The 57671-nt window shown below is 61.4% G+C and carries 55 protein-coding genes (2 of these 55 cut by a window edge); 32 read left to right on the top strand and 23 right to left on the bottom strand.

Going from position 1 to position 57671, the window contains the following annotated elements:
* A protein-coding gene (gene purL, locus KZO83_RS01570; protein WP_247619522.1) for a phosphoribosylformylglycinamidine synthase crosses the window boundary here: on the bottom strand, window positions 1-1255 show its 5' portion. Its footprint begins 2687 nt before the window's first position; 1255 of the gene's 3942 nt are visible here — the first part of the coding sequence; it begins with the start codon at window positions 1253-1255; its stop codon lies off the left edge, out of view.
* A 191-nt stretch (window positions 1256-1446) separates the two neighbouring features.
* Here purL and mltF point away from each other — a divergent pair, with 191 nt between their 5' ends.
* The gene (gene mltF, locus KZO83_RS01565; protein WP_040244623.1) at window positions 1447-2904 is read left to right on the top strand and encodes a membrane-bound lytic murein transglycosylase MltF; all 1458 of its coding nucleotides are present in this window, start codon (window positions 1447-1449) and stop codon (window positions 2902-2904) included.
* 1 nt (window position 2905) lies between these two features.
* Here the strand turns inward: mltF and tadA are convergent, their stop codons facing one another.
* A complete protein-coding gene (tadA, locus tag KZO83_RS01560) occupies window positions 2906-3361 on the bottom strand; it encodes a tRNA adenosine(34) deaminase TadA (RefSeq protein WP_246924386.1) in 456 nt (151 codons plus the stop codon).
* Window positions 3362-3433: 72 nt separating this feature from the next.
* Here tadA and KZO83_RS01555 point away from each other — a divergent pair, with 72 nt between their 5' ends.
* Entirely contained in the window at window positions 3434-4240 is an 807-nt protein-coding gene (locus tag KZO83_RS01555; protein ID WP_178997624.1) for an acyl-CoA thioesterase, read from the top strand.
* Between the two features lie 217 nt (window positions 4241-4457).
* Window positions 4458-6161 carry a hypothetical protein gene (locus KZO83_RS01550; RefSeq protein ID WP_247619521.1) on the top strand — a complete coding sequence of 568 codons (1704 nt, stop codon included), beginning with the start codon at window positions 4458-4460 and terminating at the stop codon, window positions 6159-6161.
* Window positions 6162-6308: 147 nt separating this feature from the next.
* Here KZO83_RS01550 and KZO83_RS01545 read toward each other — a convergent pair whose 3' ends face one another.
* Window positions 6309-7364: an NAD(P)-dependent alcohol dehydrogenase gene (locus tag KZO83_RS01545; RefSeq protein ID WP_178997620.1), complete on the bottom strand. Its 1056-nt coding sequence runs from the start codon at window positions 7362-7364 to the stop codon at window positions 6309-6311.
* A gap of 229 nt (window positions 7365-7593) precedes the next feature.
* Between KZO83_RS01545 and KZO83_RS01540 the strand changes: the two genes are divergently transcribed.
* Entirely contained in the window at window positions 7594-8523 is a 930-nt protein-coding gene (locus KZO83_RS01540; RefSeq protein WP_247619520.1) for an AraC family transcriptional regulator, read from the top strand.
* 148 nt (window positions 8524-8671) lie between these two features.
* Window positions 8672-11164 (top strand): EAL domain-containing protein, encoded by a 2493-nt coding sequence (locus KZO83_RS01535; RefSeq protein WP_247619519.1) that lies wholly within the window; start codon window positions 8672-8674, stop codon window positions 11162-11164.
* Here the strand turns inward: KZO83_RS01535 and KZO83_RS01530 are convergent.
* Window positions 11157-11894, bottom strand: a complete 738-nt coding sequence (locus KZO83_RS01530) for a sulfite exporter TauE/SafE family protein (protein WP_247619518.1) — start codon at window positions 11892-11894, stop codon at window positions 11157-11159. The genes KZO83_RS01535 and KZO83_RS01530 overlap by 8 nt on opposite strands.
* Window positions 11895-11949: 55 nt before the next feature.
* On the bottom strand, window positions 11950-12735 hold the full coding sequence (locus KZO83_RS01525; RefSeq protein WP_178997612.1) for a DeoR/GlpR family DNA-binding transcription regulator: 786 nt from the start codon (window positions 12733-12735) through the stop codon (window positions 11950-11952).
* Between the two features lie 244 nt (window positions 12736-12979).
* On the opposite strand from KZO83_RS01525, the gene deoC reads away from it, so the two are divergent.
* The 5 genes from deoC (at window position 12980) to cdd (ending at window position 17568) form a co-directional block, all read left to right on the top strand.
* On the top strand, window positions 12980-13753 hold the full coding sequence (gene deoC / locus KZO83_RS01520; RefSeq protein ID WP_247619517.1) for a deoxyribose-phosphate aldolase: 774 nt from the start codon (window positions 12980-12982) through the stop codon (window positions 13751-13753).
* 64 nt (window positions 13754-13817) lie between these two features.
* A complete protein-coding gene (gene deoA / locus KZO83_RS01515) occupies window positions 13818-15152 on the top strand; it encodes a thymidine phosphorylase (RefSeq protein ID WP_247619516.1) in 1335 nt (444 codons plus the stop codon).
* Window positions 15149-16417: a phosphopentomutase gene (locus KZO83_RS01510; RefSeq protein ID WP_247619515.1), complete on the top strand. Its 1269-nt coding sequence runs from the start codon at window positions 15149-15151 to the stop codon at window positions 16415-16417. The genes deoA and KZO83_RS01510 overlap by 4 nt, the downstream gene beginning before the upstream one ends.
* A gap of 4 nt (window positions 16418-16421) precedes the next feature.
* Complete coding sequence (deoD, locus tag KZO83_RS01505) at window positions 16422-17153, top strand: purine-nucleoside phosphorylase (RefSeq protein WP_247619514.1); 732 nt, start codon at window positions 16422-16424, stop codon at window positions 17151-17153.
* Window positions 17146-17568, top strand: coding sequence for a cytidine deaminase (gene cdd, locus KZO83_RS01500; protein ID WP_247619513.1), 423 nt, complete (start codon window positions 17146-17148; stop codon window positions 17566-17568). Before deoD ends, cdd begins: the two co-directional genes overlap by 8 nt.
* Before the next feature lie 28 nt (window positions 17569-17596).
* On the opposite strand, the gene KZO83_RS01495 is transcribed toward cdd, so the two are convergent.
* On the bottom strand, window positions 17597-17824 hold the full coding sequence (locus KZO83_RS01495; protein ID WP_247620161.1) for a DUF3820 family protein: 228 nt from the start codon (window positions 17822-17824) through the stop codon (window positions 17597-17599).
* A gap of 203 nt (window positions 17825-18027) precedes the next feature.
* On the opposite strand from KZO83_RS01495, the gene KZO83_RS01490 reads away from it, so the two are divergent.
* The 4 genes from KZO83_RS01490 to KZO83_RS01475 all read left to right on the top strand — a co-directional run bounded on the left by KZO83_RS01490 (window position 18028) and on the right by KZO83_RS01475 (window position 24041).
* On the top strand, window positions 18028-19578 hold the full coding sequence (locus tag KZO83_RS01490) for a BCCT family transporter (protein ID WP_247619512.1): 1551 nt from the start codon (window positions 18028-18030) through the stop codon (window positions 19576-19578).
* The gene (locus tag KZO83_RS01485) at window positions 19575-21611 is read left to right on the top strand and encodes a CocE/NonD family hydrolase (protein ID WP_247619511.1); all 2037 of its coding nucleotides are present in this window, start codon (window positions 19575-19577) and stop codon (window positions 21609-21611) included. Before KZO83_RS01490 ends, KZO83_RS01485 begins: the two co-directional genes overlap by 4 nt.
* Before the next feature lie 53 nt (window positions 21612-21664).
* On the top strand, window positions 21665-22576 hold the full coding sequence (locus tag KZO83_RS01480) for a LysR substrate-binding domain-containing protein (protein WP_247619510.1): 912 nt from the start codon (window positions 21665-21667) through the stop codon (window positions 22574-22576).
* A gap of 109 nt (window positions 22577-22685) precedes the next feature.
* A complete protein-coding gene (locus KZO83_RS01475) occupies window positions 22686-24041 on the top strand; it encodes a DEAD/DEAH box helicase (protein ID WP_247619509.1) in 1356 nt (451 codons plus the stop codon).
* Window positions 24042-24082: 41 nt separating this feature from the next.
* On the opposite strand, the gene KZO83_RS01470 is transcribed toward KZO83_RS01475, so the two are convergent.
* Window positions 24083-24766: a GntR family transcriptional regulator gene (locus KZO83_RS01470; protein ID WP_247619508.1), complete on the bottom strand. Its 684-nt coding sequence runs from the start codon at window positions 24764-24766 to the stop codon at window positions 24083-24085.
* Between the two features lie 200 nt (window positions 24767-24966).
* Here KZO83_RS01470 and KZO83_RS01465 point away from each other — a divergent pair, with 200 nt between their 5' ends.
* The 7 genes from KZO83_RS01465 to KZO83_RS01435 all read left to right on the top strand — a co-directional run bounded on the left by KZO83_RS01465 (window position 24967) and on the right by KZO83_RS01435 (window position 31839).
* Window positions 24967-26601, top strand: coding sequence for a gamma-glutamyltransferase family protein (locus KZO83_RS01465; RefSeq protein WP_247619507.1), 1635 nt, complete (start codon window positions 24967-24969; stop codon window positions 26599-26601).
* Between the two features lie 2 nt (window positions 26602-26603).
* The gene (locus KZO83_RS01460) at window positions 26604-27170 is read left to right on the top strand and encodes a chromate transporter (protein WP_040244987.1); all 567 of its coding nucleotides are present in this window, start codon (window positions 26604-26606) and stop codon (window positions 27168-27170) included.
* A complete protein-coding gene (locus tag KZO83_RS01455) occupies window positions 27167-27697 on the top strand; it encodes a chromate transporter (RefSeq protein ID WP_040244989.1) in 531 nt (176 codons plus the stop codon). The genes KZO83_RS01460 and KZO83_RS01455 overlap by 4 nt, the downstream gene beginning before the upstream one ends.
* A 120-nt stretch (window positions 27698-27817) precedes the next feature.
* Entirely contained in the window at window positions 27818-28837 is a 1020-nt protein-coding gene (locus KZO83_RS01450) for a Bug family tripartite tricarboxylate transporter substrate binding protein (RefSeq protein ID WP_247619506.1), read from the top strand.
* Complete coding sequence (locus tag KZO83_RS01445) at window positions 28834-29379, top strand: tripartite tricarboxylate transporter TctB family protein (RefSeq protein WP_247619505.1); 546 nt, start codon at window positions 28834-28836, stop codon at window positions 29377-29379. Before KZO83_RS01450 ends, KZO83_RS01445 begins: the two co-directional genes overlap by 4 nt.
* Before the next feature lie 42 nt (window positions 29380-29421).
* Window positions 29422-30924 (top strand): tripartite tricarboxylate transporter permease, encoded by a 1503-nt coding sequence (locus KZO83_RS01440; RefSeq protein WP_246895470.1) that lies wholly within the window; start codon window positions 29422-29424, stop codon window positions 30922-30924.
* A 57-nt stretch (window positions 30925-30981) separates the two neighbouring features.
* Window positions 30982-31839: a transporter substrate-binding domain-containing protein gene (locus tag KZO83_RS01435; RefSeq protein ID WP_247619504.1), complete on the top strand. Its 858-nt coding sequence runs from the start codon at window positions 30982-30984 to the stop codon at window positions 31837-31839.
* Window positions 31840-31893: 54 nt separating this feature from the next.
* On the opposite strand, the gene KZO83_RS01430 is transcribed toward KZO83_RS01435, so the two are convergent.
* Window positions 31894-32901 (bottom strand): zinc-dependent alcohol dehydrogenase family protein, encoded by a 1008-nt coding sequence (locus KZO83_RS01430; protein WP_247619503.1) that lies wholly within the window; start codon window positions 32899-32901, stop codon window positions 31894-31896.
* A 218-nt stretch (window positions 32902-33119) separates the two neighbouring features.
* Between KZO83_RS01430 and KZO83_RS01425 the strand changes: the two genes are divergently transcribed.
* The gene (locus KZO83_RS01425; protein ID WP_246924269.1) at window positions 33120-33641 is read left to right on the top strand and encodes a cupin domain-containing protein; all 522 of its coding nucleotides are present in this window, start codon (window positions 33120-33122) and stop codon (window positions 33639-33641) included.
* A gap of 18 nt (window positions 33642-33659) precedes the next feature.
* Here the strand turns inward: KZO83_RS01425 and KZO83_RS01420 are convergent, their stop codons facing one another.
* The 3 genes from KZO83_RS01420 to KZO83_RS01410 are packed head-to-tail and all read right to left on the bottom strand — an operon-like array spanning window position 33660 to window position 35707.
* Complete coding sequence (locus KZO83_RS01420; protein WP_178997578.1) at window positions 33660-34277, bottom strand: TPM domain-containing protein; 618 nt, start codon at window positions 34275-34277, stop codon at window positions 33660-33662.
* Window positions 34278-34298: 21 nt separating this feature from the next.
* A complete protein-coding gene (locus KZO83_RS01415; protein ID WP_247619502.1) occupies window positions 34299-35084 on the bottom strand; it encodes a TPM domain-containing protein in 786 nt (261 codons plus the stop codon).
* Entirely contained in the window at window positions 35084-35707 is a 624-nt protein-coding gene (locus tag KZO83_RS01410) for a LemA family protein (RefSeq protein ID WP_371399745.1), read from the bottom strand. Before KZO83_RS01410 ends, KZO83_RS01415 begins: the two co-directional genes overlap by 1 nt.
* 190 nt (window positions 35708-35897) lie before the next feature.
* On the opposite strand from KZO83_RS01410, the gene KZO83_RS01405 reads away from it, so the two are divergent.
* From KZO83_RS01405 to KZO83_RS01385, 5 genes are all read left to right on the top strand, one after another.
* Window positions 35898-36620, top strand: coding sequence for a YebC/PmpR family DNA-binding transcriptional regulator (locus KZO83_RS01405; RefSeq protein WP_040244995.1), 723 nt, complete (start codon window positions 35898-35900; stop codon window positions 36618-36620).
* A gap of 121 nt (window positions 36621-36741) precedes the next feature.
* Entirely contained in the window at window positions 36742-37752 is a 1011-nt protein-coding gene (locus KZO83_RS01400) for an ABC transporter ATP-binding protein (protein ID WP_246895475.1), read from the top strand.
* Window positions 37749-38510 (top strand): ABC transporter permease, encoded by a 762-nt coding sequence (locus tag KZO83_RS01395; RefSeq protein ID WP_040244998.1) that lies wholly within the window; start codon window positions 37749-37751, stop codon window positions 38508-38510. The genes KZO83_RS01400 and KZO83_RS01395 overlap by 4 nt, the downstream gene beginning before the upstream one ends.
* 68 nt (window positions 38511-38578) lie before the next feature.
* Complete coding sequence (gene yejK, locus KZO83_RS01390; RefSeq protein WP_247619501.1) at window positions 38579-39574, top strand: nucleoid-associated protein YejK; 996 nt, start codon at window positions 38579-38581, stop codon at window positions 39572-39574.
* A 140-nt stretch (window positions 39575-39714) separates the two neighbouring features.
* Entirely contained in the window at window positions 39715-39903 is a 189-nt protein-coding gene (locus KZO83_RS01385; RefSeq protein WP_040245004.1) for a DUF3008 family protein, read from the top strand.
* A gap of 64 nt (window positions 39904-39967) precedes the next feature.
* Here the strand turns inward: KZO83_RS01385 and KZO83_RS01380 are convergent, their stop codons facing one another.
* Complete coding sequence (locus KZO83_RS01380) at window positions 39968-40777, bottom strand: RsiV family protein (protein WP_247619500.1); 810 nt, start codon at window positions 40775-40777, stop codon at window positions 39968-39970.
* Between the two features lie 322 nt (window positions 40778-41099).
* Here KZO83_RS01380 and KZO83_RS01375 point away from each other — a divergent pair, with 322 nt between their 5' ends.
* Window positions 41100-42143, top strand: coding sequence for an aldo/keto reductase (locus KZO83_RS01375; RefSeq protein ID WP_247619499.1), 1044 nt, complete (start codon window positions 41100-41102; stop codon window positions 42141-42143).
* Between the two features lie 120 nt (window positions 42144-42263).
* On the opposite strand, the gene KZO83_RS01370 is transcribed toward KZO83_RS01375, so the two are convergent.
* Window positions 42264-43727 carry a catalase gene (locus tag KZO83_RS01370; protein ID WP_247619498.1) on the bottom strand — a complete coding sequence of 488 codons (1464 nt, stop codon included), beginning with the start codon at window positions 43725-43727 and terminating at the stop codon, window positions 42264-42266.
* Window positions 43728-44193: 466 nt separating this feature from the next.
* Window positions 44194-44658: a transcriptional regulator gene (locus tag KZO83_RS01365; RefSeq protein ID WP_336296552.1), complete on the bottom strand. Its 465-nt coding sequence runs from the start codon at window positions 44656-44658 to the stop codon at window positions 44194-44196.
* 186 nt (window positions 44659-44844) lie between these two features.
* Between KZO83_RS01365 and KZO83_RS01360 the strand changes: the two genes are divergently transcribed.
* Window positions 44845-45429, top strand: a complete 585-nt coding sequence (locus KZO83_RS01360; RefSeq protein ID WP_247619497.1) for a GAF domain-containing protein — start codon at window positions 44845-44847, stop codon at window positions 45427-45429.
* Complete coding sequence (locus KZO83_RS01355) at window positions 45362-47191, top strand: putative bifunctional diguanylate cyclase/phosphodiesterase (protein WP_247619496.1); 1830 nt, start codon at window positions 45362-45364, stop codon at window positions 47189-47191. Before KZO83_RS01360 ends, KZO83_RS01355 begins: the two co-directional genes overlap by 68 nt.
* Window positions 47192-47197: 6 nt before the next feature.
* Here the strand turns inward: KZO83_RS01355 and KZO83_RS01350 are convergent, their stop codons facing one another.
* Both KZO83_RS01350 and KZO83_RS01345 read right to left on the bottom strand, forming a co-directional pair.
* Window positions 47198-48391, bottom strand: coding sequence for an aldose epimerase family protein (locus tag KZO83_RS01350; RefSeq protein ID WP_247619495.1), 1194 nt, complete (start codon window positions 48389-48391; stop codon window positions 47198-47200).
* A gap of 224 nt (window positions 48392-48615) precedes the next feature.
* Entirely contained in the window at window positions 48616-49062 is a 447-nt protein-coding gene (locus KZO83_RS01345) for an META domain-containing protein (protein WP_247619494.1), read from the bottom strand.
* A 158-nt stretch (window positions 49063-49220) separates the two neighbouring features.
* Here KZO83_RS01345 and KZO83_RS01340 point away from each other — a divergent pair, with 158 nt between their 5' ends.
* Window positions 49221-50225: an NADP-dependent oxidoreductase gene (locus KZO83_RS01340; RefSeq protein WP_247619493.1), complete on the top strand. Its 1005-nt coding sequence runs from the start codon at window positions 49221-49223 to the stop codon at window positions 50223-50225.
* An 11-nt stretch (window positions 50226-50236) separates the two neighbouring features.
* On the opposite strand, the gene hemG is transcribed toward KZO83_RS01340, so the two are convergent.
* Window positions 50237-51652, bottom strand: a complete 1416-nt coding sequence (hemG, locus tag KZO83_RS01335) for a protoporphyrinogen oxidase (RefSeq protein ID WP_247619492.1) — start codon at window positions 51650-51652, stop codon at window positions 50237-50239.
* 102 nt (window positions 51653-51754) lie between these two features.
* On the bottom strand, window positions 51755-53005 hold the full coding sequence (locus KZO83_RS01330) for a dicarboxylate/amino acid:cation symporter (protein ID WP_247619491.1): 1251 nt from the start codon (window positions 53003-53005) through the stop codon (window positions 51755-51757).
* Between the two features lie 133 nt (window positions 53006-53138).
* On the opposite strand from KZO83_RS01330, the gene KZO83_RS01325 reads away from it, so the two are divergent.
* Window positions 53139-53912: an HAD-IIA family hydrolase gene (locus KZO83_RS01325; RefSeq protein WP_040245088.1), complete on the top strand. Its 774-nt coding sequence runs from the start codon at window positions 53139-53141 to the stop codon at window positions 53910-53912.
* Between the two features lie 21 nt (window positions 53913-53933).
* Here the strand turns inward: KZO83_RS01325 and yghU are convergent, their stop codons facing one another.
* From yghU to KZO83_RS01300, 5 genes are all read right to left on the bottom strand, one after another.
* Window positions 53934-54803: a glutathione-dependent disulfide-bond oxidoreductase gene (gene yghU / locus KZO83_RS01320; protein WP_247619490.1), complete on the bottom strand. Its 870-nt coding sequence runs from the start codon at window positions 54801-54803 to the stop codon at window positions 53934-53936.
* 157 nt (window positions 54804-54960) lie between these two features.
* Complete coding sequence (locus KZO83_RS01315) at window positions 54961-56208, bottom strand: AGE family epimerase/isomerase (RefSeq protein ID WP_247619489.1); 1248 nt, start codon at window positions 56206-56208, stop codon at window positions 54961-54963.
* A gap of 38 nt (window positions 56209-56246) precedes the next feature.
* Complete coding sequence (locus KZO83_RS01310; protein ID WP_247619488.1) at window positions 56247-57110, bottom strand: SDR family oxidoreductase; 864 nt, start codon at window positions 57108-57110, stop codon at window positions 56247-56249.
* A gap of 96 nt (window positions 57111-57206) precedes the next feature.
* Entirely contained in the window at window positions 57207-57554 is a 348-nt protein-coding gene (locus tag KZO83_RS01305; RefSeq protein ID WP_040245023.1) for a hypothetical protein, read from the bottom strand.
* 8 nt (window positions 57555-57562) lie between these two features.
* Window positions 57563-57671: the final stretch of a YciI family protein gene (locus KZO83_RS01300; protein WP_247619487.1), read on the bottom strand. The gene runs 188 nt beyond the window's last position; the window shows 109 of its 297 coding nt (coding positions 189-297); its start codon lies off the right edge, out of view; its stop codon occupies window positions 57563-57565.

Raw genomic sequence — 57671 nt, 5'->3', positions numbered from 1 at the left:
GCTTGTGATAGCCGCGCCGCTCGATCCCGGCCGCACCGACCGCATCCTGTTCGTAGGTACGGAAAAAGCCGCTCAGGTTGGGACGTCCGAACTCGTTGTTGAACGCCGCCCCGCCGATGGGCGCCTTCAGCATGATGTCCAGTGCCGACTGAATGCGCGCGGGCTTGCCGTAGTCGAAGGCTTCCCAGGGCTGCACGAATTCGGGGATACGCAGGTTGGACACCGCGAACCCGGTGAGCCCCGCCTTGGGCTTGCCGCCGACGCCGGTGGCGCCTTCATCGCGAATCTCGCCGCCGGCCCCCGTCGCCGCACCGGGATAGGGTGCGATGGCCGTCGGATGGTTATGGGTTTCCACCTTCATCAAGATGTGGATTGGCTCCTGCGTCGCCGCGTAGCGCGTTTCCTGCTCGCGGTCCGGTAGCCAGGGCGCGGCGAAGAAGCGTCCGGCCTCGGTACCACGAATCACGGCGGCGTTATCGCTATACGCGGAAAGGATCCCGTCGCTGGAACACGCATAGGTGTTCTTGATCATCTTGAACAGCGAGTGCGGCTGCGCCTCGTCGTCGACATGCCAATCGGCATTGAAAATCTTATGCCGGCAATGCTCGGAATTGGCCTGCGCGAACATCATCAGTTCGACATCGGTGGGATTGCGATCGAGCTCCTGGAAGGCATCGAGCAGATAGTCGATCTCATCCTCGGCCAGCGCCAGTCCCAGCGCGTCATTGGCGTCGACCAGCGCGTCGCGCCCGCCTTCGAGCACATCGACACGCCCCAACGGCGCCGGCTCATGGCGCTCGAAGAGCTTGGCCGCATCGCTCGCATTGGCCAGCACCGTTTCCGTCATCGGATCGTGAAGCGCCGCCACCAGGCTCGCGAAGGCCGACTCGTCGAGCGAACCGTTGAGTGTCACACGGTAAGCAATGCCGCGCTCGATCCGGCGCACCTGCGTCAAGCCGCAGTTGTGGGCGATATCGGTGGCCTTCGATGACCACGGCGAGAGCGTGCCTAGGCGCGGCACGACCAACAACAGGTGCCCTTCGTGATCGGCATTTCCACCATCACGAACGGGGCCATAGCTCAGCAGCTGAGCCAACACCTCTTGTGCCGCATCATCGAGCGCCTCCTGGTGATCGACGAAATGAACGTAATCGGCATGCAGTGCCTCGACCTCGGGCACGGCATCACGTAACGCAGCTAGCAGCTTGGCATGACGGAAGGCGGAAAGGGCGGGCGCTCCTCGCAGTTCGAGCATGTCGAATGGGCCTCTGGGACAGCAAGTAGACGATGCCGCGGGCGGCGGCCAATGAGCGATCATGATACTGGAAAAGGCCCCGACGGGCGAAGACGCCTTCATGCCCTTACCCATTGCGTGGAATCGCCGTCAGGTGACACAAGGCGTAACGCCCGCTAAGGTGGCTCCTCTCATCGCTGACTCGAACTGGCATGTTTGATGCTCTCTTACACTACATGCGGCCAGCCGCGACCACACTCGTCGCCCTGCTGGCGCTACTGATTCCCGATGGCCGCACGCTCCCAGTTCGGGACGCCGCGTTGTCGGAGGTCATCTCGCGTGATTTTATCCAGGTATTCACCCGCAATACGCCGTCGACCTATTACGAAGGGCGCCACGGTCCGACGGGGTTCGAATACGAGTTGGCACGGCAATTCGCCGAGGCGCTGGATGTCAGCCTGTCGATCGATAGCCAGGGCAGCATCGGCGGGGTACTCAGTGCCGTGCGCGATGGCCGCGCCGACGTCGGTGCCGCCACTCTCACGCTCGACCCCGCCGTACCCGGAGTGAATTACACCCGCCCGATCATGTCGATGCAGCCCATCGTCATCTATCACCACGGCATCACCCCGCCCAAGGCACCGGAAGACCTCCTGGGATTGGATATCGCTGCGCTACGTGGCTCGGGAACCGGCCACGCGTTACGCGACCTGCAGGAATCCCTCCCTAAATTGACCTGGCGGGAAACCGACGAGTTGGAAGTCACCGACCTCATCGAAATGGTCGAGAATGGCGAACTCGATGCCGCCGTCGTCTATGCCCATCAGTTCAAGCTCAACCGGTTGTTCTTTCCCGACGTCGAGAGCGGCTTTCCTCTGGGCGAGCCGCAAAGCCTCGTGTGGGCGCTACCCAAGAACAGTGGCGTGGCACTGCTGCGAGCCGCCAACCAGTTTATCGCGCGTCTTAGGGAGCACGGTGACTTGGCGGATTTGACCGCACGCTACTTCGGTCATGACAACTACCTCGAATACGTGGGTGCAAGCCTTTTCATCCGTCATGCCCAGAACCGCCTACCCCGCTATGAAGACGCTTTCAAGCAAGCGGCGCGCGATTCCGGCTTCGACTGGAAACTGTTGGCGGCACTGGGCTATCAGGAATCGCATTGGAAGCCGCGTGCAACCTCACCAACCGGCGTGCGCGGCCTGATGATGCTGACTAACGCCACCGCCGCCGAAGTCGGCGTAAGCAACCGGCTCGATCCCGAACAGAGCATCGAGGGAGGCGCGATCTATCTCGGCCATGTGAAGGGTCGTCTACAGGAAGAGATCACCGAGCCGGATCGTACCTGGATGGCACTTGCAGCCTACAACGTCGGCCTGGGACATCTCTACGATGCACAGAAGATCGCCGAGATGCAGGGCGGCGACCCGTACAACTGGGCAGACGTACGCAAGGCATTGCCCCTGCTACAGAAGCGCCAGTGGTACAGCAAGGTCCATCATGGTTACGCGCGTGGCGGCGAACCGGTGATTTACGTGCGCAACATTCGTCGCTATTACGAAATTCTCAACTACGTGGATCGCAGTCGGCGCCAATTCCACCAGCTCGGCGAACGCGAGGATCCGATGCTTCAGGGAACGCCTTTCGACACCGTCCCCCCGGTGCTCTAACTCACTCGCGCCGCGCGGCGAAAAAGGCCTGAAGGAGTCGCGTCGCGCGCGTAGCCAACAGCCCGCCTTCCACTTGCACGCGATGATTGAACCAAGGCTGGGCAAACAAGTTGGCCCGTGATTCGACCATGCCACTCTTGGGTTCGGCAGCGCCGTACACGACCCGAGTCACGCGCGCATGAATGATCGCCCCGGCGCACATCATGCAAGGTTCCAAGGTGACGAAGAGCGTGCAGCTATCCAGCCGATAGTTGCCCAGATGCGCGGCGGCGTCGCGCAAGGCGCGCACCTCGGCATGCCCACTCGGATCATGGCACGACACCGGAGCATTGAAGCTCGCGCCCACGATCTCGCCACTCGGCTCGACCACCACCGCGCCCACCGGCACCTCGCCTGCTTCCAACCCCATGCGCGCTTGATCTAGCGCACGGTGCATGTAGAAGGTATCGCTGCGCATGACAGGGGCACTCCGGTATGCTGGTAGAATTGGAACAACCGTATGAAAACGAGCCATCAGAAGGATGCCGGCATGACGCAACCACTCGCCACCCTCGTCGATCTATTGGGTCTGGAATCCTTGGAGGAGGACCTGTTTCGCGGTCGTAGCCAAGATCTCGGCCTTCCTCAATTGTTTGGCGGCCAGGTGCTCGGCCAAGCGCTTTCTGCTGCCACCCGCACGGTCGATGCGACGCGCCGCGCCCACTCGCTGCACGGCTACTTTCTACGTCCCGGCGACGCCAAACGCCCGGTAGTGTATCAGGTCGATCGCGTACGCGACGGTGGGAGTTTCACCACCCGGCGTATCAGCGCCATCCAGAACGGCAAGACCATTTTCTTCTGCAGCGCCTCGTTCCAGGGCGAGGAACCGGGCTTTGGCCATCAGCGCGAAATGCCCGACCTCGAGTCACCCCAGGCGCTGATCGAAGCCGGCGCCGAGGTACAGCGCTTCGACGGCCATCCCATCGAGTTTCTGCATTTCCCGGATACCATCACCGACATGCCGCGCAAGCGCCTGTGGTTCCGCCTCGCTGGCGAACTGCCCGAGGACGGCTCCCTGCATCGCTATCTTCTTGCCTATAGCTCAGATTTCAATCTGCTGACCACCAGCCTCGTCTCGCACGACACTTTTTTCGGCGACCCACGGCTGCAGATCGCGAGTCTCGATCACGCCCTGTGGTTCCACGATGAGGTGACCATCAACGACTGGCTGCTGTATGACATGGAGAGCCCGTGGGCCGGTGGGGCACGCGGATTTGCACGCGGCAGCGTCTATGACCGAACCGGACGGCTGGTCGCATCGGTGGCCCAGGAAGGGCTGACGCGTCTGCGGGACTGAGCGATGCGTACCGTAGCGTCTATCTGCATGGCGAGCATGCTACATAAAAAACGATTAATATGAGCCATGCACCGGTATCGACGACACTCAAGCGATATAGCCACCACCTCAAGAGTGGCGCGGCATAGCGTGATACACGCCTATTCCTGCCAATCGCCGCGGTACCGGTATCGCCCGGCCCAGGCCCGGGGATCATCAATGAACACAAGGGAACACCATGTTACGACGTATCTCACTTGCCTGCGTAGTGGCTGGCAGCGTGCTGCTGGCGGGTTGCGGACAAGATTCGGCAGACGCACCGCTGGCGCATGTTCCGGCTGATACCCCCTTCCTCTTCGCCAATCTCGACACCCTCGACGACACGACGCTCGATGCCGCGCTGGCGTCATCGAATGCCTCACTCCCGCAACAGCGTGTCGACCTGCACCAATTTGCAGAGGAACTGCGCCGCGACGGCGGGGCCGAGTCCCTCGCCAATGTGCTCGATGCACTCACCGAGGAACTTGCTGACAAATCGAACTATCAGCAGGTCGCTGAACAGATCGGCGTCGACCTGGGAGGTCGCAGCGCGCTCTATGGTCTAGGCCTGACCCCCGTATTGCGCCTGAGCATCAGCGATGCCGAGCGTTACCAGGCCTTCCTGCAACGTCTTGCCGATGCTGCCGGCCAGCCGCTGGGATCCCATACACAAGGCGAGCTGAAATACCGCCAGGCACGCCTCGGCGAGTCGCCACTGCAACTTCTGAGCGCCGTTCATGACGGCCAGGCAGTGCTGGCAGTGGCCCCCGTCGACCTGGATGACGACGCTCTTCAGCAACTGTTAGGCACGAGCCTGCCCGACAACAGCGTGCAGGATACCCAACGACTCAACGAGCTGGCCGACGCCAAGGGCTATCTGCCCTACGGCCTGGGCTATGTCGATACGACACGCTTGGCGACCTTGCTCACCGGCAGCCAAGACCCGATGCTTCAGTCCTTTCGCAGCTTCGCCGAACAGACGCAAGGCCAAGCCCCAGAGCCAGTGTCGGCGAGCTGCCGCGAGGACGCGGCGCGCCTAGCCTCACGCATGCCTCAACTAAGTGCCGGCTATACCACGCTCGACGCCGAACGCACCGAGCAACGCGTCGATGTGGCATTGGCCGAAGACATTGCCGCCCCGTTTGCCGCGCTCACCTCAACGCTGCCGGGCCTGGGCAAGGACTCGCTCGAGTCTCCCTTCGACCTAGCAATCGCGCTGCCCATGAACGATCTGCGTGATCTACTGAGCCAACAGATCCAGCACATACGCACCACGCCGTTCGACTGCCCAGCACTTGCCGAACTCAATAGCGGCCTGGACGAATTCGGCCGTCAGGCCAATATGCTGGCCATGCCCCCCTTAGGTAGCCTGCGCGGTATGCGATTGGTAATCGATGAGTTCGCGATGCCCGAAGATAGCCGTCAGCCCGCCATCAAGGGCTCCTTGCTGGTAGCTTCCAACGATCCCAACGGCCTCCTGGCGATCGGTCAGAGCATGCTGCCCGGCTTGGCAACACTCTCGCTTTCCAGCGACGGAGAACCCCAAGCGCTGCCGCCACAACTCACCGCGATGCTTGGCGACACGCCGGCCTGGCTGGCCATGACAGACAAGGCACTCGGCGTAGCAACGGGCGAAGGTGAGCAGGCGACGCTCAAGACCCTGATGAAGGAAGACACCGGCGAGGCCGGCGAACTGATGCACCTCAAGCTTTCCGGTGACATGTACGCCAAGTGGCTTCGGTTGGCCGACGCTTTCGGCAGCCTCGCGGGCGACGACGACGCCATCGAGGAGCAGCTCGAGGCCATGCGGGACCAGTTCGAGCGCATCGACAACGTCGTAATGCGCATGCGTATGGAAGACGACGGCCTGGTCATCGACAACCGTATCGACTGGCAGCAGTAATGCCGCTTGGCTAGAGCGCCCGAAAGTGCCCTGGTGCTCTTACGGCACCCGCCCTTCATGGCCCATTCTGCAACCTGCCAGAACCGAAAAAGGCGCGGGACATAGCCCGCGCCTGACACGATCACTGGGTAAGCCGTCGCGACTTGCTCAGCCGTTCTGCATCGATGCCATGTCGATGACGAAGCGATAACGCACGTCGCCTTTCTGCATGCGATCCCAGGCTTCATTGATGTTCTGGATATCGATCATCTCGACATCGCAGGTGATGCCCTTCTCGGCGCAGAAATCCAGAAGCTCCTGAGTCTCGGGAATTCCACCGATCAGCGAACCGGCCAGCACACGGCGCCGGAAGATCAGGTTGGCGCCCGCCACGCCAGGCTCCAATGGTTGCATCTGGCCAACCAGAATGTGCGTACCGTCGTACTTCAAGGCTTGCAGGTACGGATTCAGGTCGTGCTCGTTCGGCACGGTATCGAGCATGAAGTCGAAGGTCTCGGTGACCGCCGCCATCTGCGCCTCGTCGGTGGAGACCACAACGTGATCGGCGCCGTTGGACTTGGCCTCGGCGACCTTGCTCTCGGAACGCGTGAACAGCGTGACCTCGGCGCCCAGCGCCTGGGCCAGCTTGACGCCCATGTGGCCGAGACCGCCCATACCGATGACGCCGACCTTATGGCCCGGCTTGACGCCGTAATGCTTGAGCGGCGAATAGGTGGTAATACCGGCGCACAACAGCGGCGCGGCAGATTTAAGGTCGATGCCTTCCGGCATGCGCAGTACGAAACGCTCGCTGACCGTGACCCGATCTGAATAACCGCCCTGAGTCAGGCTGCCGTCGTGGCGGTCGGGGCTACCGTAGGTCATGGTAAAACCTTCGGCACAATACTGCTCCAGACCATCGCCGCATGCCTGACAATGACGGCAAGAATCGACCATGCAACCCACGCCGACCACATCGCCTTCCTTGAAATTGGCGACATCGCTGCCGACGGAGGTGACCCGACCGACGATCTCGTGACCCGGCACGATCGGATACTGCGCCATTCCCCAGTCGTCGCGTGCGAAGTGCAGATCGCTGTGGCACACGCCGCAGTAGAGAATCTCGATGGCGACATCGTCGGGGCGCGGCGTGCGGCGCTCGAAGGAAAACGGCTCGAGTGCCGACTCCGCAGAGTGCATTGCATAGCCCGTAGCTTGTGGCATAGCGAATATCCTATGAAGGGTGAGTGCAACCGCGTACCGGCTAGGAGAGTTACCCAGCCTGGGTCGCGAACGCCAATAGTGTGGGCGCCGCCGGCGATTTCCTCCATGCCCAATTCTGTGTGATATTTGCCCAAAGCTCTTGTAGCGCACCCTCAACCACAGAATAGACGGCGCTTTTCATGCACGATGTTATCCTTATGAGTGTTCGCTATTGCCGAGGAGCCATCTAATGACCCACCCATTGCCCCCTCACTTGACCACCATTGGGGCCAGCACCGAGCCTTCCTCGGAGACTCGGCTGGCTGCGCGCTTGGCGTCGCTGACCACTCGGGATGGCTTCACGTCCACCACACTGCCCGGCGTACAACTGATCGCCTCGCATTGCGGCCACCCGCGCACGCCCCTCATGTATGAGCCTAGCCTGGTGATCATCGTCCAGGGCAACAAGACCGGGTATCTTGGCGAACGCATCATTCACTACGGCGCCGGCCACTATCTGATCCAGGCCATGCCGCTGCCGTTCGAGTGCGAGACGCACGCTTCCGATACCAAGCCTTTGCTGGGCTTATCGGTGAGCCTCGATATGGCCATGCTCAGCGACTTGGTGGCGCGCCTGCCATCGACGACGTCTACGCGCATGCCCGCTCCCATGGCCGCCGTATCCATGGACGCCGACATGGAAGAAAACGTGTCACGGCTCATCGATTGCCTCGACGATCCCGATCGAGCCGCCGCGCTTGGCGATGGGCGCATTCGTGAAGTCCTGTTCACCGCGCTGCGTGGGCCGCAGGGCGCCTCATTGCGTCAACTGGTTGCCTATCATGGCCAATATTCGCGCATCGCCGAGGCGCTAACGTTCCTGCACCGTCACTACACCCGGACCTTGAACGTTGACGCCCTCGCGCAACGCGTCAACATGAGCGCCTCGCATTTCCATCATCACTTCAAACGCACCACACAACTCGCGCCGATGCAGTACCTCAAGCGCCTGCGCCTGCTCAAGGCGCGCGCTCTGCTCACCCAGCAGGGGCACCAGGTCGCGCAGGCGGCCACTCAGGTGGGTTATCAAAGTGCGTCGCAGTTCAGCCGCGATTACAAACGCTATTTCGGTCGCAGTCCGCTTGAGGACCGACAACGCGCCACCCCCGCCGCATCTTGATATCTCAAGTGGCGACGCCAATAGCCGATAACGTTATTCTGAGGGGGCCTGCACGGCGCTTGCTTGCTACTGCACGCCATTCATCGATGCATCACGGCACGGTGCCGCTCGTGGTCGTAAGATGCCTGACTTGGAAAGCGCTGAACGCATGATTCATTTCGTCTCTTCCGCCTCCTTAGACAATGTCATCCAGGGCCAATGGGAGCCCGGCTTGATCGTGCTGTCATGCTTGGTGGCGTGGCTCGCCGCCGGGCTCGGCTTGTTGATCGGCGAGCGCATGCAAGAAGCCGATAGTCACCTACGCCGCGGAATCTGGTTGAGCGCCGGTGCCGGTATGATGGGGCTTGGCGTGTGGAGCATGCATTTCACCGGTATGCTGGCCCTGCGCCTGCCGCTACCCATGCAATACGACGTGAAGCTGACACTCCTGTCGCTACTCCCCGCCGTGCTCGGCAGTGGCTATGCACTGCGCATCATGGCCCGGCCCGTCGCAACGCCGCGCTACTCCATATTGGGTGGACTGGTGTTAGGTGCGGGAATCGGCACCATGCACTATTTGGGCATGGAAGCCATGCTCATGCCCGTCACCGTGCGCTACGACGCGCCTCTTTTCTTCATGTCGATCGGCGTCGCGCTCGTACTCGGCATGGTGGCAATGCTGGCCCATCGCTACTGTGTGCGCTATCGACGCCTGACACATCTCGATCGCCGACTATTCGGGATCGCCGCCTGCATCGCATTGGCCATCAGCGGCATGCATTACGTGGCCATGTCCGCCACGTATTATCTCCCGGCGCCCGCGCCTCACCACATGATGGAAACATCGGCCTCGTGGCTCGCCATCAGTGTCAGCGGTGTCGTGACACTATTATTGCTGGTCGCCGCGCTGAGTGTCGCCATCGACCGTCGCCTGCAGCGCCATGCCCGTCAGTCGACGATGTCGCGCGAGCAGTTGATGGAAGTCATCGCCGCGATCAATGACGCCTTCCTACTGTTCGATCACCGGGGCCGGATCGTACTCAGCAACCGAGCTTTCACGGCCATGACCGGCTACACCTCCACCGACATTCAGGGCAAGCCGCTGTCAGTGCTCGAGCACTCCCATGAAAGCGCCCGGATCTATCACGATATCCGCCGTCACATCGTCGACAGCGGACAATGGCAAGGTGAGATCAAAGCGCGACGCAAGGACGGTCAGGCGTTTCCCGCGCGCCTTAGCGTTAGCTGCGTCGAATACAGCCACAGCGCCACCCGCCATTATGTCGCCACGCTCCACGATCTAAGCGCGCGTCGCGAGGCGGAGGCAAAAATCCATCGCCTCGCCCATCACGACACTTTGACCGACCTGCCCAATCGCCAGACCCTTTATACGCGCCTCGATGCCGTGCAAGCCGCGAGTCACACGCGGCAACAAAGCGGGGCGCTGATCTTGCTCGACATCGACAATTTCAAGGCACTCAACGACTCACGGGGCAATGCCGCCGGCGATATGCTGCTGCGCCATGTGGCACGCCGTCTCAAACGTTTCGCACGTCACGAGCATGACCTGGCACGCCTGGGCGGCAACGAATTCGCCCTGGTGGTGACCGGCTTGCCATCCGATCGCGGCGCAGCCATTGCCGAATTGCAACACCACATGACCACCGTGCGACAGGTCATCGGCGGCGTGTACGAGCTCGACGATCATTCGCACACTACGACGCATAGCCTGGGTGGGGTGTGGTTCGGTGACGACGACGTAGCAACGGGCGAGCTGGTCAAACGCGCCAGCCTGGCGCTCTCGCGAGCCAAGCAGGACGGTGGCAACGTGAGTCGCGTCTTCCATCCCGACATGGAAGCCGCCCTCCAGGATCGCCTGTTGCTTGAAGCCGAGCTGCGCCAGGCTATCCAGAACGAGCAAATGCGCTTGTACTACCAACCCCAGGTCGATGCCGACGGTACCATCATCGGGGCCGAGACGTTGATCCGTTGGCAGCATCCCGAACGTGGCGTCATTTCCCCAGGCGCATTCATTCCCCTCGCCGAAGAAACCGGCTTGATCGTGCCCATCGGACAATGGGTGCTGGCCAAAGCATGCGAGCGGCTGGCTCGCTGGTCCACCGATCCGGCTTTGGCCCACTTGCAGCTGTCCGTCAATGTCAGCGTGCACCAGTTTCAAAAGCACGACTTCGTCGCCCAGGTGCTGGCCACGCTCGCCGATCATAAAGCACCGCCCGAACGCCTAACGCTGGAGCTAACCGAAAGCCTGCTGCTCGCCAACGTCGAGGGCGTCATCGAGAAGATGATGCAGCTCAAGCACCATGGCGTGAGTTTTTCTTTGGATGACTTCGGCACTGGCTATTCATCACTGGCCTATTTGAAGCGCCTGCCGTTCAATGCCTTGAAGATCGATGTTTCCTTCGTGCGGGATGTCCTGATCGAGGCCAACGATGCCGCTATCGTCAAGACCATCATCGCCCTTGCCGACAGCCTGCAGCTCAAGACCGTAGCCGAAGGTGTAGAGACCCTGCCCCAACGCGATTTCCTCGCGCGGCTCGGCTGTCACCATTACCAAGGCTATTACTATGGGCGCCCCATCCCAGTCGAGGCCTTCGAAGCATATGTCACGCCGCTCTCTGCACAGCGCACGACACTCAAATAAGCCCCATCACGCCACGCACGGCGTAGTACCCGCCCACCAAAGTGACCAACCAGCGTGTCCAGCCGCGGAAGCTAGCATCGGTGAGCCGCTTCAGGATGGCGTTTCCCGAACGCGTCCCCAGGAAACTCAAGGGAATCGCCAGGGCGATCCATCCCCACTGTCCCTGCTCCAGTGCCAACACCGCCTGGAAATAAAACACTACCTTGATGGTATGCGCGATGACTTGAATCGCCGCCTTGGAGGCCACGACCGTGCGCCGATCGAGCCGCGTACGCACGAAGCCGATATCAATGGTCGGCCCCGACACCCCGGCGGCGATGGTCAAGCCACCGGCCACCAAGCCACACAGGATGGCATCGGCGGGACGCGATACATCGAACCGAAACCAGCGACGCGGCAACCATACCAGGACCGGCATGATCCCGATCAAAAGCAACACCACATTTTCACTGGGAGTGTAACGAACGCTTGCTAGCATCAGCGCCGCGATCACGACACCCAGCACGATCCACGCCACGATGCGCCAATCGATGTAATGCCGTGAGAGCAAGGCACGCGAGGCGTTGGAGCCCATTTGGATGATCCCGTGCACGGCGATGGCCGTGGTCGCCGGCATCCACACCAGCAGAAAGCCCATCAGGATCAAGCCGCCCGCCATACCGAAGACGCCGGATAGTGCCGAGGCAAAAAACACCACGCCGAGAAACACCAGAGAAAGCGGAAACGTCATGTCTGTCCCCAACCGCCGCCGTAGCGCCTATTAAGCAGCACGCATTCACGCACCCTCACAGCACCTTGAGCGTCGGCCAAGCGCATCCCGGCCGTGCCACCAGGGTGTCACGCAGTGCCTCACCCGCCGCCCCGCTAGTCAGCATCACATCGAAGGTCTCGAGGTCGGCGAAAAACGCCGGGCGCACCAAATCGAGTTTGCTCTCGTCGGCGACGAGAATGCGCTGCACAGCAGTCTCCAGGGCCACTTGCTTGGGCATCACCTCATGGAAGTGAAAGCAGCTCACGCCTTTATCGGCATGTACGCCGGCGGCGGAAATGAATGCCTTGTTGATACCCAAGCGACGAATCGCGGTGACCAGCTCCTCACCGCCGAAGGACTGCGATACTGGATAATAGAGACCGCCCAGCAACACCAGACGGACGTGGGGCAGCGCCATTTTCTCGATGGCATTGGCAACGTTGAGCGCGTACGTCACCACCGTCAGCGGCATGTCGGGATCGAGTTGAGCGAACAGCGGAATCAGCGTCGTGCCGCAATCCACGAAGATCGTGTCATCGGCCTCGACCATGCGTGCCGCCTCTTCGCACATGCGCTGCTTGGCCTGGGCGAAACTGTCCTGCTGAGTGGCGAAGTCGTATCCGGTGGCAACCTGTGGATGCTCGGCCAACAGCAAGCGCCCGCCCAGCGAGACGATGGTGTCCTGGCTGGCGGCGATGTCGCGGCGTATGGTCATTTCCGAGACCTGGCAGCGCTGAGCGGCCTCGGCGATCGGCAGCATGCCTTCCGCGCGCAAGGTGTCCTGTAGCCATTGAAGGCGTGCCGCACTGCGGCTATTCATTTGACATATCTCCGTCGACACGCCGGTCAACGAGCGTTGCTCGCCATCCTCCGGCACATTTTGTTAGCTTAGCCACAAAATTTCTGTTAAAAAAATAACAAAGGCATCTCAACAATAAAGACAAGGACATTACCATGCCAGCGTCTTTTTGCGTGTCGTCCGGCGCATTCGCCGACCGCGCGACCGACTCATCGACCCATGCACCGGCGCCAGGCGCATGCATACCACTCGGGGACTCACGCCCATGACCGACCTCACGTCCACCGCTCGTCAGGCGCTCAGCCTGATGGATCTGACCTCGCTCAACAACGATGACGACAGTGCCCATATTCAGGCACTCTGCCGCCGTGCCGACACGCCCGTCGGTCATCCCGCCGCATTGTGCCTTTATCCGGCCTTCATCGAGGACGCCCAGCGCGAACTCGACACCCTCGGCCTGACCCGGCGCGTGCGCATCGCCACGGTGACCAATTTTCCCGGCGGCGCCCCCAATGCCGAGCGCGCAGCGCGCGAGACACGTCTCGCCGTGGCCGCCAGCGCCGACGAAGTCGACGTGGTCTTTCCCTATCGGGCCCTGCTCGACGGCGCGCCCGATGTCGGGCGCCTACTCGTCGAAGCGTGCCGTGAAGCCTGCGGTGGTGCGACCTTGAAGGTCATCCTCGAGAGCGGCGAACTCAAGGACCCCGCCCTGATCCGCCAGGCCGCAGAAATCGCCATTGCCGCCGGTGCCGACTTCATCAAGACCTCCACCGGCAAGGTTGCCGTCAACGCCACCCTCGAATCCGCCGAGATCATGCTCGAAACGATTCGTGACAGCGGTCGCGACGTGGGCTTCAAGGCCGCCGGCGGGATTCGTACCACCGAGGATGCCAAGGCTTATCTCGACCTGGCCGCGCGAATCATGGGCGAGGACTGGATCAGCCCCGCGCACTTCCGTTTTGGCGCCTCGGGGTTACTCGACGCATTGCTCGCCACTTTGGAAGTCGGTGACACCAAGGCGCCCCACGACGGTTACTGAGCACGCACCGGCAGCCATCGACCATCAATGACAAACAACGACAAATAACGACACGGTTATCGCCATGCTGATTCAAGACATCCTCCGTCGTAAGCGTGACGCCGAAGCCCTCGACGCCGACGCCATCCACACTTTCATGCGCGGCGTCGCCGACGGCAGCGTGGGCGACGCCCAGATCGGCGCTTTCGCCATGGCGGTCGTGCTCAATGGCATGAACCGCGAGGAGGCCATCGCGCTCACCGAGGCCACCCGCGAATCGGGCCAGATCCTGCGCTGGCACGACCTGAACCTCGACGGTCCGGTGCTGGACAAGCATTCCACCGGCGGCGTAGGCGATCTCGTGTCACTGGTACTGGGCCCGTGGATCGCTGCCTGCGGCGGCCACGTGCCCATGATTTCCGGGCGTGGACTCGGCCACACCGGTGGCACGCTGGACAAACTCGAAGCGATTCCTGGCTATGACGTCACGCCCGACGACGCTCGCTTCCGCCGCCTGGTCAAAGACGTCGGCGTGGCGATCATCGGGCAGACCGGCACCCTCGCCCCTGCCGACAAGCGCCTGTACGGTGTGCGCGATGTGACCGCCACGGTCGAGTCGCTGCCGCTGATCGTGGCCTCGATTCTGGGCAAGAAGCTGGCCTGCGGGCTCGACACACTGGTCATGGACGTCAAGGTCGGCAACGGCGCCTTCATGCCCACCGCCGAGGCCTCCCGAGAACTGGCCGAAGCCATCGTCACCATCGGCAGCGGCGCCGGCACGCCCACCAGCGTGCTGTTGACCGACATGAATCAGCCGCTCGCCGACTGCGCCGGCAATGCCTTGGAAGTGCACGAGGCGCTGCGCCTGCTGAGAGGGGAAGGTCGCGATAGCCGTCTCTATCAGGTCACCCATGCCTTGGCCACGGAAATGCTCGTGCAAGCCGGTATAGCCACCAATGCCGACGACGCCGCAATGCGCCTGGAGAAAACCCTGGCCTCCGGCGAGGCGCTGGAACGCTTCTCGCGCATGGTGCATGGTCTAGGGGGCCCGAGCGATCTGGCCGAACGCCCCGCGCACTATTTAGCGCCAGCGCCCTTCACGACCGATGTCGTCTCGCCTCGGGCCGGCACCATCCACGCCATCGACACCCGTGCGCTTGGTCTCGGCGTCGTCGAACTAGGCGGCGGGCGTCGTAACGCTGGGGATGCCATCGATCATCGTGTCGGCCTCTCGCATATCGCCCAGCTCGGCGAGCGCGTCGACGCCGGGCAACCACTGTTGCGCCTCCACGCCGCCAGCCAAGCCGATGCCGAGGCTATCGCATCCCAATTGAGCACAGCCTTCACCCTCGGCGAGACAAGTAGCGTCGAGCCGACGTCGCCGATCCACGCCACCCTGCGCCAGGAGGATCTATCATGACCCGCGCCGTTCTGCTCGTCCTCGACTCCTTCGGCATCGGCAACGCCCCGGATGCCGACGCCTTCGGCGATGCAGGGGCGGATACGCTAGGCCATATCGCGCGTCACCGTGCCGCTGCCGGACGACCGCTCGCGTTGCCCAACCTGGCAAAGCTGGGGCTCTATCACGCGCATCACCTTGCCACCGGCGAGTGGGCAGCAGGCATCACCCCACCCGATACGCTCGACGGCGCCTACGCGGCGGCATCCGAGATCTCCTCGGGCAAGGACACGCCCTCCGGGCATTGGGAGATCGCCGGCGTGCCGGCGCTGTTCGAATGGGGTTACTTTCTCGACAAGACACAGAGCTTCCCGCCCGATCTTTTGGAAGCGTTGATCGAGCGCGCCGACCTGCCCGGTGTTTTGGGCAACTGCCATGCGTCCGGCATGCCGATCCTCGAGGCACTTGGCGAAGAACATATCGCCACTGGCAAGCCCATCGTCTATACCTCGGCGGACTCAGTGTTCCAGATCGCCGCCCACGAGACCCATTTCGGTCTCGACCGCTTGTACGCGCTGTGCGAAATCGCCCGTGAGCTACTGATGCCCTACAACATCGGTCGCGTCATCGCTCGCCCCTTCGTCGGCGAGACGCTGGACGCCTTCGAGCGCACCGGCAATCGCCGCGACTACGCCATCGAACCGCCCACGCCGACCGTACTCCAAAAGCTGCACGACGGCGGCGGGACGGTATTGGGCGTGGGCAAGATCGGCGATATCTATGCCCATTGCGGCGTTTCGAAAGTGCTCAAGGCCCACGGCCATGACGCGCTGTTCGACGCGACGCTCAAGGCCATCGATGAGGCCGGCGAGCGTTCACGGGAGAATAAGCAGACGCTGGTGATGACCAACTTCGTCGACTTCGACACGCTCTACGGTCACCGGCGCGACCCTGACGGCTACGCCGCAGCCCTGGAGGCCTTCGACCGGTGCTTGCCGGAAATACTCGCGGCCCTCGGCCCCGACGACCTGCTGATCCTCACCGCCGATCACGGTAACGATCCGACCTGGACGGGGACCGACCATACGCGCGAACAAGTCCCCGTGCTTGCCAGCGGCGCGAACTTGGCGCCAGGGCCGTTGGGCGACGAGGCCGGTCGTCTGGCGACCTTCGCCGATATCGGCCAGAGTCTGGCGACGCATTTCGGTCTCGCGCCCATGGCCCACGGCAGCGACTTCCTGGGCGCGGCGCCCGCCGCCTCCACCACGACGACAACAGGAGACTGATGCCATGTCGACGCCGCATATCGATGCCCCCGCAGGCGCCTTCGCCGATACCGTGCTCATGCCCGGCGATCCGCTGCGCGCCCAATTCATTGCCGAGACCTTTCTGGACGACGTCGAGTGCGTCAATCAGGTGCGCAACATGCTCGGTTTCACCGGTACCTACCAAGGCCAGCGCATCTCAGTGATGGGCAGCGGCATGGGCATTCCCTCGATCTCGATCTATGCCAAGGAGTTGATCACCGAGTACGGTGTCAAGCGCCTGGTGCGTGTGGGCTCCTGCGGTGCGGTACGCGACGACGTGGCGGTCAACGACATCGTCGTGGGAATGGGCGCGTGTACCGATTCCGGCGTCAACCGCACCCGCTTCAAAGGGCATGACTTCGCCGCCATCGCCGACTTCGACCTGACACGTCACGCCGTCGACGCTGCACGCGCGCGTGGCATCCAGGCCAAGGTCGGCAACCTGTTCTCGGCGGATCTTTTCTATTCGCCCGACGACGCCATGTTCGACGTCATGAAGCGCCATGGCATTCTCGGCGTCGAGATGGAAGCCGCCGGCCTATACGGCGTCGCCGCCGAGCTCCAAGCTCGTGCGCTGACCGTGTGCACGGTGTCCGATCATATCCTGAAGGGTGAGGCCCTCGACGCGCAGACGCGCCAAACCGGCTTTCACGAGATGATGGCGATCACCCTCGAGGGCCTGCTCCGCGACGCGAGGGAAACCACCCATGGCTGAGACGTCCCCCGCGCCGCTTTCCGATGCGCTGCGCCAAGCGTTGATCGAGACGCGCGAGCGCGCTTATGCGCCCTATTCCCGCCATCCGGTGGGGGCCCTGCTGATCGCCGAGAGCGGCCGGTATTACCTGGGCTGCAACGTGGAAAGCGCCAACTTCAAGGGGCTCTGCGCCGAAGCCGGTGCCATCGGCGCGATGATCGCCCAAGGCGAGCGCGAGATCGTCACGCTGTACGTCATCGGCCCCGGCGAGCATCTCTGCACGCCCTGTGGCGATTGCCGCCAGCGCATTCGAGAATTCGCCACGCCGGACACCGTGATCGTCGTTCTCGACGGCGACGGTACGCCGCTCAAACGCTACACCATGGAGCAGTTACTGCCTGACTCCTTCGGGCCGGAGAATCTGCCACCGGCGTGATGTAGGCGCCTCACCTTACGCTCGACGGCTATTCATGACGCCGTGATGACGCACGCAGCGGCTCGAGCAGCGCGTTAAGGCCGTTGTGGTCGATTTCATGCATCAGGGCGAGCAGTCGCCCGATTTCCCCTTGCGGGAAGCCCTCCCGGGCAAACCAGGCAAGATAGGGGCCGGGAAGATCGGCGATCAGCCGGCCTGCGTATTTGCCGAAAGGCATCTGTCGCGTGGCGAGCTTTTGCAAGTCTTCAGGGTTCATCGAGGCGCTTCTCGCATAACGGTCGTAAGTGACCATGCTAGCGGACGCGTCGGCGCACGTCGCCATGGCGCGCATGCCATGCGTCATATGCATACCCCCATTACCAAGTAGCGTTTGAGCGTAGCGTCCCGTGTGCCGGTAGAGTGGCATGCCATGCTATCGGCGCATGGCGCCACACGATAACGACAAACGGAGACTGGGTGATGCAAACATCGCTACGGCCCTTGGTTTTCTGGCCAACCTTCCTGGTGCTACTGGCGGCGGTGATCGCCAGCTACGTCAATCTCGATGCCTTCCTGGCCACCGCCAGCGCCCTCAACGATGCCATCCTGGATAACTTTGCGTGGCTATTCAGCCTGGGGAGCCTGTACCTGCTGGTGCTGGCCGTCATCGTTTATTTCTCGCCGCTGGGTCAACTACGTATCGGCGGCGAGCAGGCAACGCCCATGCTGTCGCGGCTGCGCTGGTTCTCGATCACCTTGTGCACCACGCTGGCCGTGGGGGTGTTGTTCTGGACCACCGCCGAACCGCTTTATCACTTCATGGGGCCGCCCGAGTCGCTAGGTTTAGAAGCCGGTTCCAGCGATGCCATGCTGTTCGCGATGTCGACCATGTTCCTGCACTGGTCGTTCACGCCCTACGCCATCTATGCCGTTCCCGCGCTGATCTTTGCGCTGGCCTTCTACAATCTGCGCCTGCGCTTCTCGATCTCGAGCATGCTGGAACCGCTCTTCGGGCCCAAGGTCAAGCGCTTCGGCGGTTTGATCGACGCCGTGTCGCTCTACGCTCTGGTGGCCGGCATGGCCTCATCGCTGGGCACCGGCGCGCTGACGCTGGCCGGCGGCGCGGGCCAGTACCTGGGCGGCGAGACCAGCCCCCTGCGCCTGGGCGTGGTCATCGCCCTGATCGTGGTGACCTTCGTGATCTCGGCGGCTAGCGGTCTTCAGAAAGGCATCGCACGGCTATCGTCGCTGAACGCTATATTGCTGTTGATTCTGGGCGTGTTCATCTTCGTGGTGGGGCCGACGAGCTTCATGCTCTCGCTGGGCGTGGAATCCTTCGGCGTCTATCTCGACAACTTCTTCACCAAGAGCCTGTTCACCGGCGCCGCCGGCGAGGACCAGTGGCCACAGTGGTGGTCGATCTTCTACTGGGCGGTATGGTTCGCCTGGGCGCCCATGGCGGCGCTGTTCCTGGGCAAGATTTCACGCGGCTACACGGTACGCGAATTCCTGCGGGTCAATCTGTTCTACCCAGCCCTTTTCGCCTCCGCTTGGGTCATCATCTTCTCCGGCGCGGCGCTTTATTTTCAGGCCCATACCGGTATCGACCTGCATGCCATTCTCAACGATCGCGGCGTGGAGAACGTGCTCTATGAACTCTTCCGGCAAATGCCGTTCGCTGGTGTCTGGATTCCCTTGCTGCTGTTCATCGCCTACATCTCCTACGTCACGGCGGCGGACTCGCAAACCGATGCCATCGGCAACCTTTGCACACGCGGTCTGACCGCCGACTCGGATCTCAACACCGGCGTGTCGATGAAGGTCCTATGGGGCGTCATCGTCGGCATCGTGTCCTGGGTCATGGTCAGTTTCGTGGGGATCGACGGTATCAAGATGCTCTCCAATCTCGGCGGTCTGCCCGCGCTGATCGTCGTGCTACTCGCCACGGGTTCGCTATGGCGTTGGCTGAAACACCCCGAGCGCCTCGCGAGACCGCCTTCTTCTTCTCACGCTTCCAAGGACGACGCATGAACATCAAGCACGACTTTCCACACCGCGTGCGCGAGATCGAGAACCAATGGATCGTGCTCGCCGATGGCACGCGGCTAGCGGCCCGTATCTGGTTGCCCGAGGATGCCGAGTCGAAGCCAGTGCCGGCGATCCTCGAATACCTGCCCTATCGCAAACGCGACGGCACGGCGGTGCGCGACGAGCTGACCCACCCCTGGTTCGCCGGCCACGGTTACGCCTGCATCCGGGTCGATATGCGCGGCAATGGCGAGTCCGATGGGCTGATGGAGGACGAGTATGCTCCCCAGGAACAGCGTGATGCGCTGGAGGTGATCGACTGGATCGCCGGCCAGCCCTGGTGCGACGGCAAGCTCGGAATGATGGGCATCTCCTGGGGCGGCTTCAACAGCCTGCAACTCGCCGCGCTGCGTCCCGAACCGCTCAAGGCGATCATCACGCTGTGCTCCACCGACGACCGCTACGCCGATGACATCCACTACAAGGGCGGCAACATGCTGCTGGAGAACCTCGGCTGGGCGGCGACCATGCTGAGCTTCTCCGCCGCCGTGCCCGACCCGGCGCTGGTCGGCGATCGATGGCGCGAGATGTGGAAGCATCGCCTCGACAACATGCCGCTGCTGGCGGACACCTGGCTCGAGCATCAGCATCGTGACGACTACTGGAAACATGGTTCGATCTGCGAGGGCTATCACCAAGCGCTAGGCGGCATCGAAGCGGCTGTCTATATGGTCAGCGGCTGGGCGGATTCGTACATCGACGCCATTCCGCGAATGATGGAGCACCTGTCGTGCCCCAAGAAGGCGCTGATCGGGCCGTGGATGCACAAGTACCCGCACTTTGCGATCCCCGACCCGGCCATCGGCTTTCTGCAGGAGGCGCTGCGCTGGTGGGACTACTGGCTCAAGGATACCGACACCGGCATCATGGACGAGCCCGCGTGCACCTTCTATCTGCAGGATGGCGTGCCGCCCGCGCCGAAGTACCTCGAGCGCCCGGGGAAGTGGGTCCGTACCCACGGCTGGCCCGCGCCCAGTGACGAGGTCGAGACGCAATCCCTGGTGCTCGGCGACCAGGGATTGGCGGCCAACGGCCGCTTGAGCAACGATCGGCAGATCGCCTCGCCATTGACCGCCGGCGCGCTGCAGGGCGAATACATTCCACTGTGGTTCGGCGCCGACTTTCCGCCGGACCAGCGTCGTGACGATGGCCTGTCGCTGACCTTCGATTCCGCCCCGTACCTCGAGGGGCTCGACATTCTCGGCCAACCGAGACTTGCGGTGTCGGTCACCAGCACCGCAGCGTGCGGCCAACTGCACGTGCGCTTGTGCGACGTGGCCCCCAGCGGCGAGAGCGCGCTGATCACCTACGGCACACTCAATCTCAATCTACGCGATGACCCGGGCACGATTACGCCACCGGTACCGGGCGAGCCGATGGACGTTCGCGTACCGCTGGATCTGATCGGCTATCGCCTCCCCCCGGGACACCGCCTGCGCGTGGCGCTCTCCAGCGCCAGTTTTCCGCTTGTGTGGTCGCCCCAAAAGCGCGCTGACCTGACGCTTCAGTCGGGCATGCCGACACTCGAGCTGCCATGTTCAAAAGCGGCTTACATCTCGATGCCATTCGAAGCACCGGAGAGCGCCGCGCCGTGTCGCGTCGAAACGCTTCGCGGTGGACAACCCAAGCGCACTCTCAGCGAAGACGTCGGCAGTGGCGAGGTAACCGTAACCGTGGAAGACGACATGGGCGACATTCGCTTCGAGGATCACGGCTTACGTGTCGAGCAAAAAGCAAAAGAGGTCTACAGCAGTCACCCGACCGACGCCACACGGACACGTGCCGATATCGAATGGGTCTATCGTGCCAGCCGCGATGAAGGCGACGGTCAGTTCGCCGTCGAGGTGACCAGTCGCTATCACCTGCATTGCGACACAGACACCTTCTACCTCAGCGCCGAGCAAATCGCCCACGAGGGCGAGACACTGGTCAGCGAGAAGTCATGGCAGCGCGAGATTCCACGCACGGCCATCTGACCGGCGGCGTGCATGTTATGCTCCGGGGTCGTTTCATGGCCCCGGATACGTCTATGTCTTCCCGTGATGCGTTACCACCGTTGGCGTGCTTGCGTGCCTTCGAGGCGGCCGCGCGACATGCCAGTTTCACGCAGGCCGGCAGCGAACTGCACCTGACCCAGAGCGCGGTCAGCCGCCAGATCAAGCGGCTCGAGGACGACCTGGGTCGGCCACTGTTCGAACGTCATTACGAAGGCCTACGTTTAACGCCCGCCGGCGAACACTACTTTCGCGTGGTGCAGCGCCTGTTGCGTGACCTGCGCGACGAAACGGCGCGCCTGCGGCGTCGCGGCGACGACCGTCAGCTCACGTTGGCCTCCAGCCCCACCATTGCCTCGATCTGGCTGGCGCGGCAGCTTCCCGACTTCCAGCGTGCGCATCCGCATATCGAGATCCGCATCCTGACGGTCGAGGACCCTCACCGCCTGGACCTCGCCGAGTTCGATCTGGGCATCTACTATCACGTTCCTCACGAGGTCGACCCCACCGGCCTCGACGCCGAGGCGATCTTCTCCCACGAGGAGGTCGCCGCGGTATGCAGCCCGGCCTACCTGGCTCGTCATGATGACATCCGCGATGCCGATGACCTGCTCGCTCGTCACACGTTGATGGTCGTCGAAGATCATTATCATGACTGGCTAACCTGGGAAGGCTGGTATCAGGCCCAGAACCTGGCCTGGCGCACGCCGGAGCACAGCCTGCGCGCCAACAGTTTCCAGTTGCTCATGAACGCGACCCTGGCCGGCCAAGGCGTGACCCTGGGGTGGACGCGACTGCTCGCCGCGGACCTGGCACAGCGCAACTTGGTGCAAGCACTGCCGCATACGCTGCCCAGTCGGGGGTGTCTGTCACTGCTCACCCCGCAACATCGCCACCTGACCGAGCCCATGCGCGCATTCCGTGCCTGGGTACTGAACACGGCTTGAGAAGCGCCTGCGCTATACGCCTAAAGTGGCAAGCCTGGTTCATATCCGGTAAGCTGCACGCCCGCTGCCCGCCTACTCTGGCCCACTTCGCAGCCACCGAGACGACTTCATGAGCTTTACCTCCTTGGGGCTTTCCGCTCCGATTCTGGATGCCGTGGCCGAGCAAGGCTACGAGACACCCTCACCGATTCAAGCCAAGGCGATCCCCGCCGTTCTCGACGGACGCGACGTCATGGCCGCCGCGCAGACCGGCACCGGCAAGACCGCCGGTTTCACGCTGCCGATCCTCGAGCGCCTGTCTACCGGCACGCGCGCGCCCGCCAAGCAAGTGCGCGCGCTGATTCTCACGCCGACCCGCGAGCTGGCCGCCCAGATCGGCGCCAATATCGAGGCATACGGCAAGCATCTGCCGCTGCGCAGCGCCGTGGTCTTCGGCGGCGTGAAGGTCAACCCGCAGATCGCCAAGCTACGCGGCGGGGTCGATATCCTGGTGGCAACGCCGGGTCGACTGCTGGATCTGTATAGCCAGAAGGCCGTCAGTTTCGATGCGCTGGAAGTACTGGTGATGGACGAAGCCGACCGCATGCTCGACATGGGCTTCATCCACGATATCCGTCGGATCCTCAAAGCACTGCCCGCCAAGCGTCAGAACCTGATGTTCTCGGCGACTTTCTCGCAGGAGATCCGCACGCTCGCCAAGGGCATGGTCAACGATCCGGTAGAAATCTCGGTCACGCCGCGCAACACGACCGCCGAGACGGTCACGCAGTGGATCCACCCGGTGGACAAGACCCGCAAGCCGGCACTGCTCACGCACCTGATCCACGAGAATCAGTGGCAGCAGGTGCTGGTCTTCATGCGTACCAAGCATGGCGCTAACCGCCTGAGTCGCCAGCTCGAAGACGCCGGTATCGAGGCGGCTGCGATTCACGGCAACAAGAGCCAGAATGCGCGCACCAAGGCCCTCGACGGCTTCAAGAGCGGCGATATTCGTGTACTGGTGGCCACCGATATCGCCGCGCGCGGCCTCGACATCGATCAGCTCCCGCAAGTGGTCAACTTCGAGCTACCCAATGTCGCCGAGGACTACGTCCACCGTATCGGACGTACCGGACGTGCCGGTGCTAGCGGCCACGCGGTGTCGCTGGTCAGCCCCGAAGAAGGCAAGGAACTCGCGGGCATCGAGCGACTGACCCGCCAGACGCTGGAACGCCAAACCATCGCCGGCTTCGAACCCAGCGAAGCACTCGTCAGCGGCCAGGGCACCAGCCCGCCGCGCGGTGGCAACGGTGGAGGCCAGCGCAACGGTAACGGACGCGACAACGGCCAACGTCGCGGTGGCAACTCAGGCGGTAACGACTCACGCAACAGCAATGCATCCCGCGATCGCAATGGCGGCGAAAACCGCCCGCGCCGCCGTCGTGGCGGACGAGGTCGCGGTAACGGCACCCAAGGCGGGGCATAAGTCACGTCAATCGTGAGTCGTGGTGCTACGGCGCCAACGGCTCACGTATCGTCGTCGGATGCCGGTGACTCGCAACAACCGCGGGCAACACTGTGAGACAGCCGGATGTGATCATCGAGCAATGCCCGCGCGGCGCGAATGTCTCGACTCAGTGCCAGTTCGACCAGCTCGCCATGTTGGCGATCAAGCGCCTTTCGCACCGCCGGATTGGGCGGCGCCAGGCGCCGGTAGCGGTCGAACTGGTCGTGTAATTGTTCGATGAAGCGTAACAACCAGTGCGAACCGCACGACGCTAGCAACGCCCTATGAAAGCGCAGATGTGCTTGCTCCCATTCCTCCACTTGCTCAGGATGCTCGTCGGCACGGCGCAACCGATGATGCGCCGCCAATACCTGGGACTCCCATTCTGAATCTCCCGCCTGAAAAGCCTGCGTCAACGCCATGCATTCAAGCTGAGCGCGTAGCCCTGCGATGTCATCTAGCTCCTCAAGCTCCATTGCTGGGACTCGAAACCCCCGCTGGTTGACCTGCTCGAGCAGGCCATAAGCCGCCAGCCGGTTGAGAGCCTCACGCAGCGGGCTGAGCCCCACTCGGTAATGGTCCTTGAGGGCGCTGATGGCGAGCTTCTCACCCGCCGCGAAACGTCCGCGAATCAAGTCCTGCTTGAGTGTCTCGAAGATGCGGCTCGAAGCCATGTCGCTACTGGCGGATGGCGATGCGGTCATGGCGTGATTCTCTTATCAAGTTCAAAGGTGATGGCCGGCGAAGAGTATTTCCGACTCGGCAAACAGGTTTTGCCTCTGTCCAGGGGACGCTTTGCTAAATCCTATATTGACGTTAATCAAATCGCGCGCCATAGTCATCTCAATAAAATCGATTTTTTTATTCAAAACGATTTATAACACAACAATCGATCGGAGACGGCATGTTGACGCCCTTTTCCCAGGCGACGCCCTACGCTTCCCAACGCAGCGCCACCTACGCCAAACACGGCATGGTCGCCGCGTCCCAGCCCCAGGCCAGCCAGGTTGGCCGTGACATCCTCGCGCAGGGCGGCAACGCAGTGGACGCCGCCATCGCCACCGCGGCGGCGCTGACCGTGGTCGAACCCACCGGTTGCGGGATCGGCGGTGACGCTTTCGCGCTGGTCTGGATAGCCGACGACAATGCAGGCAACGGAGAACTTCACGGTCTCAATGCCAGCGGCACCGCCCCCGCCGCATTGACTCCGCAGGCTGTCGCCGAGGCCGGCTTCGAGTCCATGCCGCTTTACGGCTGGACGCCGGTGACCGTGCCCGGCATTCCCGCCGCATGGGCCGAACTATCGCGGCGCTTCGGAAAGCTCGATTTTCAGACGCTACTCGCCCCAGCGACCCGCCTGGCCCGAGAGGGTTTTCCGGTCTCACCGGTCATCGCCAGCCTGTGGCAACGCGCCGAGATGACCTTCCGCCAACATCTAACGGATACCGCTACCGCAGGCTGGTTCGAGACCTTCGCGCCGACCGGGCATGCCCCGCGCGCCGGCGAGTGGCACCGCTGCGAGGACCAGGCGCAGACCCTGGAAGCCATCGCCGCAAGCCACAGCGAGAGTTTTTATCGCGGCGAGCTGGCCGAGCGCATCGACGCCTTCTCCCGCGAGACCGGTGGCTATCTGCGTGCAGAAGATCTTGCCGGTTATCAGCCGGAATGGGTCAAGCCGATCGCGGCAGACTACCGTGGTCATCAAGTATGGGAGATTCCGCCCAACGGCCAGGGGCTGGTCGCGCTGATGGCGCTGCGCATGCTCGAGGGCTTCGAGATCGACAGCCGCGACAATCCCGAGGTACTGCACCGCCAGCTCGAGGCGATGAAACTGGCATTCAGCGACGGGCAGGCCTATATCACCCAACCCGAGTCCATGACACATAGCGTCGAGGCGCTACTCGGCGACGCCTATACGCGAGAGCGCCGCGCGCTGATCGGCGAATCGGCGCTCGAGCCGACCCCAGGCACCCCGCAGGCCGGCGGCACCGTCTACCTGGCGACCGCCGACAGCGACGGCAATATGGTGTCGTTCATACAGAGCAATTATCACGGCTTCGGCTCCGGTGTAGTGGTGCCCGGCACCGGCATCGCACTGCAAAACCGCGGCCACAATTTCAGTCTCGACCCGAGCCACGACAACGTTCTCGCCCCGGGCAAGAAGACCTTCCATACCATCATTCCCGGCTTTTTGACCCGCGACGACGGCACGCCACTCGGGCCATTCGGCGTGATGGGCGGTTTCATGCAGCCCCAGGGACACGTCCAGGTAGTGATGAACCTGATCGACTTCGGCCTCAACCCTCAAGCCGCGTTGGACGCACCACGCTGGCAGTGGATGGGTGGCAAGCGCATCGGCATCGAGCACGACTACCCGGCCCCACTCATACGAGCCATGGCTGAGCGCGGTCACGACATGCAGATCGACCACGATCCACGCGGCTTCGGCCGCGGGCAGATGATCATCCGCGACCCAGACAGCGGCATCTACTGCGGCGGCACCGAGCCGCGCACCGACGCCAGCATCGCGGTACTGTGATCATGCTGCGTACTCAAGCCCAGCTATTCATGGCCTTCCTGCGCATCGGCCTGTTCGGCTTCGGTGGCGGCCCGTCGATGATCCCTCTCGTTCATCAAGAAGTAGTCAAACGCCACGCCTGGATGGACGACGAGGCATTCGCCGACGTGCTGGCAATCGGCAATACACTGCCCGGCCCAATCGCCACCAAGATGGCCGGCTACATCGGTTACCGAGTCGGAGGCAGTCTGGGCGCGCTCAATGCCGTCATCGCGGTAATCGGGCCAATAATCATTGCAATGATCGCGCTACTCGGACTCTACGCCCGTCACGGCGACCAGCGCTGGGTGCAGGGCATGGGCCAGGGCGTGGTCCCCGTCGTCATGGTGATGATGGCCAAGTTGACCTGGGATTTTTTCACCAAGTCGCGGGCCAGCCTTGGCTGGCTTGTGACGCTGGTGATGGGGGCCATCGCCGGTGGGCTGATCTACTGGCTCGATGTGCACCCGGGGCTGGTCATCGGCGCGATCTTGATCGCAGCGTTACTGCGCCCCGAATCGCAGCAAGCGACCAGCGAGACGAACAAATGATCTATTGGCACCTGTTCCTGGCGTTCTTCATCCCCAACATCGTCGGTTACGGCGGCGGCCCGGCGATCATCCCGCTGATCGAGAACGAGGTGGTCGGCCGCTATGGGTGGATGAGTTCACAGGCTTTCGCCGAGACCTTGGCGCTAGGCAACGCGCTGCCCAGCCCGATCGCTACCAAGATGGCCGGCTACATCGGCTACGACGTCGCCGGCGTGCCCGGATCGCTGATCGCCACCTTCGCCACCGTCGCGCCGTCGCTGCTGCTGATGCTAATCGCGCTGGGCACGCTGTATCGCTACCGCGACTCGATCAAGGTCAAGTCGATGAGCCAGTGGGTCCGCCCAGTGGTGATGACGCTCATGGCCTATCTAACCTGGAGATTTCTCACCGAAAGTGTGACGACCGCCGGCGCCGTGCACACCGCGATCATCGGTGGCGTGGCCGGCGTATCACTCCTGGCGACCCGGGTTCACCCGGCGTTCGTCGTGTGTTTCGGACTCGTCTACGGCGCCCTGCTGCTCGGTTAGTGGTCGTCGGGATCTGCCCGTTCGCGGATTCGGCGATATACCGCGCGAATCCCATAAGGCTCTTACGAGCCGGTAATCAAGCAATGCATGAATACAATGACCAACAAGGACAATATAGCCATGTCATTTACTTCTCAGCAGAGCAACACTATCCAAGGTCGGCCCCAAGCAACCCGCTCCCTCCGTTTCAAGCTAATTATCGGGGGGCTAGTGCTGGGTACAGCATTAGGTGCTAGCACCGCATCACTGGCCCAATCCGGGGACTATCCCAACAAGCCGGTAGAATTCATCGTTCCATGGTCACCGGGCGGTGGCAGCGACACCTTGATGCGAGTGATCTCCAATAATGTCGAAGAGTACCTAGGTCAGCCCATGCCGGTCATCAACATGCCCGGCGTCAGCGGCACCACTGGCCTCAAAGAGCTTTCCAAGCGCGACCCCGACGGCTACACGGTAGGCCAGATCCACGAGGGGCTACTAGTCGCCAACCATACCCAAATGACCCAACTCAACTGGGACGACTTCACCCCGGTCGCGGCCATGACCGCCTCACCACAATATCTGACGGTCAACGCCGATAGCCCATGGCAGACCTTCGACGAATTCGTCGACTACGCCCAGGACAATCCCGGCGAGATCCGTGTCGGCGTGACGCTTGGCGGGATTCCCCATGTCCACGCGGCGATGATGGAAGATGCTGCGAATCTATCGTTCCGCTATGTCGGTTTCGAGGGCACCGGTGCTCGCATTCGTGCGCTTGTTGGCGGGCATATCGACGCTGCGATTGGTGATATCGCCTCGAGTGGCGAGTTCGTCAAGAATGGCGATCTGCGTTTCCTGGCGGTGGGCAGCGCTGAGCGTCAGGAAGAGACACCAGACGTGCCGACCTTCAAGGAACTCGGCTACGACTCGCTCAGCCTCAACATCGTGCGCGGCCTGATCGCTCCCAAGGGTACTCCAGAGGATAAGATCAAAGTACTCGCCGATGCCATGCGGGAACTCTCCGAGGATGAGCAGTTCATCCAGGCGGTACATAACGCCGGCGCCCAAGTACATTTCGAAGGTCCTGAGACATTCGCTGACTACCTCAAGACCACCGACGAGACCATCGAACGGCTATCCGGGAAGCTAGCCAAATGAGTTCGCAGTCTTCTTCGCAGCAGACCCGATCGTCAGATCGGGCCGCCGCCCCCGATACCCGGCGCGCCAATGCGCTCGCCCATTTGCTGCTGAACGGCGCGCTGGTGGTGCTGTTCGGCGCGCTGTTCGTCCAAGCCGGGGCGTTGCCCGCGTCGATGTGGGAACCCCTCGGTTCGGGCAGCTTTCCGCGTCTGGTACTGGCCGTCCTGATGGTGATCAACCTAGGCATCATGGCCCAGGAGTGGCGACGCTATCGCGGTGCGCCGCGCGCCTCAGCGGGGCTTGTCACGCGCTGGCTGTGGCAGCACCGACTGGCGCTCGGCGTGTTGGCGCTGTTCGCCCTGTACATCGTCGGCGTGCCGATGCTGGGCTTTCGCCTGGCCTCGCTGCTTTTCCTAACCCTGGTCCAGCTCACGCTTGGTGTGCGTCGCCCCCGTAGCCTGGCCATCGCCGCAATCATCGCCGTGACGTTCTCGTTCGGCATCGACTGGCTGTTCCGAGATGTCTTCATCATCAGCCTTCCGCGCGGCCCCTTCGGCTGAACACACCACGGCTTCGCGGCTGCCTTCGAAAGGAGACACAATATGACGGAAGCGCTGTTCGCCGGCATGGATCAGTTGTTCACGCTGCCGACCATGGCCACCATGCTGCTCGGCGTGGTCGCTGGCGTCATCGCCTCGGCGATCCCCGGCTTCACTATCACCATGGCCATCGTGCTGACCCTACCGCTGACCTTCACCATGGCCCCTCTGCAGGGCGTGGCGACCATGCTCGCTGTCTATGTCGGCGGCTATTCGGGCGGGCTGATCAGCGCCGCCCTGTTGGGTATCCCCGGCACGCCATCGTCGGTGGCCACCACCTTCGACGCCTTCCCCATGGCGCGCAGCGGCCAGCCAGGTCGCGCCCTGGCGCTGGGGATCTGGTCATCGTTCTTCGGCGCCCTGGTCAGCGCAATCGTGCTGATCATCGCCGCTCCGCCGTTAGCAATGATCGCCGTCAAGCTAGGTGCCTGGGAGTATTTCTCGCTGATCATCTTCGCCATGACGGTGGTCGCCAGCCTGGTCGGAAAATCGATGCTCAAGGGGCTGATGACCGGCCTGTTGGGACTTTTCATCGCCACCGTGGGCGCCGACCCGATGATGGGCGTGGCGCGCTTCACCTTCGACTTTGACCTGCTCGCCAACGGCTTCCCTTTCCTGGTGGTGCTGATCGGCATTTTCGCCGTCAGCCAGTTGCTCCAGGAAGTCGAGGACGCCGAACAGACCAAGCACGGCAAGCAGTTGATTCCTACCAACGTAGCCTTCAAGCCACTGGATGCGCTGCGCGAAACGCTGACCTACCCGGTCAACTTGATCCGTTCGTCGCTGGTCGGGGTGTTCATCGGCGCGGTTCCCGGCGCTGGCGGCAGCATCGCCAACTTGCTGGCTTACGACCAGGCCAAGCGTGCTTCCAAAACACCAGAGAAGTTTGGCACCGGCACGCCCGAGGGTGTGATCGCTTCGGAATCCGGCAACTCGGCGACCTCCGGCGGCGGGTTGATTCCGATGATCGCACTCGGTATTCCTGGCAGCGCCGTCGACGCCGTACTGATGGCCTCGCTGATGGTTCACGGCATCGGCATCGGCCCGCGACTAATTCTCGATCACGGCGATCTGGTCTATGGCATGTTCATGGCCATGCTGCTCGCCGCGTTCATGGTGCTGGTAGTGTGCCTGTTCAGCATGCGTTTCTTCCTGCGTGTTACCGACGTTCCGCGTTCGGTTATCGTCCCAGTGGTTCTGGTGTGCTGTGTCGTCGGCGCATTCGCCCTCAACAACCGCGTCACTGATATCTACCTGCTGCTAGGGGTGGGAGTCTTCGGCTATATTCTCAGTAAGCTGGACTACCCTCTGGCCCCGTTAGTGCTCGGCGTCATCCTCGGTCCGATTGCCGAAACCAACCTGCGCCGCGCACTGATGACCGACGAGAACTGGACACTGTTTTTCACCCGGCCGATCTCCCTGACGCTATTGATCCTTGCCGTGGTGTCAGTGGCCTTGGCAATTCGTCATCGGCTGCGCCAGCGCCACGCCGCGAAACCTGCCTGACCCGGCCCCCTCGGGGGCCGCTTCGAAACCTCATCGATGACAACAAGGAATTAGCCCATGTCACCTTCCCGCTTGCTGGACTTTCATCCACCCGTGGCCGTACCGTTCAAGCTGGTCATCGCCGTGCTGCTTGTTGCCCCTAGCCTGACCGGCACCCTTTCCGCACAGGCCAGCGACACTTCCAACAAGGATAGACAGCACGTACGCATCGCCGTCGACGTACCTTATCCACCGTTCGAATATCGCAATGCCGACGGCGAACTCGCAGGCTTCGAGATCGACTTGGGCAACGCGCTCTGTCAGCGCGCCAAGCTGGACTGCGAATGGGTGGTACAAGGTTGGGATGGCATCATCCCCGGACTGCTATCGCGCAAGTACGATGCCATTTTATCGTCGATGCGCATCACCCCCGCCCGCGAGAAGCAGGTACGCTTCACCGCCCCCTACGCCATGTCACCCAAAGTGTGGGTGGCGCGACGTGGCAGCGACATCGATATCGACGACATGGAGACACTGAAAGGCTTATCCGTTGGCGTGCAACGCGGGACGACACAAGATAACTATGTCACCGAGCGCTACGCAGATACTCTTGATATCCAGCGATATGCCACAGCAGCAGATGTGGCACTCGACCTACAGTCACAGCGCCTCGATTTGGCATTCATCAACTATCCCGTCGCTTTGGATACGTTGGACGTCGATGACACCAACAGCGATTTTGTCCAAGTCGGGCCCCGCATCAACAGTCCTGAGTCGATCTTCGGCAAGGGTAACGCCATCGCCGTGCGACCACGCGACAAGGACCTGGCTGCCACTTTCAATCAAGCGCTGGACAGCGTCTACGCCGACGGCACTTTCATCGAGCTGATGGAACAGTACTTCGACTACGACCTGCGGCCCGCTTCGCGGAAATAAAAAAATGCCGCCGGAAGTTATCCGGCGGCATTTTAGCATCTCATTTACTAGCACTCAGAATTCCAGGCAGATCTTGCCGAAGTGGCGCCCTGCTTCCTGATGGCGAAACGCGTCGGCGATCTCGTCGAGGGCGAACCGGCGGTCGATGACCGGGTGTAGGTCGCTAGCGTCGATGGCGCGGATCATCTCGATCTGATCGCGCCGACTACCCACGATCAAGCCCTGCAGACGCGCCTGCTTGGCCATCAGCTTGGCGGTAGGAATTTCGCCGCCGCGTCCGGTGAGCACGCCAATCAATGAGATGTGTCCGCCGATGCGCACGGCGTCGATGGATTGCGGCAGCGTGGCGGGACCACCCACTTCGATGACATGATCGACGCCCTGACCGTTGGTGAGCGCCTTGACGCGCTTGCCCCATTCCGGCTCGGTCTTATAGTTGAGCGTGTGATCGGCGCCTAGTTCGCGTAACCGTGCGATCTTCTCGTCCGAGGACGAGGTCGCAATCACCGTGGCGCCCATCAGCTTGGCGAACTGCAAGGCGAAGATCGAGACACCGCCGGTGCCCAGCACCAGCACCGTGTCACCCGCCTTGAGATTGCCATTCACTACCAGCGCGCGCCAAGCGGTCAACCCGGCCGTGGTCAGGGTAGCGGCTTCGGCATGGTCGTAATTGCGCGGCGCGTGAGTAAACCACGTCGTCGGACGCACGACCTGCTCACGGGCATAGCCATCGACGCCATCACCGGGCGTGGTGCTGAAGTCACCGATGCGTGCCGGCCCTTCGAGCCACTCGGGAAAGAACGTCGATACCACCCGATCACCCACGGTGAATTCCTCGACGCCTTCACCCACGGCTTCGACGACACCGGCCCCATCCGACATAGGGATACGGCCGTCTTCGGTCGACATGGCGCCGGCAACGACACCGTAGTCATGATAATTGAGCGAGCTGGCATGCACGCGCACGCGCACCTCGCCAGGCCCCGGCTCACCCGGCGCTTCGCATTCGTGGATATCGAGCTTATCCAGCCCGCCCGGACTACGTAATGTGACGACGTTCATCGTGCTCTCCTGTGCTGTCATCCTATGCTTGCGGGATACATCCGACATGACGCGCCCCGCAGGGTCCTTCCTAGATGATGGTGACGAATCGCCGGGAGGCAAGGGCCACCCTGTCAGGCAGTACGTCTCTGGCGGCGCTGCGATCAACCCGACGAGGGATTGCCGGGACCATACCATCGAGGCATAGTGCTCTGTTCTGCGTTCATCAGGACACGCCAATGCCTCTTTCTCCGGTCATCCCCCTCGATCAACTGGTGCTCGAACGGCACACCCATGGCGCGCATTTCGAGGCCGCCCATGCCGCCGTCGCGGGCCCTGCCGGCGCCAAGCATCTTGGAGCACGAGTAGTCGAGGTGCCGCCCGGCAAGCGTGCCTGGCCTTATCACGCTCACCACGCCAATGACGAACTCTTCGTGGTTCTCGCCGGTCAAGGGGAATTGCGCATGGGAGAGGATCGATATCCCGTCACTACTGGTGACGTCGTGGTCTGCCCCGCGGGCGGCGAGGCAAGCGCGCACCAACTGATCGCATCGGCGGACAGCCCGGTATCGCTTCGCTACCTGGCCGTGAGTTCGATGCGCGAGCCGGATATCCTCGAATATCCCGATTCCGACAAGCTCGGGGTTTTCACTGGCAGCGCTCCGGGCGGTGATGCCGATAAGCGAACGCTTACCCGATTCATGTCGCGCGGTGATTCGGTCGCCTACTGGGAGGGGGAAACCGGCGACGACACGCCATGAGGCGTGCCGTCGGGCTTTTCATTCCAGCACGATCAGACGATTGGGGAGTTCATTGCGCTCGTGAGTGGCGGGCACGTGCTCTCGGAGGTGCTCACCGCATGCTTCGATACATGAGAGAAAGCCCTGCAACGTCTGACCTTGCTTCACCTGCTGGGTGAAGGTCGAGACGATGCTCTGCCAGGTCTCGTCGTCGAGTCGGCTGGAAATCCCGCGATCGACCAGGATCTCCACGTAGCGCTCGGCTTCGGAGACGAAGATCAACATGCCGGTGCCAGCCTGGGTGTGATGCAGGTTCTGCTCGAGAAACTGCCGCCTTGCTAGATTAGCGGCCCGCCAGAAGCGCACGCGGCGCGGGATCAGCCGCGTCGTCACCGCCGGCAGCCGAAACACGATTGCGAGCACCGCGAAACACGCCCACTGCACGATCAAAAGCTCCGAGGCCCCCAACCATTGGGGAAAGTAATTGATCGCCCCCGGAATAAGCAGGGACAGAATCCCTGCCCAGAGCAATGGGATGTAAGTGTAATCGTCGGCCTGCGGCGCGAGCACGGTCACCAGTTCGGCGTCGGTATCGCGCTCGATGTGCGTGATCGCATCGCGCACCTGCTGCTGCTCGCTGTCGCTCAATAATGCCATGGTGATGTCCCTTGCGTTGATCTACCAGCCACCGGAGGCACCGCCCCCGCCGAAACCACCACCGCCGCCGCCAAAGCCGCCGCCTCCGAGGCCGCCACCGCCGCCTCCGAAACCGCCGCCCATGGCGCCGCCGAGCAGGATACCGCCGAGCAAGCCGCCACCGCGTCCGCGACGACGCCCGCCGCGTCCGCCACCACCGATGCCGCGTACGATGCCCATGACGATCATCAGCATGACGAAGAACGCCACCGAGGCGCCGCCGACATCGCGCGATTTATCTTGCCCGGACGCCGATCCGGCAGGAGGCGCATCGGCCATCGGGTCGCCGCCCAGAACCTGAATGATCGCTTCCGTACCTTGGGTAATCCCGGTTGCGTAATCGCCTTCGCGAAACGCCGGGGCGATCTTCTGCGTGATGATCGCCGAGGACTGTGCGTCGGTCAGGCGACCCTCGAGGCCATACCCAACCTCGATGCGGATGGCCTGCTCTTCCATGGAGACGATCAACAATGCGCCGTTATCTTCGTCTTCCTGGCCAATGCCCCAATGTCGCCCCAGCTGGTAGCCGTATTCCTCGATCGGCGCCCCCTGTAAATCGGGCAGCGTGACCACGACGACCTGTTCGCCGGTGTCTTCCTCGTGCGCCGCGAGCATGCCGCTCAACTCATCTCGAGTCGACGCATCCAGCAGATCGGCCTGATCGACCACGCGCCCGGTCAGCTCGGGAAACTCGATGTCCTGCGCCTGAACGCTGAGGGCACAGGCCCACAGCAGCATCAAGCATGTCAGACGGATGCAATGCCTCATTAGAACTCCACCTCAGGCGCCTGATCGGCGTTCTCGGCAGTCGCTTCGAAGTTTTCGCGAATCGGCATGTCGCTATACAAAAGGCCATGCCAGAGTCGCCCGGGGAAAGTACGAATTTCAGTATTGTATTGCTCGACCGCCTGGATGAAATCGCGACGCGCCACGGCGATGCGATTCTCGGTGCCTTCCAGTTGTGATTGCAGCGCCAGGAAGTTCTGGTTCGACTTCAACTCCGGATAGCGTTCGGACACCGCCATCAGGCGACTCAGTGCCCCGGTCAGTTGGCCCTGAGCTTGCTGGAATTGCTTCAACTTCTCGGGATCGTCCAACGAGTCAGCGTCGATGTTGATCGAGGTCGCCTTGGAGCGCGCTTCGATCACGGCCGTCAGCGTTTCCTGTTCCTGATCGGCGAAGCCTTTGACGGTTTCCACCAAATTGGGCACCAGGTCCGCACGCCGCTGATACTGGTTCTCGACCTGCGACCAGGCCGACTTCACTTTCTCGTCGAGCGTGGGAATATTGTTGATACCGCAGCCCGTCAGTGAGACGGCAAGGCACAGCAACAGCATGACGTGCCAGATGGAGCGAGCAGTAAACGGCATTGGCAAGGATCGCATCGACATACGCATTTCCGATGAAGGTGGCAAATAGAGACTCCCTAAGCTACAGGTGAGCGCGCATTAAGCATAGCGTCGACTGTAGGGGACGGCGTATCGTCGAAGGCCAAACGCGGGCTACGCAAAATTAAACCTGCCTCGACCGGCGATGTTGCGTAGAATCTTGTGCGTTGCGAATCATTTGATAGGGCATGACATGGGTAGGGCTTTCCAGAACCGCAAGGAATCCATGGCCAAGACGGCCGACGCCAAGACCAAGGTGTACAGCAAATACGGGCGCGAGATTTACGTCTGCGCCAAAGCCGGCGGAATCGACCCCGAAGGCAATCTCGCCCTGCGTGGCTTGATCGAACGCGCCAAGAAAGACCAGGTCCCGTCGCACGTCATCGACAAGGCACTGGACAAGGCCAAGGGCGGTGGCGGCGAGGACTACTCCCTCGCGCGCTACGAAGGCTTCGGCCCGGGTAGTTGCATGGTCATCGTCGAATGCCTGACCGACAACCCCAATCGCACCTTCGGCGACGTACGCGCCTGCTTCAACAAGGCCAAAAGCAAACTCGGCACCCCGGGCAGTGTCAGCCATATGTTCGATCACTGCGCGATCCTCGCCTTTGAGGGCAGCGACGAGGAAGCGGTGCTGGAAGCCTTGATGGAGGCCGATGTCGATGTCACCGACATCGAGAGCGAAACCGATCGCATTACCGTTTTCGCCCCTCATACCGAATACGCCAAGACCAAGCAGGCACTCGCCGAGGCCTTCGGTGAGCTCGATTTCGAAGCCGACGAGATTCAGTTCTTGCCGCAGACCACGACCCCCGTCGCCGGCGATGACGTGGCCATGCTCGACAAGCTGCTCGCCACCCTCAACGATCTCGATGACGTTCAGAACATCTACCACAGCGCCGAGCCGCAGGACTGACCCGGCCTCGTCGACGATGCACTCGCCGACGATGTACTTACCGATCAGGTGAGCGCCGGCCACGACATGCTGGCGCGCGCCTATACTGATCGCCCCATTCTCCACGGGAGCCCGGTATCGCATGAGTCATGACATCGCAGACGCCACTGCCACCGAAACTCGCCCCGCCGCGCGCGCCCACACCTTAAAAGCCACGCCCTCGGTGATCACCGTTCAGGGGCTGACCAAGCGTTACGCCTCGGGCTTCGAAGCGCTCAAACGCATCGACCTGGATATCCAGCGTGGCGAAATCTTCGCTCTGCTGGGCCCCAATGGCGCCGGCAAGACCACCCTGATCAGCATCATCTGCGGGCTGGTCAACGCAAGCGACGGTCAGGTCCGTGTCAACGGCCACGACATCGTCACCGACTACCGTGCCGCACGCGAGCAGATCGGCCTGGTCCCGCAGGAATTGACCAGTGACGCCTTCGCCACGGTCTGGAATACGGTCAGCTTCAGCCGTGGTCTGTTCGGCAAGCGCGCCGACTCTGCGCACATCGAGCGTGTGCTCAGGTCGTTGTCGTTGTGGGACAAGCGTCGCAACAAGATGATCACGCTCTCGGGCGGCATGAAACGCCGGGTACTGATCGCCAAGGCACTGGCGCACGAGCCACAGATCCTGTTTCTCGACGAGCCTACCGCCGGGGTCGATGTCGAGCTGCGCCGCGACATGTGGGACGTGGTGCGGTCGCTACGCGACCAAGGCGTCACCGTCATCCTGACTACGCACTACATCGAAGAGGCCGAGGAGATGGCCGACCGCATCGGCGTAATCAACGATGGGGAGATCGTGCTCGTCGAAGAGAAAGCCGCCCTGATGCGCCAGTTGGGCCGCAAGCAGCTGCGGCTCGATCTGCAGACGCCACTGGCGGCCATTCCCGAGACGCTGGCGCACTATCCTCTGAGTCTCGCCGACGACGGCCACGTACTGGTCTATACCTACGCCGCGTCACCTGACGAACACTCGACGCCGGCAAGCATCAGCGCCCTGCTCAACGATATCGAAGCGGCGGGCGTTCGCTTCAAGGACCTCCACACCGAGCAAAGTTCGCTGGAGGAAATTTTCGTCAATCTGGTGAGGAAGGACGCATGAATCTCCGCGCGGTCGGCACCATTTACCATTTCGAATTGGCACGCGCGTGGCGCACGTTGCTGCAAAGCCTGGTCTCGCCAGTGATCTCCACATCGCTTTATTTCGTGGTCTTCGGCGCCGCCATCGGCTCGCGCATTCAGGAAGTCGAAGGCGTCAGCTACGGCGCCTTCATCGTGCCCGGGCTGATCATGTTGATGCTTCTCACGCAGAGCGTCTCCAACGCCTCGTTCGGGATCTTCTTTCCCAAGTTCACCGGCACCATCTACGAGGTACTCTCGGCGCCGGTCTCTTATCTCGAAATCGTTCTCGGGTACGTGGGCGCGGCGGCCACCAAATCGCTCATTCTGGGCTTGATCATTCTCGTCACCGCCAGTTTCTTCGTGCCATTACGTATCGACCACCCATTCTGGATGTTGCTGTTCCTGGCACTCACCGCCCTTACCTTCAGTCTGCTGGGCTTCATCATTGGTATCTGGGCGGAAGGCTTCGAGAAACTACAACTGGTGCCGTTGTTGATCATTACGCCGCTGACCTTCTTGGGAGGCAGCTTCTACTCCATCGACATGTTGCCCCCTGTGTGGCAGACGGTGACGCTGTTCAACCCGGTCGTTTATTTGGTCAGTGGCTTTCGCTGGAGCTTCTACGGCATCAGTGATGTGAGTGTCGGCGCCAGCCTGCTCATGATCCTGGTATTTCTGGGCCTGTGCTTGGCGCTGGTCGGTTGGATCTTCAAGACCGGTTACAACATTAAGCCCTAGATAGGCCTTAGAAGCTGGCCCGTGCTGCGCGTTATCATGCCCGTTTTCGTTTTCACCAAGATGCCACCATGCCGATTCTGACCAGCACTATTCATCGCATCGACAAGCCCGATACCGAGACGCCCGCCACGCTGACCTGCGCCGAGCACGCACAGTCTTCGGCGGCATCTCTCGAGGCGCTGCTGACAAGCGTCAATGACAGCTTTCATGCCAAGCCCAAGGCCTGGGGTCACTTCGGCGAGACCGGCAGCAGCGCCTTCGCCGCAGGACTCTCCGAATACCTGGCTGGATCGGTCGATTTCGTCACCTGGAGCGCGCGGATGGCGGAGCGCATCAATGCCTTGATCGACGACCACCTCTCGGTGGGAGGCCACCTGCTGTTCGTGCATTATCAGCACGGCGAAACGCAGTACGTCAGCGTAGCGCTTCTCCATCATCGCCAGGGCTTTGCCATCGACAATGCCCTCGAAGTGACCGAAACGCCTCAGCTCAACCTTGGCCAATTGATGCTCGCCGTGCGCATCGACCTCGCCCAATGGCAAGGCGGCAATTCACAGCAGTATGTATCTTTCATCAAGGATCGTGGCGGCAAGAAGTTCGCCGAAGGCTTCCGCGAACTACTCGGCGTCGAGGAAGGCGTGGATGCCAGCGGTGAAACCCGGACCCTGCTCAAGGCCTTCAGTGACTATGTCGAGCGCGAGGACTTGCCCGACGACGCCAGCCGCGAGAAGACCGATGCCGTGATCGACTACGCCAGCACCCAGGCCAAGCACGGCGAAAAGGTAACCCTCGACGAACTGTCCGAACTCATCGACGAGCAACATCCCAAAGCGTTTTATGACTACATTCGCCATCAGGATTACGGGCTCTCCGAAGAGATCCCGCCAGACAAGCGTGCACTCAATCAATTCCGGCGCTTCACAGGGCGCGCCAGCGGCGTCTCGATCAGCTTCGACTCTCACTTGCTCGGCAACAGTATCGAATTCGACGCCGAGCATGATCGCCTGATCATCAAGAAGGTGCCCGGCCCCCTGAAGGAACAGCTCAAGCAGCGCAAGGAATAATAAAAGAGCACTCGATGCCTGGCTCGTGTCGGTCGGGACACATACGGTCACCATCGTGACATTGCGATGCCCGTGGCAGCGTCTATCTTGGCTTAAGATAGCCACGCTTATTGAAGCGCCATCACGGAAGAGGTGACGATATGCCCGCCAAGTCTCAGGCCCAACAAATGGCTGCCGGTGCCGCGCTCGCCGCCAAACGCGGCGAGAAAAAGGCCAGTGAGCTAGAGGGAGCCGCAAAGTCGATGTACGACTCGATGAGCAAAGAGGAGCTGGAAGCCATGGCCTCGGCTCAGCAAAAAGGCAAGCCCGAGCACGACTCGAACACCTGATCGCTCGATAACCGCCTGCGCGGGACACGACCGTCAGCGACACCCTCCCGGTTAACGCATGCCGTCAGCGCTCCAGATAGCGCGGCTTGACGATGCCTTCGAGCGCCTGGGCAGGAATGCGTAGCTCCGGTTGCCCATAGGAATAAGGCGCGATGTCATAGGCGTTGTAACGCACCCGCCATTCATCAGCGAACGGTGCCACGTTGCGGTTCATGCTCAGCGGCCAGGATTCGACGAAGTCGGCGCCCGCCTGTTGTTCTTCCAGCCAGCGTAGATGCGCGCGTGACAGCGCCTCGCGATAGGCCGGTGTCTGCCCTTCACGCAGCATGTCATCGAGTGTCACCACGCGTTTCTCGCGCTCGTCGATGACCATGAACTGCGTCAACGGCATACCGTGCGCCCCACCGGTGAACACGTAGCTATCGAGCTTGATGGTAGTCAGCTCGGCATGCCGGTCGTAGACCTCCGCCTTGAAGACCGCCTGGTAGCCGGGCAATTCAGGCACGCGCTCCCGCGCCGCCTTGGCCTCGTCGAAAAACACCTGCGCATACTCTTCCCAGGACGCAGCCACCACTTCGCTTTCACCATTAGTGATACCCGAGCCCATGCTCAGCAGCGCATCTCGCAGCCGCTCGCTCAGGCCCGGTGCTCCGGGAAAACGCAGCGATTCGATCTCGACGGTCGCACAACGTCCTGCCGGACAATCACGCTCGACAAAGCTTTTCTCCACGCCCTCGACATCCAGCCCTTCCGGCGCCGGTGACCATGCTTGGCAACCGCCGAGCACCGCCAGGGCACCCAACATGACGCCGCCGCCCACCAGACGGCGCGCGAGCGATACATTAGCTTCACAGAACAAAGCTTCACAGAACAAGATTTCTCCTCCCTGATAGGCCGGATTGGCCCGGATGTCCTTCCTGACACGAGTCCATTGTGTTGCGTATGCCCCACTATAGACGATATCCCGCGATGACAGTGTGAGCCCACGCTGGTCATCTATCGGGGAGAAGACAAGACGAGCGAGCTGACGAGCTGACAACAGAATTGAGCATGCACTCGACAGAATCACGCATTCTGTCTTCCGCTACAGGGTCCATACTTAAAGAAGCCGCCCTGGCCCCAGCCGCTTATCAGCGCCACGGGCCACAACGGCGGTTACCTACGAGGGTCGAATTCGTCACCGTCAGGAGTGTTTCATGCGTTATCAACCATTTGGCAATACCGGTTTGTTCGTCTCAGAACTGTGCCTCGGCACCATGACCTTCGGTGGCCAGGGCGAGCTCTGGAGCCAGATCGGCGATCTACAGCAAAGCGATGCCGAGCGCTTGATCGGCCGCGCGCTGGATGCTGGCATCAACTTCATCGATACCGCCGATGTATATTCCCAGGGCCAGTCCGAGATCATCACCGGCCAGGCGCTCAAGAATCTGGACGTCCCGCGCGACGAGATCGTCGTCGCCTCCAAGGTGTTCGGCGAAACCGGCAAAGGCGTCAACGCACGTGGCATGTCGCGCTATCACATCATGGAAGGGATCAAGGCCAGTCTGAAACGTCTGCAGCTCGACCACCTCGACGTTTATCAGATCCACGGCTTCGATCCCGCTACCCCCATCGAGGAAGCCGTTCGCGCACTCGATACCCTCGTGCAGCACGGTCACGTGCGTTACGTCGGGGTCTCCAACTGGGCGGCCTGGCAGATCATGAAGGCACTAGGCATCGCCGAACGTCACGGCCTGGCTCGCTTCGAGTCTCTGCAGGCGTATTACACCCTTGCCGGGCGCGATCTCGAGCGTGAGCTGATCCCCATGCTGCAGAGCGAAAACCTCGGGCTGATGGTCTGGAGCCCACTCGCGGGTGGCTTCTTGAGTGGCAAGTACACGCGCGACAGCCAGGGCGAAGCGGGCAGCCGTCGCCTTAACTTCGACTTCCCGCCAGTCGATAAAGAACGTGCCTTTGACTGCATCGATGTCATGGCCAAGATCGCCAAGGTACACAGCGTATCCGTGGCGCAGGTCGCGCTAGCCTGGTTGCTGCATCAGTCAGCGGTGACGAGTGTCATCGTGGGCGCCAAGCGCGTCGACCAACTCGACGACAACATCGCCGCCACACACGTCACGCTGAGCACCGAGGAGCTCGCCGAGCTCGATGCCGTCAGCGCGCTCCCCGCCGAGTATCCAGGCTGGATGTTCGAACGTCAGGGCGACTATCGCCGTCAACAGCTGGCCGATGCCAAGCGCTGACACGACAGCCCACGCCATTACGAGCCAATCCCGGCACTAACCACGAGCTTAACAAAAGCACGGCCCGCTTCCCTGAAAAGAAGCGGGCCGTGTGGTAGGTAGGCTAAAACGGGCCGTGCGTTACAGCCCCTTGTTTGCCTTCACGCCTTCTTCGATACGCCGACCGATCTCGGCATCGATGTTCTTCCAGTACTCGAACACGCGCGACAGCACCGGCTCCTCGACGCCGTCGGAGACATGGCCGACCACGTTGTTGACCAGGCGATCGCGAGCGGCATCGTCCATGACCTTGTTGATCAGGTCGTTGGCCTGGCTGTAGTCATCGTCATCCTTGCGCAAGGCATAGGGTGCGCGCACCATCTGCCCATTGGCTTCCCAGGTGGAATCGGTGGGATAACGCTCGCCATCCGCCGCCGGACCACCCTTGGAGTTGGGCGCATACACCGGATCGGATACCTTGTTGATGCGCATCGCCCCGTCCTTGCTGTAGCTATGCACGGGCGCCTGGGGCGCGTTGACCGGGATCTGCTTGTAGTTGACCCCGAGACGTGCGCGGTGCGCATCGGCATAGGAGAACACGCGACCGATGAGCATCTTGTCCGGGCTGATGCCGATGCCGGGCACGAGGTTGTTGGGCTCGAAGGCGGCCTGCTCGATTTCGGCATGGTTGTCGGTCGGGTTGCGATTCAGCTGCAGCTTGCCGACCTTGATCAGCGGATAATCGTCATGCGGCCAGACCTTGGTCAGATCGAACGGATTGATGCGATAGGTATCCGCATCCGCGAACGGCATGATCTGCATGTAGAGCGTCCAGCTCGGGTAATCGCCCTGCTGGATGGCGTTATACAGATCGCCCATGTGGTAATCGCTGTCTTCACCGGCCAGGCGGTCGGCTTCTTCTTGAGTCAGGCATTCGATGCCCTGGTCGGTCTTGAAGTGGTACTTGACCCAAAACTTCTCGCCTTGGGCATTGGCCCACATGTAGGTATGACTGGAATAGCCGTTCATGTGACGCCAAGTCTTGGGAATCCCGCGATCCCCCATCAGCCAGGTCACCTGATGCGCGGATTCCGGCGACAGCGTCCAGAAATCCCACTGCATGTCGTGATCGCGCAGGTTGTTATCGGCACGCCGCTTCTGGCTGCGGATGAAGTGCTGGAACTTCATCGGATCACGGATGAAGAACACCGGCGTGTTGTTCCCCACCATGTCGTAGTTACCTTCACTGGTGTAGAACTTGATCGAAAACCCGCGCGGATCGCGCCACGTATCGGGGCTCCCACGTTCGCCAGCTACTGTGGAGAAACGAATCAGCACGTCGGTCTTGGTGCCAGGCTGGAAGACGGCCGCCTTGGTGTATTTGCTTACATCCTCGGTCACTTCGAAATGACCGAATGCCCCACTGCCCTTAGCGTGCGGTTGGCGCTCGGGAATCCGCTCGCGGTTGAAGTTCGCCATCTGCTCGATGAGATAGTGATCGTGCAGAACGAGCGGCCCGTCGGGACCCACCGAGAGCGAATGCTCGTCGCTGGCGACCGGAATCCCGGCATCTGTCGTCGTCGGCTTACGATTGTCTTGCGTCACGATGATATCTCCCCGTCACGTTTTATATGTGGCCCGGCATATCGCCACGCCCTTTCCTTGGGATCGAACCGCGGATCCGTGGACTCGAACCGCAGGCCCGGTTGCAATCTGGCTAGAGGACCTCCCGTCCCCTACTTCATGTATAGGAAACAACCTCAGTGACTGTCTACCTACACACAATTGCCCAGGCGGCTAGGAACGCGATGACCAGCCTAGCTTCAGCTATCACTGATAAAGTAACTCATCCCGCCAAGCCCCGCATGGCAAGGGATCAACATGACCGACACTCAATCAAAATGCCCCATCCGATAGCCTTTCGCAATCTACATCATCAAGAAGTTTCATAGCGCGTGACATACGGCACGTCAAAATAGTTCGCAATCTCAATACCTCTCTCAATACCTCTCTCAAACCCCTCGCCTCGCCTCGACTACCGAGGCACGTCACGACAACTTGACGGTTTCGCTCACGATGTCTCCTCGTTATCGTTGGGCGCATGCGCCTTGCCGAATGTGGCGATGACGTGGCGCAGCACCTTGCGTTGCTCGCTAGGCAGGCTACGGTAGATCTTCAGTACTTCAGCTTCGTCTCCACAGACCGGCACGACATCCAATTCATTGGGCGTAGCGTAAAGCGCTCGCTCACTCTCATCTCCATAACGCAACACATGCGGTTCGATACGCAGCCACTCGGCAAGCACCTGAAGTTTATCCTGGGCAGGAATGGAGTCACCACGAAGCCAACGCCGTACCGCTTGGAATGTAATCGGCTTTCCCCAGTAGCGGAGATTGAACTCGCGTTCAAGTACCGAGGGGCGAGGCTCATAGCCTGCGGCAATAAGGGCCTTTTGAAGGCGTTCGGCGAACATGGTTTTTTCATTCATACGCTGAATTTGAATCAATGATTCAATTCGCGTTGAATCGTTGTTCACTTTAATATTGAATTATCCATTCAGTGCGCTGATTGGACGGTTCATGATTCAGCCCCTATATGCCCTAGTGCTTCCGGGTGGATCAGCCATGATACAGGGGGAAGGTGGATCGGCTAAGCGTCTCGTACGACGTCTCACTGAATTCAAACAAACGGTTGCGTATTCACGACATCGGGAGCTGGCATTGTGACGCTAAAACGACATGAGCAACGTCGACTTCATGCACTGCATGAAACCGGGCTTCTGGACACCCCCCCGGAAGAACGCTTCGATCGCCTAACGCGTATTGCCAAGCAACACTACCAAGTCAATACCACGCTCTTCACACTCATCGATGCCAAGCGCCAATGGTTCAAATCCAAGCAAAATCTCGGCATAGACATGACCCCCCGACGACATGCCTTTTGCGACCATACTATTCAGCAAAATAGTATTTATGTCGTTGAAGACGCAGCCAACGACCCGCTTTTCTATAAAAACCCGCTCGTCACCGGCACGCCCTTCATTCGCTTCTATGCCGGCATCCCCGTGCGCGACCCCACAGGCTTCAAGGTCGGCACCTTATGCCTGATTGACTCCGCCCCACGTGATGCCTCTCGCATGGACTTCAGTATCCTGCGTAGTCTAGCGGCGATACTGGAAGAAGAAATCGAGCGCGTATGCACTGATTACCGACACACACTACGACGCCTATACACAAAAAATGGCGTATGCCATTCAGCGTGTACAAGACGCTTTCTTGTCCAGCGGGGAGAAAACGACGGCTTATGAATCGCTACTCTCAGAGTTATTGCATTTAACCGGCAGTCAAGTGGGCTTCGTCGGCGAGATTGACGATAAGTCGCATGAGACATCTCATCTTGATATCACGGCTCTATCCGATATAACACGGCGCCAGTCTCCCAACATCCGCGAGAATATCGGCACCGGCATCCACATACCTATCGATGGACTCGATGACCTTTTGGGACTTCCCATCCGTACTCGATATACCGTCAGCCGAACATTCGAGTCACCTCTGACATTGCCCCTTCTTTTCCCAGGCAATTACCCTGACATTCACACCTACATGGGCATCCCTTTACATGCAGGGAACGAACAGATAGGACTGATCGGTGTTGCCAACCGCAGCGAAGGCTATCCACCGTCATTGATTGCCTTGCTGTCACCGCTTTTACAAACCGTGGAAACACTGTTCGAGCGTGAACGCCTCAACGCTGTCGATCAGGAAAAAAAGCAATGGCTGCATGAAAACATCAATATCGATGGTCTCACGAGCCTCCCCAATCGCCGTCTTCTCAATGAACTTTTCCAAGATGAGCTCACTGCTGCAAGGCACCGGCGCGGTTCGATTTCGGTGTGTTTTCTCGACCTGGATGACTTCAAGGCGATCAACGACCTCCAAGGCCACGCAGTCGGCGACGAGGTACTCAGATGCGTTGCAGATCGACTCCGCGGCGCCGTGCGCCATCACGATGTCATTGCCCGGCTGAGTGGCGACGAGTTCGTGATCATTCTCCGTGACGTAGAACACCCAAGAACCTACCGCCATATCCTCGATCAACTGCGTCACCCCATGCATCTTCAAGGACACGTTATCGAGTTGTCCGCCAGCATGGGGATAACACGCTTTCCAAGCGATGACTCGGATAGCGACTTGCTGCTACGCCATGCCGATCAAGCCATGTATACCGCCAAGGAAACAGGGAAGAACCGTTATCATTTCTTCGATCTTGAGAGCCATCATTCCCAGCAAGAGCGCTTTGCCATCGGAGAGCAAGTGCAGCACGCTTTGGACAACGATCAACTCGAACTCTTCTATCAACCCAAGTTACATTACAAGACCGGGGTCGTCTCGGGGTTCGAGTGCTTGATACGCTGGCATCATCCATCCGGCAAGCTCGTATATCCGGGGCGTTTCCTGCCCTATATCGAACATACTAAGCTTGACATCGAACTCGGCAAGCATGTCATCAACCAGGCAGTATCGACCCTCGAAACGTTCCAGGCACAAGGCCTGCCTTACACCATAAGCATCAACTTGAGCCCGTCCCATTTTCTCAACGACGAGTTTCTCGACCATCTGAACAACACACTAAGCCGATATGACATGGCGTTTCGCAAACGCCTGACGCTCGAAATTCTCGAAAGCACGGCACTCGATGACGCTGGTCTTGCAGCATCGAACATCAAGGCATGTCAGGCACTGGGTGTGCAGCTCTCTCTCGATGACTTCGGCACCGGTTTCGCCTCATTGAGTTACCTGCGCAAATTCTCCACCAACGAGATCAAGATCGATCGCTCGTTCATCCTCGGCATGTTGGACGACCCAGAGGATGAAATGATCGTCGAGGCGATCATCGCGCTTTCCAGAAGTTTCAACCGCCGCGTGATCGCCGAGGGCGTCGAGCATCGCGCCACCGAGGAAAAACTCATCGCCATGGGCTGCGACATGGGGCAAGGCTTTCTTTACAGCCCTGCCTTGCCCCTCGGTGAGGCCTTGGACTGGGCGGCGTGCTACGCGCACCCCTGACCTCGTTCAGCTGTCGTCGCCCTGCGTGGCAAAGCGCCATACCGTGCGCGACTCATACGTGTCGCCAGGCTTGAGGATCGTCGACGGAAAATCCGCCTGGTTGGGAGAATCCGGAAAGTGCTGAGTTTCCAGTGCGAGACCGCCACGCTTTTCGTAGGCTTCGCCCCCCTTGCCGGTCAGCGTGCCATCGAGAAAATTCCCCGAATAGAATTGAATCCCTGGCTCGGTAGTGGCGATCTCCAGCACGCGGCCACTGTCCGGCGCTACGACGCGGGCAGCCGTTACCAGTTCTCCTGCAGCCGCTTCGTCACGCACTAAAACGAAATTGTGATCGTAGCCCTGGCCGTATTCGAGCTGGGTATTGTCATCGCCTAAGCGTGCCCCGATCGCCGTGGCCTCGCGGAAATCGAACGGCGTACCCGCCACGTCTCGAATCTCCCCCGTCGGGATCAACGTGTCCCCAATCGGGGTAAAAGCATCGGCATTGAGCATCAACCGATGGTCGGTGATCGGCCCACTGCCTTCGCCCTCGAGATTGAAGTAGCTGTGCTGGGTCAAATTGACCGGCGTCGCCTTGTCGGTGGTGGCGTGATAGTCGATGATCATTTTGTCGTCAGGGGTCAGCGTATACCGCACGCGAGTTTCCAACGTGCCGGGATAGCCTTCCTCGCCATCTTCGCTGGTATAGCGCAACTCGACGCCGACGCCAGCGTCGTTCTCGAAGGAATGCGCCTGCCAAAGTCGCTTATCGAACCCTTTATCGCCCCCGTGGAGATGATTGGGGCCATCGTTGGTTGCCAGCTCGTAGGTCGTGCCATCGAGCGTAAAGCGCCCCTCGGCAATACGATTGCCGTAACGACCGATCAAGGCGCCAAAGTAGGGATTGGATTTACGGTATGCCTCGGAACGATAGTCTTCCAGGGAATCGAACCCCAGCACGATGTCGTCGACATTGCCCTGCGCGTCCGGGGTGCTCAGAGAGGTAATGATGCCGCCGTAGGTAATCACCTGCATGTCGATGCCATTGCCGTTGCTTAGGTGATACGCCTCGACCTCACGGCCATCGGGAAGTTGGCCGAAACTCTGTTTTTCGACGGAAGGAGTCTGTGTAGTCATCTCGTCTGCCTGTGCCGCACTTAATGCCAAGCATGTCATTCCCATGCCCAACGCCAATCGCGGAATCGTCTGAAATCGTGTCATCCTCGGCCCCTCGATAACGCATCTCAGCGCCACCCAATGTGACGCTTCACCATTTCACGCTAGCCGGGCCGAGCCTCCCTCACCAATAACCGAGTAACGACATCCTCATGTCCTAATGGATATCGCCACAACGCAGGCCACGCTATTGGCAGCGCTCTCGCTACCGGCCGCAGCGCCCCATGCTAGACCAACGTCGATTCATCGTTTGTTCCTCTGTTGACGCACTACTGCAAATGCACTGCCTTGAAGCGCGCGAGCGTCTCGTGCTGCGCATCCAACAGTGTCAAATGCTCGCCCGTGACGCGCCATTCGTCGGTAGCGTTCAACACATCGAGAAAGCGCTGCTCGGTGTGGGCGCCCTGCTCACATGCCATACGTGTAGTGGCCAGAGATGAAAAATACAGCTTGTCTTCCTCTACACGATAATTGCCCATCATGCGATTGCATCCCGTCGATCCCATGACGCGAGCCGGATCGGCATGCAAGACGAAATGCGGCTCACGCTGATTGGCAACGACCTCGACCGGCGCGCCCTCCAGCTCCGTCAGCTTCCAATACGTGTTCACCAGAGGCTCGTCCGGTCGTGCGGAGTCGGGTTCTTTCTGCATGGCGCAACCGGCAATGACGATAACGGCGAGCAACACACTCAAGCCAGCAACTACTCGTTTCATGCAATATCCTTAAATGAAGAGCATCATCGACAGACTATCAGACTGTCACCCTGAAACGTCCCTTGCGTACGGCCACCATCATGCCCATCTCATGAATACGTGCACACACATCCGAGTGTGCAACATCCAACGTGCCTGTCATCACAGCGGGAGACATCATGGAATCACGCTACTTCACCATTCATTCCCATCCGCAAGGCCTGCCGTCTCGGGATTTTTTCACTTTGGAATCCCAAGAACTGCCCGAGCTTGCGACAGGCGAGGTTCGCTTGAGAAACCTCTGGTTATCGGTCGATCCCTACATGCGCGGGCGAATGGACGGCGTAACGACTTACGTACCGCCTTTCACCTTGGGCGAGCCGCTCGAAGGCGCTGCCATCGGCGAGGTGCTCGAATCGCGCGACGAACGCTTCGCTCCCGGCGATCGCGTCGTGCACATGGGCGGTTGGCGTGATGTCGCCCAGGTCCCCGGCGATAGCTTGCAGGCATTGCCCGATCTCGACGTGCCACCGCAAGCCTTTCTCGGCGTGCTTGGCATGCCGGGCATGACCGCCTGGACCGGGCTCAACCGCATTGCCCAGCTCAAGGAAGGCGAGCGTGTGCTGGTCAGCGCAGCGAGCGGTGCCGTCGGCTCCCTGGCCGTGCAATTGGCCAAGGCCAAGGGCTGTCACGTCGTGGGTATCGCCGGCGCACCGGAAAAACTCGAATGGCTGGAATCGCTCGGCGTGAGCGCGGTCAGCTATCGCGGCAAAGACGCGCAACAGCTCAGCGCCGACCTCAAGGCTGCCAGCCCCGACGGGTTCGATGTCTACTACGAAAACGTCGGCGGCGATTGTCTCGAAGCCGCGCTAGACAACATTCGCGTCGGAGCACGTATCGCGGTATGTGGCTTGATCGACAGCTATAACGCGGAAACGCCCACGCCCGGTCCCAGCAATCTGTCCCGGTTGCTGATCCGTCGCGCACGGATGGAAGGCTTCATCATCCTCGACGCCGAAAACTGGGAACACTACCCCGAGTTCCTGCAAAAGATCGGCCCGCTCGTAGCGCGTGGCGAGATCGACTATCGGGAAACCGTCGAGGAAGGCCTCGAACGCACACCCGACGCGTTCCTCAAGCTTTTCGAAGGCGGCAACACCGGCAAGATGCTGGTCCGGCTGTAAAACGCCGTCGGCTAGGTGCCGAGCGTCTCGGCGATCCGCTCGCCGAGACGCCGCCCGTTCTCCAAGCAATCTCCCACCGCGATACCATCGCGCCAGTTGCCAATGAGCGAGAGGCCTGGATGACGCTCGAGTGCCGTTTCGAGGGCGGCGAGACGCTCAAAATGCCCCAGCTCGTACTGAGGAATCGCCTGTGGCCAGCGGCTTACGCTCTGCCACACCGGCTCGCCGCTGATACCCAGTAGGTCACGAAGATCGGCGACGACCTGCGCCACCTGAGCGTCATCATCGCTTTCGGCAGCCTCAGGCTGGCGACGGCCACCGAGAAACGCAGTCAGCAATACATGCTCGGAAGGCGCGCGCCCGGGAAATAGCGTCGAAGAAAATAGCGCGCCCAGGGTCTGGCGATGCTCGACACCGGGAATCAGCATGCCGAAACCATCCAGCGGATGGGCGATATCGGCACGACGAAATCCTACTGACACGGCGTTGACCGGCGGATAGACGATCGCCTCCAGTGGCACGGCCATGTCCTGGTCGAGCGGTGCCAGTAGCGCGGCGGCCGTGGGCGCCGGGACCGCCAGCACCAGCTCTCGCGCACGAAAACCCTGCCCCGAGGCCGTCTCCACACGCCAGTATTCACCCTCGCGATACACGGCACTAACCTCACACTCGCAGTGGATCGCCGCGCTGGACTGAGCGGTGATGTCCTCGGCCAAACGCTCGGCGAGGCGTTGCAGACCAGAGGGAAAGCTCACCAACTGGCCACGCCACTCGCGCGGCAAGGTAGGTGCCGCACGGCGCGCTTGACGCAGCCGCACCAGCCCCCCACGAACCAGTGAGCCATACTCGCGCTCCAACGCCACCAGCCGGGGCATCGCCGCCTGCGCCGAGAGCCGCTCGGGATCACCAGCGTAAACACCGGAAACGAAAGGATCGACCAGATGATCGAGCGCGCGACGCCCCAAGCGACGCGTGACGAAATCGGCCAGACTTTCCTCGGCCTGCGGTGCACGCCGTTGAAACGGTTCGCGCAGCAACGCGCCCACGCCTCGCGGACCGATCAGCGAATTGATCGGCGCCTTGAGCCAATGGGACGGCAGCGCCACCGGTGCGCCTCGATAGGCAATGTAACGCCGCCGCGCAGTCGGATTGGCAGGCTGCGCCTCGTCGAGCAGGCCGAGCTCATCGAGCAACGCATGCAGCGGCGGTTTCATCATCAGGGTGTTGGGGCCGAGCTCGATCTGCCAGTCGCCGTCGCGGCGGGTACGCAGATTACCGCCGACCTGTGGCGTGCGTTCCAGCAAGGTGACGTTTAGCCCTCGCCTGGCCGCCGCGCGTGCGGCCGTCAAGCCGCTGGCGCCACCGCCGACGACCACCACGTCGCGCATCTCAAGAGCCGAAGCGTCGGATTGTGCTTCACACTGCATGACATCTCCCGTGACAAATTACACCGTCGCATGCCATTCGATCAGGCGCGCAGGACGAATTCAGATGCCCAGCATAGCGGGCAATGTCATCGCCGCGCGCTTTCACGAGCGCGACGCATCGACGCACACGTCGCGTTGTGGGTCCTCTTCGCTGCGGGCGATGATGGAGGCGCCGACCATGTCGCCAGTGACATTGAGTGCCGTGCATCCCATGCCCACCAACGCGTCGATCGCGGTCAACAGCGCCACCGTCTCGATGGGCAGACCGACCTGCGCGAACACCGTGGCGATCATGATGATGCCGGCACCCGGCACGCCCGCCGTGCCGATGGACACCAGCGTGCCGATCAGCACGATCTCCAGCATGCTGATGAAGTCTAGCGGCGCGCCGATCACATTGGCCGCGAACACCGCAGAAATCGCGATGCGAATCGCCGCACCATCCATGTTGATGGTCGCCCCCAGCGGCAGACTGAAGCCGTAAGTGCTCCGCGACAGCCCCATGCGGCGCGCGGCATCCAACGTCAGTGGCAACGTCCCGGAACTACTCTGGGTTGCGAAGGCGGTCGCCATCGGCGTGCGTGCCTCGCGGAAAAAATCCCGCAGTTTGACGCCAAAGGCTCCCATCAAGGCGCAATAGAGCAACAGATGTACGCCCAGAGCGATATACAGCACCAGCACCATGTCGCCCAGCGATAATAGTGTCTCCATCCCCTGCTCAGCCACCGTACCGGCAACGATGGCAAACACGCCGATCGGCACGTAATGCAAAACGCCCGACATCACCTTGAGCGTGACCTCGTTGAGTGCCTCGATCACACGGTAGAGTTGTTCGGCCAGCGCCCCATGCGACTCGGATGTTCGCAGCTTCAACAGGGCGATGCCGAAGACGATAGCGGTAAAGATGATACCCAGCAGGTTCAACTCGGCGAACGCCCCAATGATGTTATCCGGCACCACGCCAAGCAGCACCTGAGCAACACCAGGATTCTCCGGCACCGACACCTCGGCACTACTATCCAACGTCATCCCGCTGCCCGGGGAAAACAGCGAAGCCACCGCCAAACCTACGGCGATCGCCAGCGCCGAGGTGCCGATATAGTAGACGAACACCTTGCGCCCGACGCGGCCCATGCTTCCGGCGCTGGCTTGATTGATGCCCACCATCAGCGTGAACAACACGATGGGCACGATCAGGAACTTCAACAGACGCAGTAGCAAATCACCGAATGGCGCCAACCAATCCGCAACATCCTGACCGCCGACCAGACCCACGATGACGCCGAGTACCAGCGCAATCGTGACCCTCAGGATCAATGAGCTCTTCGTATAGGCCTGCCATAATGCTTTCACCGCTCCCTCTCCTTCTTGTTTGGCCAACCCATGTTTCACCTCATGTTAGGCAAAATACCCGACATGAAGGCTGCGGCGGCGCTACATTACCATTATGCTGGTCGCATCGATTCAGCAACAGGACATCAAAGCGATGAGCGAACGCGCGATCGACTGCTGGTTAACGGACATGGACGGCGTACTGATCGGCGAAGACCGGGCCCTGCCCGGTGCGGTCGAGTTGATCGATCAATGGCGCGCCAATGGCACGCCTTTTCTCGTGCTCACCAACAACTCCATCTATACACCGCGCGATCTCAGTGCACGCCTGACACGCCTGGGCATCGATGTACCTGAAGACCGGCTTTGGACATCCGCTCTGGCGACTGCCGCCTTCTTACGCGACCAGACGCCCAGCGGTTCAGCCTTCGTGATCGGCGAAGCCGGTCTGACCACCGCCCTTCACGAAGCCGGGTTCGTGATGACCGATATCGCGCCCGATTTCGTGGTGCTCGGCGAAACCCGCAGCTATTCGTTCGAAGCGATCACCCGAGCGATCCGCCTCATCAACGGCGGCGCACGCTTCATCGCCACCAACCCCGATGTCACCGGCCCCAGCCCCGAAGGGCCTTTGCCCGCCACCGGGGCGGTCGCGGCTTTAATCACCGCCGCCACCAAGCGCGAACCTTATTACGTCGGCAAGCCCAACCCGATGATGTTTCGCTCGGCCATGAACAAGCTCGGCACGCATTCCGAGCGCACCGGCATGATCGGCGACCGCATGGATACCGACGTCATCGCCGGCATCGAAGCCGGCCTGCACACGGTGTTGGTAATGACCGGCATCGCCACGCGGGACGAAATCGAGCGCTACCCCTTCCGTCCCCGCGAAGTGCTCAACTCGGTCGCGGAACTGCTGGAGAAGTAGCGCTCGTTGACGGCGTAGGCGTTATGACTCGAGTTTATCCTGCGTTTTGGTCTCAAAGTCGCTGGCATCGTGACGCTCGTGGAGCTGGGTCTCCGGCTCCCCGAAGGTGCGGTTGACCATTCGCCCACGCTGTACTGCCGGGCGCTCGTCGATTTCCTCGGCCCAACGCACGACATGCGTGTACTCGTGGACTTGCAGGAACTCGGCGGCATCGTAGAGACGCCCCAGCACCAACTGCCCATACCACGCCCAAGTCGCAATATCGGCGATGCTATACGCGTCGCCGGCCAAATAGCGGTTCTCTGCTAGATGGCGGTTCAACACATCGAGCTGACGCTTGGCCTCCATGGCATAGCGGTCGATGGCGTACTCGAGCTTGACCGGCGCATAGCTGTAGAAATGCCCGAAGCCGCCGCCCAGAAATGGCGCACTGCCCATCTGCCAGAATAGCCAGTTGAGTGCCTCGGTGCGTGCCACATGCTCCTTGGGCAGAAACTCCCCGAACTTCTCGGCGAGATACAGAAGAATCGAGCCCGATTCAAACACACGTGTCGGCGTGTCGGTGCTGTGATCCATCAGCGCCGGAATCTTCGAGTTGGGATTGGCCTCGACGAAACCACTACCGAACTGCTCGCCTTCACCGATGTTGATCAACCACGCGTCGTACTCGGCACCCTGATGGCCCAGCGCCAGCAACTCCTCGAACATGATCCCTGCCTTGACGCCATTCGGCGTGGCCAGCGAGTACAGTTGGAACGGATGCTCGCCCACCGGCAGCTCTTTCTCATGGGTCGACCCCGCGATCGGGCGGTTGATGCTCGCGAACTTGCCGCCGCTTTCGCTCTTCCAGGTCCACACGCGGGGTGGGGTATACTCGGTCTCTTGGCTCATAAAGCCTCCTGATTTGTGCGTCGGATCACGCCTCACCAAGCGGCGGGACGTATCCAGTCGCCTGAAAAGGTAGTCTGATAATCATTGGGACGCGAGAAGAATGGTTCAAGCCGGCCGGCGGACGCATGTGCCCACCCGCCAAAAGCACAAGACGGCGTTACAAGCGCTCGACCGCCACGGCCAGTGCCGGCGCCAGCGGTAGACGCGGCAGCAAGGTGGCTTGATAAGCGTGATAGAGGTCGGGTTTGACGTCGCCCTGCGCCGGATCGATGGCGAGGCGATGATCCAGTTCTTGCTGCCAGCCACCGCGTTGCCGGTCGATGAAGGTGGTGTCGATGAAATCCCACAAGTGGCAGTACCAGCGCTCGTAGTGCGCCTCGCCCGTGCGTTGCAGAAAGGCACTGGCGGCGGCCAGGGCCTCAGCATGGGTCCAGTGACGACGACGGCGCGAGCTCGGCTGGCCTTGCCAGTCCACGGTATACACCAGTCCCGGCGCGCCATCGGGCGCCCAGCCGTCACGCAGGCTGGCCTCGAACAGCGCAGCGGCATCCGCAAACAGCCAGGTGGGCGCATCACGCCCACGCGCCTCTAACGCCGCCTCCAGATGCAACATCAGGCGCGACCATTCGAAACCGTGTCCGGGCGTGGCGCCATACGGATAGAAGTCGTGATGCGGCTGCTCGACGTTGTAGTCCGGCCACTCGGCCCAGTCGCCGTGAAAATGCTCGAGAATGCGATGGTCGCGCGGTGCCGCGTGTCGATGTATCAACCGCTCGACGATGGCCAACGCCCGATCCAGCCAATGTGGCTCATCGCGCACATCGGCCAATGCCAGGCACAACTCCACGCCATGCATGTTGCTGTTGCCGCCACGATAGTCCGCCAGCTCGCGCCAGCCTTGCGCATAACTCTCGACGAAGGCTTGCTCGTCCTCCGACCAGAAGCGCGTCTCGATGACCTCGACCACCTCGTCGAGCAGCGCCGCCGAGCCGGGTATGCCCGCCTGGCGAGCCGTGGCGGCGCCCAGCGCCACGAAATGGTGCAGGTAACACTGCTTGGTGCGATCCGTCGTCACGGCGGGGTCGCCCGCCAGCCAACCGCCATCTTTTTCATCGCGCAGCAAACCGCTCAAGGCGCGTATGGCATGCTCGGCCAACGACGCTGCACCGGGCACACCCTGCATCGCCGCCAGCCCGTAACTGTGCGCCATGCGACCGGTGATCATGGTGTCCGCACCCGCACCCTCGGGAATTCGCCCATCGCCGTCCAGCGGCGCGAACCCACCGCTCGGCAGCCGTGCCTGACGGTGGAACTCGAGCAGTCTCAGTCCTTCCCGGATCAGCCAGTGGTGATGCGTTTCGGCGTCCAGCCAGCGCCGTGCCGGTGAATGCGTATTATCTGCCATGCCTTGCGCGCCTCGAGTGACGAAAACGTTGGCTTTCATTAGCCATTGACGACGGTACCACCATTGGGATGAATCGTCTGGCCGCTGATGAAGGAAGCATCGAGACTCGCCAGGAAGACGAATACCGGTCCGAGCTCGCTGGGTTGCCCGGCACGCCCCATCGGGGTTTCCTCACCGAAGCCTTCCAGCCATTGCGGGTCGTGGGCGCCCAGTGTCGCCGGCTGCAACGGCGTCCACACCGGCCCGGGCGCCACGGCGTTGACGCGAATGCCGCGCCCCACCACCTGGTTCGAGAGGCTGCGCGTGAAGCTGACGATGGCCCCCTTGGTGGCCGAATAGTCGACCAGGAAGTCCGGCCCGATATAGGCATTGACCGAGGCGTTGTTGATGATGGCATCGTCCTCGCCCAGGTGCGGCAGCGCTGCCTTGGCGAGATAGAACTGGCTGTGCATGTTGGTCTCGAACACCGAGCGCCATTGCTCGTCGGAAAGCTCGGTCAGGTCCTGGCACACCCACTGGGTACCGGCATTGTTGACCAGGATGTTGAGCCCTCCGTAGACCTGCACCGTCTCGTCGATGCAGCGACGGCAGAACTCGGCCTCCGCCAGATCGCCCTCGATCAGATGACAGCGACGCCCTTCGGCTTCCACCAAGCGCTGCGTCTCGGCGGCATCCTCGCGCTCGCTCAGGTAGACCACCGCTACATCGGCGCCCTCGCGAGCAAAGTGGATCGCCACCGAGCGGCCGATGCCGCTGTCGCCGCCGGTGATCAAGGCGATCTTGCCTTCCAGCTTCGACGCCCCCCGGTAGCCGGGACGGATCATCTCGGCCGGCGGGTCCATCTCGGCTTCGCTACCCGGCAGTGTCTGGGACTGTGCGTGAATCGCGACCTTGCGAGCCATGCTCACCTCCATGTGGTGTGTAAGACGTCCTTGTACGGCAAAACGTGTTTAGCCCTCTAAACGTAGATCCTGATATAAGCCAGAACAAGCAAGCACTTATTCACGCCGCGTCATCGCTCGCTGGTACTCGTCCCGCCATGCCTGAGCATGCAAGGAGCTATCGGCGGGAAACCGCTCCAGCTCGACGGCTAACTCGAAGAAGCCACGTGCCGGCATGTGCGGCGCACGGCGGCTAACCACCAGCGCGGCGATGAAGGAACGTCCTTGAGCGGCGTCTTCACGCATCAAAATCTCCAACGCCTGGGCGACACGCTGGATGGTACGCGGTGGCTGCAAGCCGAGCGCGTCGGCGACGTCCTGGTAGGTCATTGGGAGCTTCTCTCGTGGCGCCGCTTCAAGCGTTTCGCGCACGGTGGCTGCCAGTGGTAACGGACTATCGGACATGGTCTCGCTCAGGTGCTCGGGTCAAACAGTTTCACTTCGCGAATATCGACTCGCTCCCATACGCGACTGGTCATGTAGGGTTCTATCTCAAGCCATGCTTCCAACGCCTGGCGGTCG

It is taken from the genome of Chromohalobacter moromii, from assembly GCF_023091865.1.
Taxonomy (GTDB): Bacteria; Pseudomonadota; Gammaproteobacteria; order Pseudomonadales; family Halomonadaceae; genus Chromohalobacter; species Chromohalobacter moromii.
Note: the sequence above shows the minus strand (reverse complement) of the source record. Positions and strands in the feature narration are given on the sequence as shown.

Bases quoted from the DNA above. Each gene is read 5' to 3' on its own strand.
- mltF (WP_040244623.1), top strand. From the start codon at position 1,447: ATGTTTGATGCTCTCTTACACTACATGCGGCCAGCCGCGACCACACTC.
- tadA (WP_246924386.1), bottom strand. From the start codon at position 3,361: ATGCGCAGCGATACCTTCTACATGCACCGTGCGCTAGATCAAGCGCGC.
- KZO83_RS01555 (WP_178997624.1), top strand. From the start codon at position 3,434: ATGACGCAACCACTCGCCACCCTCGTCGATCTATTGGGTCTGGAATCC.
- KZO83_RS01550 (WP_247619521.1), top strand. From the start codon at position 4,458: ATGTTACGACGTATCTCACTTGCCTGCGTAGTGGCTGGCAGCGTGCTG.
- KZO83_RS01545 (WP_178997620.1), bottom strand. From the start codon at position 7,364: ATGCCACAAGCTACGGGCTATGCAATGCACTCTGCGGAGTCGGCACTC.
- KZO83_RS01540 (WP_247619520.1), top strand. From the start codon at position 7,594: ATGACCCACCCATTGCCCCCTCACTTGACCACCATTGGGGCCAGCACC.
- KZO83_RS01535 (WP_247619519.1), top strand. From the start codon at position 8,672: ATGATTCATTTCGTCTCTTCCGCCTCCTTAGACAATGTCATCCAGGGC.
- KZO83_RS01530 (WP_247619518.1), bottom strand. From the start codon at position 11,894: ATGACGTTTCCGCTTTCTCTGGTGTTTCTCGGCGTGGTGTTTTTTGCC.
- KZO83_RS01525 (WP_178997612.1), bottom strand. From the start codon at position 12,735: ATGAATAGCCGCAGTGCGGCACGCCTTCAATGGCTACAGGACACCTTG.
- deoC (WP_247619517.1), top strand. From the start codon at position 12,980: ATGACCGACCTCACGTCCACCGCTCGTCAGGCGCTCAGCCTGATGGAT.
- deoA (WP_247619516.1), top strand. From the start codon at position 13,818: ATGCTGATTCAAGACATCCTCCGTCGTAAGCGTGACGCCGAAGCCCTC.
- KZO83_RS01510 (WP_247619515.1), top strand. From the start codon at position 15,149: ATGACCCGCGCCGTTCTGCTCGTCCTCGACTCCTTCGGCATCGGCAAC.
- deoD (WP_247619514.1), top strand. From the start codon at position 16,422: ATGTCGACGCCGCATATCGATGCCCCCGCAGGCGCCTTCGCCGATACC.
- cdd (WP_247619513.1), top strand. From the start codon at position 17,146: ATGGCTGAGACGTCCCCCGCGCCGCTTTCCGATGCGCTGCGCCAAGCG.
- KZO83_RS01495 (WP_247620161.1), bottom strand. From the start codon at position 17,824: ATGAACCCTGAAGACTTGCAAAAGCTCGCCACGCGACAGATGCCTTTC.
- KZO83_RS01490 (WP_247619512.1), top strand. From the start codon at position 18,028: ATGCAAACATCGCTACGGCCCTTGGTTTTCTGGCCAACCTTCCTGGTG.
- KZO83_RS01485 (WP_247619511.1), top strand. From the start codon at position 19,575: ATGAACATCAAGCACGACTTTCCACACCGCGTGCGCGAGATCGAGAAC.
- KZO83_RS01480 (WP_247619510.1), top strand. From the start codon at position 21,665: ATGTCTTCCCGTGATGCGTTACCACCGTTGGCGTGCTTGCGTGCCTTC.
- KZO83_RS01475 (WP_247619509.1), top strand. From the start codon at position 22,686: ATGAGCTTTACCTCCTTGGGGCTTTCCGCTCCGATTCTGGATGCCGTG.
- KZO83_RS01470 (WP_247619508.1), bottom strand. From the start codon at position 24,766: ATGACCGCATCGCCATCCGCCAGTAGCGACATGGCTTCGAGCCGCATC.
- KZO83_RS01465 (WP_247619507.1), top strand. From the start codon at position 24,967: ATGTTGACGCCCTTTTCCCAGGCGACGCCCTACGCTTCCCAACGCAGC.
- KZO83_RS01460 (WP_040244987.1), top strand. From the start codon at position 26,604: ATGCTGCGTACTCAAGCCCAGCTATTCATGGCCTTCCTGCGCATCGGC.
- KZO83_RS01455 (WP_040244989.1), top strand. From the start codon at position 27,167: ATGATCTATTGGCACCTGTTCCTGGCGTTCTTCATCCCCAACATCGTC.
- KZO83_RS01450 (WP_247619506.1), top strand. From the start codon at position 27,818: ATGTCATTTACTTCTCAGCAGAGCAACACTATCCAAGGTCGGCCCCAA.
- KZO83_RS01445 (WP_247619505.1), top strand. From the start codon at position 28,834: ATGAGTTCGCAGTCTTCTTCGCAGCAGACCCGATCGTCAGATCGGGCC.
- KZO83_RS01440 (WP_246895470.1), top strand. From the start codon at position 29,422: ATGACGGAAGCGCTGTTCGCCGGCATGGATCAGTTGTTCACGCTGCCG.
- KZO83_RS01435 (WP_247619504.1), top strand. From the start codon at position 30,982: ATGTCACCTTCCCGCTTGCTGGACTTTCATCCACCCGTGGCCGTACCG.
- KZO83_RS01430 (WP_247619503.1), bottom strand. From the start codon at position 32,901: ATGAACGTCGTCACATTACGTAGTCCGGGCGGGCTGGATAAGCTCGAT.
- KZO83_RS01425 (WP_246924269.1), top strand. From the start codon at position 33,120: ATGCCTCTTTCTCCGGTCATCCCCCTCGATCAACTGGTGCTCGAACGG.
- KZO83_RS01420 (WP_178997578.1), bottom strand. From the start codon at position 34,277: ATGGCATTATTGAGCGACAGCGAGCAGCAGCAGGTGCGCGATGCGATC.
- KZO83_RS01415 (WP_247619502.1), bottom strand. From the start codon at position 35,084: ATGAGGCATTGCATCCGTCTGACATGCTTGATGCTGCTGTGGGCCTGT.
- KZO83_RS01410 (WP_371399745.1), bottom strand. From the start codon at position 35,707: ATGTCGATGCGATCCTTGCCAATGCCGTTTACTGCTCGCTCCATCTGG.
- KZO83_RS01405 (WP_040244995.1), top strand. From the start codon at position 35,898: ATGGGTAGGGCTTTCCAGAACCGCAAGGAATCCATGGCCAAGACGGCC.
- KZO83_RS01400 (WP_246895475.1), top strand. From the start codon at position 36,742: ATGAGTCATGACATCGCAGACGCCACTGCCACCGAAACTCGCCCCGCC.
- KZO83_RS01395 (WP_040244998.1), top strand. From the start codon at position 37,749: ATGAATCTCCGCGCGGTCGGCACCATTTACCATTTCGAATTGGCACGC.
- yejK (WP_247619501.1), top strand. From the start codon at position 38,579: ATGCCGATTCTGACCAGCACTATTCATCGCATCGACAAGCCCGATACC.
- KZO83_RS01385 (WP_040245004.1), top strand. From the start codon at position 39,715: ATGCCCGCCAAGTCTCAGGCCCAACAAATGGCTGCCGGTGCCGCGCTC.
- KZO83_RS01375 (WP_247619499.1), top strand. From the start codon at position 41,100: ATGCGTTATCAACCATTTGGCAATACCGGTTTGTTCGTCTCAGAACTG.
- KZO83_RS01355 (WP_247619496.1), top strand. From the start codon at position 45,362: ATGGCGTATGCCATTCAGCGTGTACAAGACGCTTTCTTGTCCAGCGGG.
- KZO83_RS01350 (WP_247619495.1), bottom strand. From the start codon at position 48,391: ATGACACGATTTCAGACGATTCCGCGATTGGCGTTGGGCATGGGAATG.
- KZO83_RS01345 (WP_247619494.1), bottom strand. From the start codon at position 49,062: ATGAAACGAGTAGTTGCTGGCTTGAGTGTGTTGCTCGCCGTTATCGTC.
- KZO83_RS01340 (WP_247619493.1), top strand. From the start codon at position 49,221: ATGGAATCACGCTACTTCACCATTCATTCCCATCCGCAAGGCCTGCCG.
- hemG (WP_247619492.1), bottom strand. From the start codon at position 51,652: ATGCAGTGTGAAGCACAATCCGACGCTTCGGCTCTTGAGATGCGCGAC.
- KZO83_RS01325 (WP_040245088.1), top strand. From the start codon at position 53,139: ATGAGCGAACGCGCGATCGACTGCTGGTTAACGGACATGGACGGCGTA.
- yghU (WP_247619490.1), bottom strand. From the start codon at position 54,803: ATGAGCCAAGAGACCGAGTATACCCCACCCCGCGTGTGGACCTGGAAG.
- KZO83_RS01315 (WP_247619489.1), bottom strand. From the start codon at position 56,208: ATGGCAGATAATACGCATTCACCGGCACGGCGCTGGCTGGACGCCGAA.
- KZO83_RS01310 (WP_247619488.1), bottom strand. From the start codon at position 57,110: ATGGCTCGCAAGGTCGCGATTCACGCACAGTCCCAGACACTGCCGGGT.
- KZO83_RS01305 (WP_040245023.1), bottom strand. From the start codon at position 57,554: ATGTCCGATAGTCCGTTACCACTGGCAGCCACCGTGCGCGAAACGCTT.